The organism is Micromonospora sp. WMMA1363 (assembly GCF_030345795.1).
GTDB lineage: Bacteria > Actinomycetota > Actinomycetes > Mycobacteriales > Micromonosporaceae > Micromonospora.
In genome coordinates this window covers 114516-172186 of record NZ_JAUALB010000015.1, presented here as the reverse complement: position 1 = coordinate 172186, position 57671 = coordinate 114516, and the positions used below count along the sequence as shown (strand labels likewise).

47 protein-coding genes and 8 pseudogenes are annotated in these 57671 nt (G+C 65.5%); 30 read left to right on the top strand and 25 right to left on the bottom strand.

Annotated elements, in window-relative coordinates:
- Window positions 1-2740: 2740 nt before the first annotated feature.
- Window positions 2741-3076 (top strand): annotated as a pseudogene (locus QTQ03_RS29855) (transposase family protein); the annotation flags it as partial.
- 141 nt (window positions 3077-3217) lie between these two features.
- Here the strand turns inward: QTQ03_RS29855 and QTQ03_RS29850 are convergent.
- The 6 genes and pseudogenes from QTQ03_RS29850 to tnpC form a co-directional block, all read right to left on the bottom strand.
- On the bottom strand, window positions 3218-3448 hold the full coding sequence (locus QTQ03_RS29850; protein WP_289281169.1) for a hypothetical protein: 231 nt from the start codon (window positions 3446-3448) through the stop codon (window positions 3218-3220).
- Between the two features lie 673 nt (window positions 3449-4121).
- Window positions 4122-5005, bottom strand: a pseudogene (locus QTQ03_RS29845) (reverse transcriptase domain-containing protein).
- Between the two features lie 590 nt (window positions 5006-5595).
- Window positions 5596-6882: an ISAs1 family transposase gene (locus tag QTQ03_RS29840; RefSeq protein ID WP_289276634.1), complete on the bottom strand. Its 1287-nt coding sequence runs from the start codon at window positions 6880-6882 to the stop codon at window positions 5596-5598.
- 388 nt (window positions 6883-7270) lie between these two features.
- A pseudogene (locus QTQ03_RS30810) lies at window positions 7271-8222 on the bottom strand (IS1634 family transposase); the annotation flags it as partial.
- A 35-nt stretch (window positions 8223-8257) separates the two neighbouring features.
- Window positions 8258-9463: an IS256 family transposase gene (locus QTQ03_RS29825; RefSeq protein ID WP_289280776.1), complete on the bottom strand. Its 1206-nt coding sequence runs from the start codon at window positions 9461-9463 to the stop codon at window positions 8258-8260.
- A 108-nt stretch (window positions 9464-9571) separates the two neighbouring features.
- Window positions 9572-10621, bottom strand: a complete 1050-nt coding sequence (gene tnpC, locus QTQ03_RS29820; protein WP_502889897.1) for an IS66 family transposase — start codon at window positions 10619-10621, stop codon at window positions 9572-9574.
- 238 nt (window positions 10622-10859) lie between these two features.
- Between tnpC and QTQ03_RS29815 the strand changes: the two genes are divergently transcribed.
- Complete coding sequence (locus QTQ03_RS29815; protein WP_289280660.1) at window positions 10860-12293, top strand: ISKra4 family transposase; 1434 nt, start codon at window positions 10860-10862, stop codon at window positions 12291-12293.
- A gap of 92 nt (window positions 12294-12385) precedes the next feature.
- On the top strand, window positions 12386-12529 hold the full coding sequence (locus tag QTQ03_RS29810) for a hypothetical protein (protein ID WP_289281270.1): 144 nt from the start codon (window positions 12386-12388) through the stop codon (window positions 12527-12529).
- A 502-nt stretch (window positions 12530-13031) separates the two neighbouring features.
- On the opposite strand, the pseudogene QTQ03_RS29805 reads toward QTQ03_RS29810, so the two are convergent.
- Window positions 13032-13133: pseudogene (locus QTQ03_RS29805) on the bottom strand (IS5/IS1182 family transposase); the annotation flags it as partial.
- A gap of 382 nt (window positions 13134-13515) precedes the next feature.
- Here QTQ03_RS29805 and QTQ03_RS29800 point away from each other — a divergent pair.
- Window positions 13516-14064, top strand: coding sequence for a transposase family protein (locus QTQ03_RS29800; RefSeq protein WP_289281269.1), 549 nt, complete (start codon window positions 13516-13518; stop codon window positions 14062-14064).
- A gap of 254 nt (window positions 14065-14318) precedes the next feature.
- Here the strand turns inward: QTQ03_RS29800 and QTQ03_RS29795 are convergent, their stop codons facing one another.
- Entirely contained in the window at window positions 14319-15614 is a 1296-nt protein-coding gene (locus QTQ03_RS29795; protein WP_289281268.1) for a transposase, read from the bottom strand.
- An 81-nt stretch (window positions 15615-15695) separates the two neighbouring features.
- Between QTQ03_RS29795 and QTQ03_RS29790 the strand changes: the two genes are divergently transcribed.
- The 3 genes and pseudogenes from QTQ03_RS29790 to QTQ03_RS29780 all read left to right on the top strand — a co-directional run.
- The gene (locus QTQ03_RS29790; RefSeq protein ID WP_289281267.1) at window positions 15696-16451 is read left to right on the top strand and encodes an ISAs1 family transposase; all 756 of its coding nucleotides are present in this window, start codon (window positions 15696-15698) and stop codon (window positions 16449-16451) included.
- A gap of 13 nt (window positions 16452-16464) precedes the next feature.
- Window positions 16465-16860: pseudogene (locus QTQ03_RS29785) on the top strand (IS1380 family transposase); the annotation flags it as partial.
- Window positions 16861-17366: 506 nt separating this feature from the next.
- Window positions 17367-17630 (top strand): annotated as a pseudogene (locus QTQ03_RS29780) (transposase); the annotation flags it as partial.
- 138 nt (window positions 17631-17768) lie between these two features.
- Here QTQ03_RS29780 and QTQ03_RS29775 read toward each other — a convergent pair.
- The 7 genes from QTQ03_RS29775 to QTQ03_RS29745 form a co-directional block, all read right to left on the bottom strand.
- On the bottom strand, window positions 17769-18653 hold the full coding sequence (locus QTQ03_RS29775) for a transposase (RefSeq protein WP_289281266.1): 885 nt from the start codon (window positions 18651-18653) through the stop codon (window positions 17769-17771).
- Complete coding sequence (locus tag QTQ03_RS29770) at window positions 18623-19183, bottom strand: hypothetical protein (RefSeq protein ID WP_289281265.1); 561 nt, start codon at window positions 19181-19183, stop codon at window positions 18623-18625. Before QTQ03_RS29770 ends, QTQ03_RS29775 begins: the two co-directional genes overlap by 31 nt.
- A gap of 79 nt (window positions 19184-19262) precedes the next feature.
- Complete coding sequence (locus tag QTQ03_RS29765; RefSeq protein ID WP_289281264.1) at window positions 19263-19622, bottom strand: hypothetical protein; 360 nt, start codon at window positions 19620-19622, stop codon at window positions 19263-19265.
- Between the two features lie 180 nt (window positions 19623-19802).
- Entirely contained in the window at window positions 19803-21542 is a 1740-nt protein-coding gene (locus tag QTQ03_RS29760) for a glycoside hydrolase family 15 protein (protein WP_353890666.1), read from the bottom strand.
- 337 nt (window positions 21543-21879) lie between these two features.
- Window positions 21880-22662, bottom strand: coding sequence for a transposase family protein (locus QTQ03_RS29755; RefSeq protein ID WP_289277203.1), 783 nt, complete (start codon window positions 22660-22662; stop codon window positions 21880-21882).
- Window positions 22663-22994: 332 nt separating this feature from the next.
- Window positions 22995-24296, bottom strand: coding sequence for an IS4 family transposase (locus QTQ03_RS29750; protein ID WP_502889899.1), 1302 nt, complete (start codon window positions 24294-24296; stop codon window positions 22995-22997).
- Between the two features lie 275 nt (window positions 24297-24571).
- The gene (locus QTQ03_RS29745) at window positions 24572-26428 is read right to left on the bottom strand and encodes a potassium transporter Kup (RefSeq protein WP_289281261.1); all 1857 of its coding nucleotides are present in this window, start codon (window positions 26426-26428) and stop codon (window positions 24572-24574) included.
- Between the two features lie 608 nt (window positions 26429-27036).
- Between QTQ03_RS29745 and QTQ03_RS29740 the strand changes: the two genes are divergently transcribed.
- Window positions 27037-27321 (top strand): transposase family protein, encoded by a 285-nt coding sequence (locus tag QTQ03_RS29740; protein ID WP_289281260.1) that lies wholly within the window; start codon window positions 27037-27039, stop codon window positions 27319-27321.
- 18 nt (window positions 27322-27339) lie between these two features.
- Here the strand turns inward: QTQ03_RS29740 and QTQ03_RS29735 are convergent, their stop codons facing one another.
- Both QTQ03_RS29735 and QTQ03_RS29730 read right to left on the bottom strand, forming a co-directional pair.
- The gene (locus tag QTQ03_RS29735) at window positions 27340-28545 is read right to left on the bottom strand and encodes an IS256 family transposase (RefSeq protein ID WP_289280776.1); all 1206 of its coding nucleotides are present in this window, start codon (window positions 28543-28545) and stop codon (window positions 27340-27342) included.
- A 123-nt stretch (window positions 28546-28668) separates the two neighbouring features.
- Window positions 28669-28893, bottom strand: a pseudogene (locus QTQ03_RS29730) (transposase); the annotation flags it as partial.
- A gap of 553 nt (window positions 28894-29446) precedes the next feature.
- Between QTQ03_RS29730 and QTQ03_RS29720 the strand changes: the two are divergent.
- The 5 genes from QTQ03_RS29720 to QTQ03_RS30515 all read left to right on the top strand — a co-directional run bounded on the left by QTQ03_RS29720 (window position 29447) and on the right by QTQ03_RS30515 (window position 33960).
- Window positions 29447-30028, top strand: a complete 582-nt coding sequence (locus QTQ03_RS29720; RefSeq protein ID WP_289281259.1) for an ISAs1 family transposase — start codon at window positions 29447-29449, stop codon at window positions 30026-30028.
- A gap of 133 nt (window positions 30029-30161) precedes the next feature.
- Window positions 30162-31004, top strand: coding sequence for a transposase family protein (locus QTQ03_RS29715; RefSeq protein WP_289276277.1), 843 nt, complete (start codon window positions 30162-30164; stop codon window positions 31002-31004).
- A 28-nt stretch (window positions 31005-31032) separates the two neighbouring features.
- On the top strand, window positions 31033-31686 hold the full coding sequence (locus tag QTQ03_RS29710) for an ISAs1 family transposase (RefSeq protein WP_289281258.1): 654 nt from the start codon (window positions 31033-31035) through the stop codon (window positions 31684-31686).
- A gap of 1493 nt (window positions 31687-33179) precedes the next feature.
- A complete protein-coding gene (locus QTQ03_RS29705) occupies window positions 33180-33587 on the top strand; it encodes a hypothetical protein (protein ID WP_289281257.1) in 408 nt (135 codons plus the stop codon).
- A 43-nt stretch (window positions 33588-33630) separates the two neighbouring features.
- Window positions 33631-33960, top strand: coding sequence for a transposase (locus QTQ03_RS30515; RefSeq protein ID WP_353890665.1), 330 nt, complete (start codon window positions 33631-33633; stop codon window positions 33958-33960).
- Window positions 33961-34276: 316 nt separating this feature from the next.
- Here the strand turns inward: QTQ03_RS30515 and QTQ03_RS29700 are convergent, their stop codons facing one another.
- Window positions 34277-34576 carry a hypothetical protein gene (locus tag QTQ03_RS29700; RefSeq protein ID WP_289281256.1) on the bottom strand — a complete coding sequence of 100 codons (300 nt, stop codon included), beginning with the start codon at window positions 34574-34576 and terminating at the stop codon, window positions 34277-34279.
- A 70-nt stretch (window positions 34577-34646) separates the two neighbouring features.
- Here QTQ03_RS29700 and QTQ03_RS29695 point away from each other — a divergent pair, with 70 nt between their 5' ends.
- Both QTQ03_RS29695 and QTQ03_RS29690 read left to right on the top strand, forming a co-directional pair.
- The gene (locus tag QTQ03_RS29695; protein WP_289281281.1) at window positions 34647-36431 is read left to right on the top strand and encodes an IS1182 family transposase; all 1785 of its coding nucleotides are present in this window, start codon (window positions 34647-34649) and stop codon (window positions 36429-36431) included.
- A gap of 9 nt (window positions 36432-36440) precedes the next feature.
- A complete protein-coding gene (locus tag QTQ03_RS29690; protein ID WP_289281255.1) occupies window positions 36441-37946 on the top strand; it encodes an IS1634 family transposase in 1506 nt (501 codons plus the stop codon).
- On the opposite strand, the gene QTQ03_RS29685 is transcribed toward QTQ03_RS29690, so the two are convergent.
- Complete coding sequence (locus QTQ03_RS29685) at window positions 37845-38885, bottom strand: ISAs1 family transposase (protein ID WP_502889900.1); 1041 nt, start codon at window positions 38883-38885, stop codon at window positions 37845-37847. The genes QTQ03_RS29690 and QTQ03_RS29685 overlap by 102 nt on opposite strands.
- Window positions 38886-39018: 133 nt before the next feature.
- Between QTQ03_RS29685 and QTQ03_RS29680 the strand changes: the two genes are divergently transcribed.
- The 3 genes from QTQ03_RS29680 to QTQ03_RS29670 all read left to right on the top strand — a co-directional run bounded on the left by QTQ03_RS29680 (window position 39019) and on the right by QTQ03_RS29670 (window position 42409).
- Window positions 39019-39801 carry a transposase family protein gene (locus QTQ03_RS29680; protein WP_289281254.1) on the top strand — a complete coding sequence of 261 codons (783 nt, stop codon included), beginning with the start codon at window positions 39019-39021 and terminating at the stop codon, window positions 39799-39801.
- A gap of 456 nt (window positions 39802-40257) precedes the next feature.
- On the top strand, window positions 40258-41691 hold the full coding sequence (locus QTQ03_RS29675; protein ID WP_289280660.1) for an ISKra4 family transposase: 1434 nt from the start codon (window positions 40258-40260) through the stop codon (window positions 41689-41691).
- A gap of 124 nt (window positions 41692-41815) precedes the next feature.
- Window positions 41816-42409: a transposase gene (locus tag QTQ03_RS29670; RefSeq protein ID WP_289281253.1), complete on the top strand. Its 594-nt coding sequence runs from the start codon at window positions 41816-41818 to the stop codon at window positions 42407-42409.
- Window positions 42410-42436: 27 nt separating this feature from the next.
- On the opposite strand, the gene QTQ03_RS29665 is transcribed toward QTQ03_RS29670, so the two are convergent.
- Window positions 42437-43363 carry an IS3 family transposase gene (locus QTQ03_RS29665; RefSeq protein ID WP_289277269.1) on the bottom strand — a complete coding sequence of 309 codons (927 nt, stop codon included), beginning with the start codon at window positions 43361-43363 and terminating at the stop codon, window positions 42437-42439.
- A complete protein-coding gene (locus tag QTQ03_RS29660) occupies window positions 43360-43719 on the bottom strand; it encodes a transposase (protein WP_289277270.1) in 360 nt (119 codons plus the stop codon). The genes QTQ03_RS29665 and QTQ03_RS29660 overlap by 4 nt, the downstream gene beginning before the upstream one ends.
- On the opposite strand from QTQ03_RS29660, the gene QTQ03_RS29655 reads away from it, so the two are divergent.
- The 3 genes from QTQ03_RS29655 (at window position 43702) to QTQ03_RS29645 (ending at window position 45234) form a co-directional block, all read left to right on the top strand.
- Window positions 43702-44856, top strand: a complete 1155-nt coding sequence (locus QTQ03_RS29655) for an IS701 family transposase (RefSeq protein WP_289281252.1) — start codon at window positions 43702-43704, stop codon at window positions 44854-44856. The two genes, QTQ03_RS29660 and QTQ03_RS29655, sit on opposite strands and share 18 nt — an antisense overlap.
- 5 nt (window positions 44857-44861) lie before the next feature.
- Window positions 44862-45014: a hypothetical protein gene (locus QTQ03_RS29650; protein WP_289281251.1), complete on the top strand. Its 153-nt coding sequence runs from the start codon at window positions 44862-44864 to the stop codon at window positions 45012-45014.
- A gap of 94 nt (window positions 45015-45108) precedes the next feature.
- Window positions 45109-45234, top strand: a complete 126-nt coding sequence (locus QTQ03_RS29645; RefSeq protein ID WP_289281250.1) for a hypothetical protein — start codon at window positions 45109-45111, stop codon at window positions 45232-45234.
- 18 nt (window positions 45235-45252) lie between these two features.
- On the opposite strand, the gene QTQ03_RS29640 is transcribed toward QTQ03_RS29645, so the two are convergent.
- Window positions 45253-46458: an IS256 family transposase gene (locus QTQ03_RS29640; protein ID WP_289280611.1), complete on the bottom strand. Its 1206-nt coding sequence runs from the start codon at window positions 46456-46458 to the stop codon at window positions 45253-45255.
- A gap of 355 nt (window positions 46459-46813) precedes the next feature.
- The gene (locus QTQ03_RS29635; RefSeq protein WP_289281249.1) at window positions 46814-47194 is read right to left on the bottom strand and encodes a hypothetical protein; all 381 of its coding nucleotides are present in this window, start codon (window positions 47192-47194) and stop codon (window positions 46814-46816) included.
- 124 nt (window positions 47195-47318) lie between these two features.
- On the opposite strand from QTQ03_RS29635, the gene QTQ03_RS29630 reads away from it, so the two are divergent.
- Window positions 47319-50360, top strand: coding sequence for a Tn3 family transposase (locus QTQ03_RS29630; RefSeq protein ID WP_289281248.1), 3042 nt, complete (start codon window positions 47319-47321; stop codon window positions 50358-50360).
- Window positions 50361-50542: 182 nt separating this feature from the next.
- Here QTQ03_RS29630 and QTQ03_RS29625 read toward each other — a convergent pair whose 3' ends face one another.
- The gene (locus tag QTQ03_RS29625; RefSeq protein ID WP_289281247.1) at window positions 50543-50683 is read right to left on the bottom strand and encodes a hypothetical protein; all 141 of its coding nucleotides are present in this window, start codon (window positions 50681-50683) and stop codon (window positions 50543-50545) included.
- 171 nt (window positions 50684-50854) lie between these two features.
- Here QTQ03_RS29625 and QTQ03_RS29620 point away from each other — a divergent pair, with 171 nt between their 5' ends.
- From QTQ03_RS29620 to QTQ03_RS29600, 5 genes and pseudogenes are all read left to right on the top strand, one after another.
- Complete coding sequence (locus tag QTQ03_RS29620; protein ID WP_289281246.1) at window positions 50855-51430, top strand: recombinase family protein; 576 nt, start codon at window positions 50855-50857, stop codon at window positions 51428-51430.
- Window positions 51427-51696 (top strand): hypothetical protein, encoded by a 270-nt coding sequence (locus QTQ03_RS29615; protein WP_289281245.1) that lies wholly within the window; start codon window positions 51427-51429, stop codon window positions 51694-51696. The genes QTQ03_RS29620 and QTQ03_RS29615 overlap by 4 nt, the downstream gene beginning before the upstream one ends.
- A 223-nt stretch (window positions 51697-51919) precedes the next feature.
- The gene (locus tag QTQ03_RS29610) at window positions 51920-52129 is read left to right on the top strand and encodes a hypothetical protein (protein ID WP_289281244.1); all 210 of its coding nucleotides are present in this window, start codon (window positions 51920-51922) and stop codon (window positions 52127-52129) included.
- A 277-nt stretch (window positions 52130-52406) separates the two neighbouring features.
- On the top strand, window positions 52407-52631 hold the full coding sequence (locus QTQ03_RS29605; protein WP_289281243.1) for a hypothetical protein: 225 nt from the start codon (window positions 52407-52409) through the stop codon (window positions 52629-52631).
- A 158-nt stretch (window positions 52632-52789) separates the two neighbouring features.
- Window positions 52790-53326 (top strand): annotated as a pseudogene (locus tag QTQ03_RS29600) (transposase family protein); the annotation flags it as partial.
- Window positions 53327-53434: 108 nt separating this feature from the next.
- Here the strand turns inward: QTQ03_RS29600 and QTQ03_RS29595 are convergent.
- Window positions 53435-54010, bottom strand: coding sequence for an IS3 family transposase (locus QTQ03_RS29595; protein WP_289281242.1), 576 nt, complete (start codon window positions 54008-54010; stop codon window positions 53435-53437).
- Window positions 54011-54283: 273 nt separating this feature from the next.
- Between QTQ03_RS29595 and QTQ03_RS29590 the strand changes: the two genes are divergently transcribed.
- From QTQ03_RS29590 to QTQ03_RS29580, 3 genes are read left to right on the top strand one after another with little or no spacing between them, the layout of a single operon-like run.
- Window positions 54284-55717, top strand: coding sequence for an ISKra4 family transposase (locus tag QTQ03_RS29590; RefSeq protein ID WP_289281279.1), 1434 nt, complete (start codon window positions 54284-54286; stop codon window positions 55715-55717).
- Between the two features lie 55 nt (window positions 55718-55772).
- The gene (locus tag QTQ03_RS29585) at window positions 55773-57308 is read left to right on the top strand and encodes an ISL3 family transposase (protein ID WP_502889670.1); all 1536 of its coding nucleotides are present in this window, start codon (window positions 55773-55775) and stop codon (window positions 57306-57308) included.
- Between the two features lie 42 nt (window positions 57309-57350).
- Window positions 57351-57569, top strand: coding sequence for a hypothetical protein (locus QTQ03_RS29580; RefSeq protein ID WP_289281241.1), 219 nt, complete (start codon window positions 57351-57353; stop codon window positions 57567-57569).
- Window positions 57570-57671 lie beyond the last annotated feature (102 nt).

Sequence of the window (57671 nt, the reverse complement as noted above, 5' to 3'; positions counted from 1 at the left end):
GAAGCTTACCGATCTCATTTCGGGTTGCAACCCAGGCCAAGGTTGCCAAAGTGGGCGCGGAGCACCTCTGGAAGGCAAGTGAAGAGAGCAATGCCCGCAATTCGCCGATCTCGGTCAGTCCCAAAGTTGTGAATCAGAGGCTCGTAGGTCCCGAGGAACCTGCGCGACGCGCAATCCTCACAGATCACACTGGCGGCCCACCTGCAGGCTCGATCGAGTAGCAATATGGATGGAAAGCTGGCCGAGGAGCGTATCCAGACGGAATCCAGGTAATCTTGGGGCACTAGAGGGAATATTATGGCATACGATCCGGAACCGGAGAGGCCTCTTGCCTCCCGATATGAGTCGGACAGGGAGAATCCGCCGAGGTACGAGTCGGACAGGGAGAATCCGCCGAGGTACGAAGCAGACAGAGCCTATCCCTCGAGGTACGAAGCAGACAGAACCTGCCCCTCGAGGTGCAGACTAGAGTCCAATTGGTATCGATGGCCCAGACTTGGCGCTATCCAGATACTGGCATTGGTGATACTGACCGTAGTTATTATTGCGTGTTTGGGATATGTGGGTTTTTTACATGTGCGCGTTTGGCAGCTGTAGGATGGAATTGAAAGCCATGCGCCTCGCCGCTAATTGCACAATGGGCTAGAGTAGAGAGAGGAAAGAGATATGGTTAGCTCCGCGTCTCAGGAGCAGCATCTCCGTAGGGAACCCGCACCAAGCGACCGAACGGATTACACCTACGGTACCGGACCATCCGCCCCCACCCCTGATCAGCAGCATCTCCGTAGGGAACCCGCACCAAGCGACCGAACCGATTACACCTACGGTACCGGACCATCCGCCCCCACCCCTGATCAGGAGCATCTCCGTAGGGAACCCGCACCAAGCGACCGAACCGATTACACCTACGGTACCGGACCATCCGCCCCCACCCCTGATCAGAGCATCTCCGTAGGGAACCCGCCCAAGCGACCGAACCGATTACACCTACGGTACCGGACCATCCGCCCCCACCCCTGATCACCATCCGCCCCCACCCCTGATCAGAGCATCTCCGTAGGAACCCGCACCAAGCGACCGAACCGATTACACCTACGGTACCGGACCATCCGCCCCCACCCCTGATCAGGAGCATCTCCGTAGGGAACCCGCACCAAGCGACCGAACCGATTACACCTACGGTACCGGACCATCCGCCCCCACCCCTGATCAGGAGCATCTCCGTAGGGAACCCGCACCAGCACAAACATATCCACTGCGTGAAGGTCCTGAGCAAGCCTATCGATCCGAACACCTCCGTCGGAATTTGGAGCGATCTCATTTCCTGGCTCATCTCATAAGAGAGGAGCTAGAGCGTTCCTATGCGGCTCTGATGGCGTCCGGCGGCGTGGCGACTGGCTGGCGGGATCGGAACTCCGACCGAGCAGCTCATCGGCAGAGCGGCCCCACGAAGATCCCGCGAACCCGTCTCCACGTGACCCCACGGGACCCCTACCGGGAGTGATCCCACCGCATCTCTAAGTTTTCTGGTTGGCCCTCGTGTGAGTGAGTTGGGAGCACGGACTAGACAAAGGATAGTTAGTCTACAGGGGCAAGTCTCATCCGGTTTAGCTTCTCCACAAAACAGCGGAGTTACTATGCCTTATGCAACCCAGACTCAGCTCTCGTCGCCAAAGGCGATGGGGCGGGATGCGCTGGGTGCGACTTAGGCCCAGGCCTCTAACTACCGACGGTTGCCAGCCCGGAAGGTCGCACAGGTCTCCAGAAACAATCCTTCAGGGCCATCACGTCACGACGCGAAACTCCCCTAGAGTTTCGTTGCCCTGATTCTGATCGCTGGCTTTCCGTTACCTCCCGACCACGAATCGCCTTACGATGCGATGATGCGACCTAGGGCTGCCTGTCAGCCACTCACTCAACTTCACCGAGATTCTGAGTTTCTTGCGTCTGCTCGGGCATCTGCGCTACACGCAACCGATAGGGTTGGCCCGCCGCCCAGTACCTTCTCTCCGCTTGGGCGGCGGAACAGCCCTGGAACTCTCCCGTGCGGGACCGACGTCGGTCACCAGCAGCGTGCCGAACTAGAGTAATTAGGCTGGTGATTTTCGACGTAGGATGCTAATGGAACGGTGGCGGGCCGCTGCGGCTTTAAAGCAAGTAGAAGGGTATATCCCTCGGGTATGTGCGGCTTAGCGCCCGAGCTCGTATGCAAGGGATCAAGGCGGATCGTCTGTTTGAAAGCAGATCTATCGCTGATTCCTTGATATTGGATCGGCGCCCGAAACATGTGCGGAAGCATCGCGGACTCATGGCGGAGTTCCAGAAACTCATGCAGGTTGCGGCTTTGATAAAAGGTCGCGCTCAATACCTCATGGAGATCGGGGGGTCCTGGCTGGTGCCACGTGAGCGGTAGCAGGAGACGATGCCCTGTCCAGTAAGCTGCTGGTGGCATAGAGCGTAGTTACAGTCGTTGGTCGGCGTAGAGCTGAAAGGCAGATTATGCCCATGGTCCCAATGGCGGCATCACCGGCATCACCGGAAGCGTCGGATAGACCCTTGATGCCGCCACGTCGGCGGTCACAACCTCGGGTGCAGCAGCACCCGTTCCGGAAAGCCTCATCGACAGGGTGCGGGCCTTTGTACAGCAAAACGAGACATCGGTTCAGGCCGTCACGGAGCTGGCCCTGGACGAGTTCCTGCGTCACCGTAGCGCGTGATGCTTACTCAGAAAGGGTCACACGGCGTCACCACCGCCTGGCGGTACGTCCGCGAAGCTGTCGACCTCCTCGCCGCAGCCGCCGATGATGTGGCTACTGCGATGGACCGTATCCGCAAGCTGGCATACGCGACCCTCGACGGCACGCTGATCCCGGTCAACCGGGTCGCCGACCAGCGGCCCTACTACTCCGGCGCAAGCACAAGCGCCACCGCGTCAACGTGCAGGTCATCGCCGACGCCGCGGGCGGCTGGCCTGGCATCGGCTGCGCTGCCCGGCACCACTCATGACCTGAACGCCGCCTGCGTTCACGGCATCAGCGACGCGCTGAACAGCGCCGACGTGATGACGTTCGCGGACTAGACAGCCGATGCGCCTAACTGTCAAGCAGCGAGCCACTGTCATCGGTTAACTGTCCACCGGCGGTGCGGATCTGTCCCACCACATGGCATGTTTTGGGCCTTCCGGTCATCGTCCTGGCTACGCTCGTTGCTCGATCGCTCACGGCGAGCATTCAGGTCGCTGCACTGAAAACAACGGTAGCTGGCCGTTGGTGGACATCTTCTTCTCGACCAAAAGATCCTCCTGTTTCTGCGTGTCTCCGTTCTGACATACGAACGGCAGAAGCTGTATGGCACGCAACGCTTCAGCACGAGAGATCATCTGATCGTCTTCAACCCGAGAAGCCAAGGCTGCTTCGATGGCTTGGCGGATCCAGGCGGTCTTGGTCATACGGACTTCTTTGGCCGCCAAGGCCGTAGCATCGTCAACTATAACGGGTATCCGCAGGGACCGAACAACCATTGCATCCGAATGCGGCGAATGGTTCGCCACTCCCGATTCGGACAAGATTGGCAGATGGTTTCACCGGTAGAATCAACCGCATTATATTGCATTTCAAGTGTACCCCTGTCGTTCACTGATGGAGCGATTAGCCTGAGCCGGGATAGACCCGTCCGTGCGTGAACCTGGCTGGGTACTGCTCGGTAGCTCCGTATCAGTACCCAGCCAAGGTCTTACCCCATCCGATACCTGTTTATCCGTAAGCGCCGCGCTCGACGCAGACCTACTGAAAACATACCACATATAGCTTGATCACCTCGGCAATCCCCGCCTAGAGCGTCGGAGTTGACTTAGCATCCATCCGCTACTCTGGTGAAGCTTTAAATTTCGCCCGAGTTGCAGCGGAGAACGCTTATTCCGCCTGCCGATAAGACAAGCGTGCCCACTCTGTTGATGGACATAAGTCTCGGGGTAAAGTTCCCCCTGGCCTTGCGCGTTGTCAGGAACAACGGCCTGCGGCGTCGTTCCAAAATGAGATGGGGTAAGAGTCTTGACACCATCATCCCAGTAGATCAATGTACCGTCAAATAGTGGACCTGCTCGATAAGCCGGACGCAGATCATCAACGTTGCGTCGGAGGATATCTTCGGCCCTGACCCTTGCATCGTTGCTCATCCTCAGTAATTCCCTTTCGCGGATAGGCACCACCCCTAAATGCTATGAAGGCGCGAGCTAATGGCTTGCAAGCGGCTTGGACCTGTTTCCGGTTCTTGTCGAACGCCATCCGGGGACGGAACGCATATCCGCAGAACGTGAACGTCACCTGCTCGAACTCCAAGCGGCGTCGGCTGTCCTTGCAGTACACGATCTTCGTCTTGTCGGGATGGAGCACCAGCCCGATCTCGGCGAACCGACCTTCGATCGCCGCCCGCACCTGACGGGCTTGCCGTTCGGTCGCACAATGGACCACCGCATCGTCTGCGAACCGCTCGAAGGAGACGGTCGGGAACTCCCGGGCCATCCACGTATCGAAGCCGTAGTGCAGAAACAGGTTGGCGAGCAATGGGGATACGGGACCGCCTTGCGGCGTTCCCTTCGTCCGGGGTTGAGGGTGCCATCGGGCATCAGCATCGGCGCTTTGAGCCAGCGTTCCACATAGAGCATGACCCATTTCGAGTCCGTGTGCCGCTCGACCGCTTTCAGCATGAGATCCCATGGCACGGAGTCGAAGAAGGCTTTGACGTCCAAGTCGACGACCCAGTCCTTCTTGAAACACCGCTGTCGGCACACCTTGACCGCGTCCAGCGGCGACCGCCCGGGGCGGTAGCCGTAGGAGTCATCGTGAAAGACCTTCTCCACGCCCGCTCCAAAGCCATGACCGCCGCCGTCTGCGCCACCCTGTCGATCACGTTCGGGATGCCGAGGACCCTCGTCCCGCCTTTCTTGGGTATCTCCACCGCTCGGACCGGACCGGGAAAGTAGCTGCCCGAGGACATGCGATTCCATAGTTTGTAAAGGTTGCCTTTTAGGTTTTCCTCGAACTGGGCAATCGTCACACCATCGACCCCGGCCGCTCCTCCATTCTCTTTCACTTTCAGCCACGCATCCCATACCAGACGCTTCGGTATGTCGTGCGACTTGACCTGAGACTTTGGCTCACTCATGCGATTCCTCCCTTCTGGTTGATCACATTCGCTCACCAGGACGACCCCGCCCCTTGGCTCCACCTCCACTGCGATACGCAGAGGCTTCACAGCTACTACGGGCGAGTCCGCCAGCGCGCCTCGCATCGGTACTCTGCTCCTCGCGGATTAGCCGCTTGGAGTTCTCCCTCTCGCCGCCTATTCGGCGACAGTGTCGGAACGCGCCTTCACACGTTCCATGCGAGAGCCTTGTCCGGGCTCATGCTGCCTATATGCCGGAGACCACCTGGGCAGTAAACGGGTATCCCCCAGACTCATCCCGGAATAGTCTTGCGACCCCGGTTTCGATCTCGTCTGACTTCATTTCGACACGTCAACGGCAGAGGGCCTGCGCCCATCGCTCATCTTCCCGGACCCCACCCACGGGCACGGCAAAGTCGGCGGGTGGGGTGTTTAGGCTGGTAGAAGGTCCAGGAGTTTGAGGATCCGGCGGTTCGTGCGGGCGTTGTATCGCAGCGCGGCGGCGATGTTGGTGGTGTCGTGGATTCTGAGCAGGCTGACCACTACGTTTCGTAGGGTTGCCATGACGCGTGGCGTGTTACCGGTCCGGACCCGGGAGGCGTCCTCGCCGAGGGTCACATCCCTCACCCAGTGCAGAACCTCGATTCCCCAGTGTTGGCGCACGTACGCGAGCAGGTCAGCGGGGTCGGCCTGCTCGGCGGTGAGGCTGGTGACATACAGCATCGCCTGGTAGCTGGTCTTGCCTTTGACGGTGACGGTCCGTTCGATCAGGAACACCTGCGCGACGTGCGGGAAGTTCACCTCGGGCGGAGCGGGTATGACCTGGATGGTGCGTCGCTCGTGCCGGCCCCGGTCGTCGTCCACGCTCCACGCGGTGACCGGCACCCCGGCCCAGTCCAGAGCGTCGAGCCGGTCGAACAGGGTGGGCTGGTTGTCCAGCACCGGGAAGATGAAGTGCGCGTCCTTGACCTGGCGCAGCCATCGGGCATGCTTACGCTGCGTCTGCATCGCGTCGGCCGTCACCACCTGGCCGGCCAGCTCGAGGGGCGTCAACAGCGGTACGAACGCGGTGATCTCATTGCTTTTGCCGTCGACCTGGCGCTGGGCGAGTACCACCCCCACGCATGACAACGCGGCGAGCAGGTGCGGCGCCGGGTTGCCGGCGCTCTTCGCACCGCGGCTGGTCTTGCCGTCCACCGCGACCTGGATCAGCCGCGGCCGGTGCCGACCGCGTGTACTGGCCCGCCAGCGGCGCTGGCCAGCGGCCTTGGCCCGGCGACGGGCCTTACGACCTCGCGGGGGCCGTACCCCGGTCCGCGCCTTCGCCCGCTGCGCCGCCAGGGCACGCCGCTGCAGCCACCGACCCATCACCGCGTCCAGCACGTCACCGTCGAGCCGGGCGCACAACCCGCGCACCGTCTTCTCATCCGGACCGACATACCGGCCGGTCGCCGGAGCCACCCGGGCGCCGAACACCTTCAGGGTCTTCTGTGAACACCCGGCGATCCACTGCCCGATCGCGTACACCGACGTATTGCCGGCCAGCACCGCCGCCAGGGCCAACCCGACCACCGTCGGCAACCGATGCCGGATCCCTCGCGCGTCCCGCGGATCAGAAACCTCCGACAGCGCCGCGACCAGGCTTTCCTGCCTGTTACGGCCCAACAGGACCGGTCGTGTCTGCTCGTCCGGCTGGTCTTGGACAGCGTTGATCAGCAATGATGCAGGCGCGGGCACGGTACTCCACAGGGTGATCCGAAGGCGTAGACAACCTCAAGATCACCGGAGCCGTGCCCGCCCCGTCAAATCCACTCTGGACCACAACACAAAGTCCTCACACGAGCACTCTCCGACTTTGCCGTGCCCGTGCGGACCCCACCTGACGCGATCAGGCCGCGCCTTTTCCCGCGACGTTCACCACAACGGTCTTTAGCCAATGCAGCTCGGGGTGGTTTAAAGCCTCTCCCCGCAGAGCGACTCTCCCGGCTTCGACGGTTGGCGGGCATGCGGCGGTGGCGGATCTGCGGGTTGACCTGGGGCGATGGGCGTGGGGAGGCTTCGGGGCCGTTTGCCCACGGCTCCGGATCCTGTTTTCCCAGCTCAGCGGCTATTCGGCGGTCTTGAGGCTGCTCATCTTTGGCGGGAGCGGGACACCGCAGTCGGTGAAGAGTTTGGTCTGGGTGTCGGTGAGCCGGGTGGTCTGCTGGAGGCTGCCGGCCGGGCCGGAGAGGGTGACCTGGTGGATCCGGCCGAGTTCGGCGGCGATCTTGGGCCAGGACTGCTGGGTGCGGCGCTCAGCGACGCGGATCAGTAGCAAGGCGAGCCAGCACAGCAGCACGTGAGCACGTATCCGCTCGTCGAGGCGGTGGTAGACCGGCCGCAGGTCGAGGGTGGATTTCAGGTGCGGAAGGCGCGTTCGGCTTCGAGGAGGTTCTTGTAGCCGAGCGCGATGTCCTCGGCGGACAGGTCGGGGTCGCTGGTGGCGAGGAGGTACTTGCCGTCCAGGCGGGCCTCGGCGGCGACCTTGGCGGTGTCGATGGACAGCCGTCCGGTGGTGGGGTGCTGCTTGAGCCAGCGGCCGAGGGCAGGGTGGTCGCGCAGCGCGCACTCGGCCTTGCGGTGCGGGGCGTCCGAGGGGGCCGTGGGGCGCTTGCCGGTCTTGGCGGCCTTGGCCTTCGCCTTGGTCGCGTCGGCTTCCCGGGCGGTCTTGATGCGCGTCAACTCCTCGCGGATCGCGGTGAGTTGGTCTTCGCGTCGGGCGGCATCGCGTTCGGCCTCGGTGGGGTTGTGGCAGATGATGAAGCGTCTGCCCTCGTCGCCGTCGAGGCGGACCTCTTTGACGCGCAGGTTGTCGCGTACTTCCTGGTAGCGGCCCTGGCGGGCCAGGGCCTGGTCGGCGCGGTGGGAGCCTTCGCGCATCTTGATGCCGGTGATGTAGTGGCCGCCGGCCCGGCGCAGGTAGGACTGGTTGGCCTCGGAGGAGAATCCGGTGTCGCAGACGGTGACCACCCGCCGAGCCGCCAGTCGCGCAGGCCGTCCTTGACCTCGGTGATGGGAGTGTCAAGTTAACGGCTGATCTTGGTTGTTGAGGTGGTCAGTTGTTGGCCGGGGTGAGCCGGCCTTCGAAGGCGATCTGGAAGGCGTTCAGTGGTGCTTTCCAGCGTATGGTCCAGCGTCGGCGGCCGGCTCCGGTCGGGTCGAGGCTCATCAAGGCCATGTAGACGCACTTGAGTGCGGCCTGCTCGTTCGGGAAGTGGCCACGAGCTCGCACGGCCCTGCGGATACGGGCGTTGACGGACTCGATCGCGTTCGTGGAGCAGATGACCTTGCGGATCTCCACGTCGAAGGCGAGGAACGGCACGAACTCCGCCCACGCGTTCTCCCACAGCTTCACGATCGCCGGATACTTACGGCCCCACGCCTCGGCGAACTCGAGGAACCGCTCGGTGGCGGCGTCCTCGGTCGCCGCGGTGTAGACCGGCCGCAGCGCTTTGGCGATCTTGTCCCAGTCCTGCCGGGCGGCGTAGCGGAACGAGTTGCGCAGCAGGTGCACCACACACGTCTGCACGATCGTGCGCGGCCACACCGTCTCCACCGTCTCCGGCAGTCCCTTGAGCCCGTCACAGACCAGCATCAGCACGTCGGCCACGCCGCGGTTCTTCAACTCGGTGAGCACGTGCAGCCAGTACTTGGCGCCCTCGCCGCCGTCACCGGCCCAGATACCGAGGATGTCGCGGTGGCCGTCGACGGTGACCGCCATCGCGAGGTAGATCGGCCGGTTCGCGACCTGACCGTCCCTGATCTTGACGTTGATGGCGTCGATGAACACGACCGGGTAGACCCGGTCCAGGGGCCGGTTCTGCCACTCGGCCATGCCGTCCATGACCTTGTCGGTGATCGTGGAGATGGTCTGCTTCGACACCTCAGCGCCGTAGACCTCAGCCAGGTGCGCGGCGATCTCGCCGTGGGTCAGGCCCTTGGCCGACAGCGACAGGACCATGTCGTCGACGCCGGTCAGACGCCGCTGCCGCTTACGCACGATCTGCGGCTCGAACGTCCCGGCGGCGTCGCGTGGGACCCGCACCTCGACCGGCCCGACGTCGGTGAGCACCGTCTTGGTCCGGCTGCCGTTACGGGTGTTCCCGCTACCCCGACCCGCCGGGTCGTGCTTGTCGTAGCCGACGTGGTCGGTGATCTCCCCATCCAACGCCGACTCGAGGACCCGCTTCGTCAGCTGCTGCAGCAGCCCACCCTCGCCGGTCAGCTTCAACCCGTCACCACGAGCCCGATCGACCAGCATCGCGATCAACTGCTCATCCGTGACCGCACCCACCGGCTCCACGGCCGGCTGTCCCACGGTGGTCTCGGTCGTCATCTGGCGTCTCTCCCTTGATCGGTCGATCAGCCGTTATTTGTACAGTCCCCCGTGTCCGGCTGGGCTGGGATTGGCCGCCCTGCCAGCGGCGATGATGGTGTCGTAGCGGCGTCGGTAGGCACCCAGTAGCCGGTCGTCGATGGCGTGGGCGCCGTCGGTGCGGGCATGCCGGGTGATGTCGTTGATCTCGCACAACAACCGGATCATCTGCTCGGCCCACACCTGACCCGGGTCGGTATCGCAGATCCCGGCGAGTTCGCGCAGGTGGTGGGCGTTGCACAACTGGTGAGCGAGGCCGTAGCGGCGGTAGGGGGTGTAGCCGTCGTGCACGGCGATGCCGGTGAAGACGGGCAGCACCCCGGCAGCGGTGATCGCCTCACGTCCCCGCGATGGGTGCACGACGAACAGTGACAGGGTGTCGGTGGAAGCCGAGTGCACCCACGCGTTCGTGCTGGCCACCCGCAGCGACGTCTCGTCGAAGTGGGCCACCGGCGCGGCGCAGATCTGGTCGCGTACCACGTCCAGAAACGGGCCGAGTGCGCTGCTGGTGCGCGCCACCACGCTGACCAGGGCCCCGACCGACATGCCCACACCGAGCAGATCGGCCAGGGTCTCGCAGGCCCGCTCGTACGGCAGATGCTGGTAGCCCACCAGATACGCGCCGACCGCCCGCACCCGCGGCCCGTACTGGGTCGGGGCGCCCACCCCATCCGGGACCGGCGCCATCGGCACCGTGCCGCACCGGCAACGGCGATGCCGCAACCGATGCTCCACCACGTGCAGCCGCACGTCGGGCAGGTCGAACACCTGCCGTGTCTCCACCGACGTCACCGGCGCCCGCCGCAACGACCGGCCACAACACCGGCACCCAGTCGGGCGATGCGCCACCACCTCGTCCGGCGTCTCGACCTGCCGCAACGTGAAACCCGCATCCCCCGGCTGCTTGCCCGGCGGCCGATCCGACGGCAGGCGCCGCGACCGTGGCGGCGGCTTGACCGGCCCATCCGACGACGGCGGCTTCGACGACGTCCGCGAATCCCGGCGCAGCCGCGCTTCCAACTCCGCGACCCGCCGCGTCAACACCTCAATCCGCGCGTCCCGCTCAGCCAGCGCCTACTCCAACGGGTGCGGCTCTGGTGAGGTGCGGCGACACGCTGTGTGGCCTGGGGATGTGTTACTGGTTGTGATGGTGAAAGGGATCCTCCCGCTATGTTCGTCGGTTGCGAGACACGAACATCAGCAAAGAGGGAGCCCGGTGCAAGAGTACGCATCCGAGACGGCGGACGATGCTTTCGCCGGCTCATCCGTGCGGTTCGGCGCGATGGTGGACTTCCTGTCCGGTGAGCATGCGGCGGGGATGACTCACGCCGAACTGGAGGAGCGGCTGCATACCGATGGCATGCGGTTGCTGTGTCAGTTGTTGCAGGACAGTCTGGATCTTCGTGCCAGTCGGGAGGAACGGCTCGACGAGGTGACCGACGCCGATAGCCATCTGCGGGGGTGGGCCGAGCGGGGGCGGCAGCGGACGCTGGCCACCCGGTTCGGTGAGGTGGTGGTGACGCGTATCGCCTACCGGGCGCGGGCGCGGGCCGATCTGAACCCGGCGGACGCGGTGTTGAACCTGCCCGTGGAGAAGCACTCGCATGGACTGCGCCGGTTGGCCGCGGCCGAGGCGGCCCGCGGCTCGTTCACCGACGCGGCGGCCGCGATTGAGCGGGCCACCACGGTGCGTATCGGGAAACGGCAGGTCGAGGCGTTGGCCGCCGCAGCGGCGATAGATGTGGATGCCTTCTACACCGCCCACGCCCCGGACTGGTCGGCCGATGATGATGTGCTGGCGTTGTCCTTCGACGCCAAAGGGGTGGTGATGCGCCCCGACGGGCTCCGCGCGGGCACCGCCAAGGCCGCGGTCAGCCAGAAACTGGCCGGCCGCCGGTCCAAGGGCGAGAAACGCAACCGCAAGCGGATGTGCGAGGTCGCCGCGGTCTTCGACGTGACCGGCAAGCCGCGCACCATCGCCGACATCCTGCCCGAGGACCCCGAAGCGGCCCAAACTGCTACCCCGGCGCCGGTCACCTCCGGCAAGTGGCTGCACGCCAGCGTGACCGACGACGCCGCGGCGGTGATCGCCGCCGGGTTCGCCGAGGCCGACCGCCGCGACCCCGACCACGCTCGGACCTGGATCGCCCTGGTCGACGGCAACACCCACCAGATCGACCGGATCCACGCCGAGGCCAAAACCCGCAAGATCACCTTGCCGGTTGTTGTGGACTTCATCCACGTCATCGAGTACCTCTGGAAGGCCACCTGGTGTTTCCACCCGGAGGGCGACCCGAACGCCGAACGGTGGGTCCGCGCCCAGGCCCGGCAGGTGTTGGCCGGACGGGCCGGCATAGTCGCCGCAGCCATCCGACGCAAGGCCACCTACCACGGCCTGGACCCCGGCAAACGCAAACCCGCCGATGTCGCCGCCGCCTACCTGCTGGCCAAAAAACCGTACCTGGACTACCCGACCGCGCTGGCCAACGGGTGGCCGATCGCCACCGGGGTGATCGAAGGCGCCTGCCGCCACCTGGTCAAAGATCGTATGGACGTCACCGGCGCTCGCTGGGGCCTCGACGGCGCCGAAGCAATCCTCAAACTCCGCACCCTGATCAGCAACGGCGACTTCGACCAGTACTGGACCTGGCACCTGGCCCAGGAACAACAACGCATCCACAACAGCCGCTACCTCGGCGGTGCCATCCCACAATAGACGATCACCTCAGAGGAGCCGCACCCTACTCCAACCGGGCAAGCCGCTCCACCAGCTCCACAACCGGCGGCGAGTCGGACACGACGGTCAGGATGACTCAAACCACCAACAAGATCAAGCCGGACGATGAAGAACCTGCTGAACAGTTACGCCGCCGGCACTCCATCTGCGACTGGCGATCCCCCGCCGACTACGAACGATCAACGGCCGGCGCCGTGGAGGCCCAGGCCGCATAACGGAGCCCTCCACGATTTCAGGGGATTGACAGCCACGGCGGGAAGTCGACCGGCAGTTGCCGCCACGAGCAGCCGGGTCCAGACCTGACTCCCGATCCCCAGGGCTCCGCAGTGCGCAAGCGCTCAAGGAATCAACGGTCAAGCAATCATGATTTACAGCATCAACATGTTCTATATACAGAACCTATCCCTGGTGGGGGAAAGTAAACTGGCTGCGGCTCCATCCTCTTGCGAGCGACAATAGAGCCGACGCATGTCGTACTTGACCAGAAAAGGGAGTCTTGTTATTCCGCTCAAGAAGAAGGATAGCACCAACGACGAGACTCAAGAACTCGTTGAGTGGATCAAAAGCTTATCGAAGCTCCCAACCAGCCTGAACGGACGCCGGAAGACGACCGGCGGGAAAGGCTGGAAACAATCCTGAATTTGAGTAGAGTTAGCCACTTGATCGCAGGCCAACGAATCATTATTACATCCATTGGGGTGACGCTATCAGCCATTTTCATCCTGCGTAGCGGTCGGCTTCGACGTGGTGCAGAACGAGGATGGCCTGCACGATCGTGGTCGCTCGCCGTGGGCAGCAGCGCAGCTTGAACAGGATCTTCCGCACCACCGGCGCGACGAACATCGCCCGAGCCACCCGCCAAGCCAACCGCCGATCACACGACCTGATCAACGCCGTGACCAGCAGCTACCCGACAACGCAATAGCCCTGGTCAGGGAGGATAGGGCTTGTCGAGAGTCCTGGTCATCCCGTCGCAGAAGGCCACTTGCTGAGTGAAGGCTACCGCAACACGTCCGAAGATCCTGGTGACCGGCGGCGGGCGAGGGGTCAGGGCTGTTGCGTAGTCGATCAAAGGGCGGTTGAACTGGGGTTTCGCAGGGGGTTCGGCGAGGTCCGGGGTCCATGTGGGACGGGTACGGCCCGTTGGTGATCATGGTGTTTGCGAAGACAACCGTGATCGAGAACAGGACCGTACCCGCTGATGTCATCATCACTGACCGAGATCGTGCTGCCGCACCGACCCCCCAGCCTGCCGTCACCGGTTGTGGTCACCGGTAGCGACCGTGACAGTGACCGCCGCAGCTTGTTCGTGGCGTTGGCGGTCATCAACGACCCGCGCGATCCGCGGGGCCGGCGGTATCCGCTGGTCAGTGTCCTGGCGGCGGCGGTGTGCGCGGTACTCGCCGGGGCGTGCACGTTCGCCGCGGTCGCGGACTGGATGCGCTTCCAGGACGAGTCGGTGTGGACCCGGCTCGGGTTCGACGGCCGGGTACCGGCCGCGACGACGGTGTGGCGGCTGCTGATCCGGCTCGACGCCGAGGTGTTGTCGCAGGTCCTCGCGTGTTGGTTGCGGGAGCGGGCCGGGCCGGTCGTGATCGGCGGGCGCCGGGGGCGACTCGTCATCGCCATCGACGGGAAGGTCGCCCGGGGTGCCCGCCTCGCCGACGGGCGGCAGGTGCATCTGCTCTCGGCCTACGACACCAGCACCGGGATCGTGCTCGCCCAGGTTCAGACCCGGATCCACGGATAGCGGAGGCGTGATCGCTACGCATCGGTGATAGGCGATGGGTGGTGTGGTGTTTCGGTGGGTGGGCATGCCGGTTTCCCGGGTGGCGCCGGGTTCGCTGGTCTCCGTGGGCTGGGACATGGCCGATGGGCCGAGTGGTCAGGTCCAGATGGGTAGCCGGCGGAGCCGGGCCAGGACCTGAGCCAGTAACTGTTGCCTCGGGGGTAGCCGTAGGGTGACCTGCCGGGCGTGGCGGACCAGCCGGGCGGGCACGGTGATCAGCCGGTGGCGCAGGGTGCCGAGGTGGTTGCGGCCTCGTCCGTCGCCGTCGTCGAGGCCGGCCAGTTCCTGCAGCCAGGCGGACAGGTTGACGGCCAGCAGCGCCCCCACATCCACACCGTGTTGGCCGCCCGGCTGCCGGAGGGCAGGTGCCGCAGCGCGGCGCCGTGCTTGGCATCCCGGATGCGATCTTCGATGTCGGTGCGCATCCGGTGCCAGGCCTCCACCGCGACCGTCTTCGCCGGGGTGGACACATCCAGGTTGGTGGCGATGAACGAGTACGCGTACACGTGCCCGACCAGGCCGTCCAGGGCGAGCGTGAGTTGAGCTTTGGGGATGGTGCGCCGGCGGCGGGCGCGTGGGTCGGCCGAGATATCGGTAGCGTGGACCTTGACCCGCCGCACCACGGTCATGGTGGCGGGTGGCCAGCCGGCCGGTGCGTAGTCGCACACGGCGACCTGGGCGCCTTTCATCCGTTCGGCTTTGCGCCATGCATCGTCGGGGATCGCGGCCGCGGCTCGCCAGACCGCGGGGTTGCGGGTCACTCCGAGGGAAAAGTCGCAGCCGGCCTCCACCGCGGCCTGCGCGATGTCCTTGGCGAAGTAGCCCACATCGCCGCGGACCTTCGGCCGGGCGGTGACCCCGGCCGCGTTGAGGGTGGCCACGCTGCGTTCGATCAGCGAGCCCGCTCCCGGGCGGGGGTCTTCATCACCGGCGAGGAGGTCCGCGGCGGTCACCACCCCGGCCTCCGCCCACGTGGCCACGTGCGGGCGCCCGGCCCGGGCGCCCTTGTAGCTGTAGGCGATCCCTTCCTTCTTGGCCCCGTACACCTCGACGTCGGTGCCGTCCAGGTCGATGGTGGCCCCACCGGTGCGCAGCACCGCCCGCCGGGCGGCCGGCAGCAAACCGACAACCCGGCAGGCGATCTCCCCGATGCCTTCCTCGATACCAGCCACCTGCGCCGGACCGAACCGAGACGCCAACTCCACCGCGGTGCTCGCCGCCGGCGTGGGCACCGCGGACAACGCCTCACCCGCCGTATCGGCGCGGCGGCGATCCAGACCCACCCAAAACTGCGCGCCGCACATCTGCGCCTGCGCCACCGCGACCAGGAACTCTCCGCCGGACAATCCTCGATCCCGCTGCTTGATTCGGCCCACGGCGTCGTCCAGCGCGGCGGTCACGCCCAGCCGGCCGACCAACTCGGCCACCGCCACCACACCCGAGACCGGCGTCAGCGACGCGTCCGGTGCGCCAACACGGACACGACCTGCCAAACCAGGTATCTTCTTCACCGAACGGGTGTCCTTCCCACAGCGGCGGATTGGTGTCTCGACAACCCCAATCGTCCCTGCTGGCAAGGCATCCGTTCATCTATGCCACGCGGTGGCATATCCCTATCCGCGGATCCGGGTCAGATCACGGCGAAGTCGAACGAAATCCCGGCGTTCACCCCACTACTACGCCTGGTTGCGGCCGTGCTGGGATCCCTGAAGGACGTCCTGGTCGTCGCCGACGCGCTGCACGCCCAGACCGGGCACGCCGATCTGCTCGCCTCCGCCGACGCTCATCTGATGGTCCCGATCAAGGCCAACCAACCCAAGCTGTTCGCCCAGCTCAAGGCCCTGCCCTGGGCGCAGGTCCCGGTCGGGGCACAGACCCGCGAGACCGGTCACGGCCGCAAAGAGACCCGCACCGTCAAGGCACTCACCGTCAAGACCCCCGGCGGGCTGGGCTTTCCCAACGCCGAACAGGCCGTCCGGATCACCCGGACCCGCACGATCAAGGGCAAGACCACTCGCGAAACGGAGTACCTGACTATCTCGCTGCCCGCCGACCAGGCCCAACCCGCCGACCTCGGCACCTGGGCGCGCTCTGAATGGCATATCGAGAACCGCCTACATCACGTCCGAGACGTCACGCTACGTGAAGACGCCCACCAGGCCAGGACCCACAACGGTCCTGCCGTGTTCGCCACCCTCCGTAACACCGCAATCGGATACCACCACACCGACGGCGCCACCAACATCGCCGAAGCAACTCGCCGGGCCAGTCACCGCCCACACGAGCTCATCGACGCCGTGACTACCGGAAAACCGACCGTGACCAGCAGCAACACGACAATGCAATAGCCCTGGGCGAGGGGTGGTCGGGCACGCTGGTGCGCGGCTGCTCGTCGATTTGGCCGACGTGACCGGGTTGACCAGTGCATTCAGTCAGGCCCTCACCGGTCTGCGGCAACGGCAGGGCGGCCACGACCCGGGCCGGATCGCCGTTGATCTGGCGGTGACGCTGGCCGGCGGCGGCGAAGCGATCGCTGACCTCGCGGTGCTGTGGGATCAGGCCGGCCTGTTCGGGCCAGTCGCCTCCGATCCGACGGCGTGGCGGCTGGTGTCGCACCTGGACGGGACCCTGCTGGCCCGGTTGCGGGCGGCATGGGCTCAGGCCCGCGAGGTGGCCTGGGCCCAGCACGCCGAGGTACGCAGCGCGGCCTTCCCGCAGGTCAGCGTGGCCGGCCAGCAGGTGGCGGACCTGGTCCTGGCAGCTACCCGGACCGGACTCCCACCGGCAAGCGACGACGAGCTTACGAACGAAGAATCTACCACCTACATGGTCAACCTCCACTCTTCTGGGCGCACGAAAATGGCTCAGTAATACAGTCATATTATTTAATCAAATTGCTTGCACGTCTGGCGTGCTGCAGTTTGACTAACTAGACTAGACCTAGTCCCACCGGCCCGGACAGAACAGTCGGCACTGCTAATCGTGTCGGTGGAGTCTGGTTAAGAGGGTTCGCAGGGCCGGTCTCGTCGACCCCGGCTGGCCCTAACCCATCACAGCCCCGACAGACGGTTATCCTGCGCGGGTAGGGGGTCTCTCGCAGGCGGTCGTCTGTCGGGGCCTGTGATGGTCTAGCCTGGGTGATTCACGGTGATCATCAGCTGGTGGGTCTGACCGGCGGGTAAATAGAGGAAAGTGCCTCTCTGGCAGGGGGAATTTGTGATTGCGACATCTACAAGGATCTATGCCAAGGAAGCACTTCCGGCGTGCAGTCTACGCCGTGGTCAAAGGATCTGCGGGTCACCACGGACGGAACACAGGTGGTGTCGCACGTCGGCACTGCGTTGCTGCGGATGCTCGCGGATCAGGCCGGGCTGACCGGCGCACTGTCCGCCGCGCTCGCGCGGACCGGCGCCTTCCCGGTCCATGATCGGGGCCGGGTCCTGGTCGACCTGGCCGTGTTGATCGCCGACGGCGGCGAGGCGATCTGCGACATCGACGTGCTGCGGCATCAGACCCGGATCCACGGATAGCGGAGGCGTGATCGCTACGCATCGGTGATAGGCGATGGGTGGTGTGGTGTTTCGGTGGGTGGGCATGCCGGTTTCCCGGGTGGCGCCGGGTTCGCTGGTCTCCGTGGGCTGGGACATGGCCGATGGGCCGAGTGGTCAGGTCCAGATGGGTAGCCGGCGGAGCCGGGCCAGGACCTGAGCCAGTAACTGTTGCCTCGGGGGTAGCCGTAGGGTGACCTGCCGGGCGTGGCGGACCAGCCGGGCGGGCACGGTGATCAGCCGGTGGCGCAGGGTGCCGAGGTGGTTGCGGCCTCGTCCGTCGCCGTCGTCGAGGCCGGCCAGTTCCTGCAGCCAGGCGGACAGGTTGACGGCCAGCAGCGCCCCCCACATCCACACCGTGTTGGCCGCCCGGCTGCCGGAGGGCAGGTGCCGCAGCGCGGCGCCGTGCTTGGCATCCCGGATGCGATCTTCGATGTCGGTGCGCATCCGGTGCCAGGCCTCCACCGCGACCGTCTTCGCCGGGGTGGACACATCCAGGTTGGTGGCGATGAACGAGTACGCGTACACGTGCCCGACCAGGCCGTCCAGGGCGAGCGTGAGTTGAGCTTTGGGGATGGTGCGCCGGCGGCGGGCGCGTGGGTCGGCCGAGATATCGGTAGCGTGGACCTTGACCCGCCGCACCACGGTCATGGTGGCGGGTGGCCAGCCGGCCGGTGCGTAGTCGCACACGGCGACCTGGGCGCCTTTCATCCGTTCGGCTTTGCGCCATGCATCGTCGGGGATCGCGGCCGCGGCTCGCCAGACCGCGGGGTTGCGGGTCACTCCGAGGGAAAAGTCGCAGCCGGCCTCCACCGCGGCCTGCGCGATGTCCTTGGCGAAGTAGCCCACATCGCCGCGGACCTTCGGCCGGGCGGTGACCCCGGCCGCGTTGAGGGTGGCCACGCTGCGTTCGATCAGCGAGCCCGCTCCCGGGCGGGGGTCTTCATCACCGGCGAGGAGGTCCGCGGCGGTCACCACCCCGGCCTCCGCCCACGTGGCCACGTGCGGGCGCCCGCCCGGGCGCCCTTGTAGCTGTAGGCGATCCCTTCCTTCTTGGCCCCGTACACCTCGACGTCGGTGCCGTCCAGGTCGATGGTGGCCCCACCGGTGCGCAGCACCGCCCGCCGGGCGGCCGGCAGCAAACCGACAACCCGGCAGGCGATCTCCCCGATGCCTTCCTCGATACCAGCCACCTGCGCCGGACCGAACCGAGACGCCAACTCCACCGCGGTGCTCGCCGCCGGCGTGGGCACCGCGGACAACGCCTCACCCGCCGTATCGGCGCGGCGGCGATCCAGACCCACCCAAAACTGCGCGCCGCACATCTGCGCCTGCGCCACCGCGACCAGGAACTCTCCGCCGGACAATCCTCGATCCCGCTGCTTGATTCGGCCCACGGCGTCGTCCAGCGCGGCGGTCACGCCCAGCCGGCCGACCAACTCGGCCACCGCCACCACACCCGAGACCGGCGTCAGCGACGCGTCCGGTGCGCCAACACGGACACGACCTGCCAAACCAGGTATCTTCTTCACCGAACGGGTGTCCTTCCCACAGCGGCGGATTGGTGTCTCGACAACCCCAATCGTCCCTGCTGGCAAGGCATCCGTTCATCTATGCCACGCGGTGGCATATCCCTATCCGCGGATCCGGGTCTGACGCGCTCTTGCGGGCGCGGTTGGCCCGTTTGAGGGTCGTCCGCCACAACTTCTCCTGTGCGGCGGCGTTCGGTGCCCGGCAGCCGTTGGATGCATCAGCTAAGGCGTTTCGCAACTCGTCTATCGTCCATCCACTTGCGAGCAGCGCGGCGATCTGATGAGCAAGAGCGGACGCGCGGCCTCGGGCCCGCTTGTGCTGTGCCTCGGTGTGGCCGAGCTTCCACGGCAGCGCGTCTACGATCTGATCGGCACCGTCGAGGTAGGCCTTCAGGTCTGGCGGGCCACTGGCGTTGATGGTCGTCGAACTCCTTGTCAACGGGCACCGCCTTGTAGCATCATCGGACACGGGCTAGCTCGTACAGGTCGCGCGCTCGGAGCGTTCGGTGGATCCCCGGGCGGGGGTGGCACCTGCGGCATCTCCACCAGACGCAGAGAACGGTCCGCGGGCACTCGACGCGCCAAGCGTCTAAGGATACCGCCGGAAAAGCCTGATTAGTCACTCGCATACAGTTATCTGCCCTAGGGTTGCCGCGGCCTCTAACATCAGGGCATGCACGAACGCTTGCGGCAGGTTGCCGCGTAGCCGCCGTTGCCGTACGTCGTACTCCTCGCTGTAGAGGCCGGGTGATCCATAAGTACTCCGATTACGCTCAAAAATTCTTTTAGCATCTGCCATTCGGCCGGACTTACAGCATGCTAGCGCGGCGGCAAAGCCACAAAGTAGGAAGGCGTTCTCGGTGTCGCCGAGGGGGCGTCGGTTGGATCGGAAGCGGTATACGTATCCTTCCGATCCAAGCTCATCCAGCACGGCCTTGAGGGTTTTTGTAGTACGCGGGTCACCGGCGGGCAGTGCGCCACGGACGCCTGCCATGAGCAAAGCGGCATCAACCCGTTCATCGTCATATGCCTGCTTCCAGTATCCCCGTGGGTGCAGTCCGTGAGTCGCAGCATCGGCTAAAATGACATCCGCCAGCGCCGACCACCGGCCCGCCTGGTCGCCAGAAGCAACGCGGGCAACCGATTTTAGTCCGGCGACGCAGATCAGTCGGGGGTAAGTCCAATGGCGCGTTGACAGTTCCCAGATGCCGCTGTCCGGCTCGCGCCAACGCCTTTCGATACTGTCGGCCGCCTGTTCTGCGGCTCGCCACGCCATCTTGTCGATCCGGTCCAGCCGCGCTGCGGCTGCAAGGACCAGCAGAGCCTCACCGAACACGTCCAACTGGAACTGGCTCCGTACCCAGTTGCCTGTCTGCGGCTGTGCGCCGGGGTACCCGGATAGGAAGTCCAGTCGCGTCTCTGGTGGTACGGGTTTTCCACTGGCGGTATAGGCTGGAGCCAGCCGATCGCCGTCGGCGAGGATCCGGGTAGTGATGAAGCTGACCGCGTCGTCCAACAGATCATGGGCACCCACAAGGGCTGCCGCTTGACCGGCCATCGACTGGTCGCGGATCCAAGCATACCGGTAATCGTAGTTGCGCCCGGCTAGGGCTTGTTCGGGTAGTGAGGTGGTCGCCGCCGCGACCATTCCCCCGCCTGGCCGGGTCATCCCGCGCAGTATCGCATAGGACAAAGTCGCATCCTGCTGAGCCGGACCAGCGAACCTGGGTGCCACACGATGCCAGTACTCTTCGGTGGCACGCCATAATTCGCCTGGTTGACACGGCGGATCAGTAAACGGACGCGGGGACACCTCCAGCACCAGGTCGTGCCAGCTTCTTGCCGATAGTTTTAACTCGCCCTCAAGTAGCCCGTCACGGTCGGGACGTAGCTGTTCTGCGCCAGTGACTCGTAGATGTAGTGCGCCGGTCCGAGCAAGCCACAACGCGCCGTCGCGAGTCACATCCTCCACCGATTCGCGCCCAAAGTCGGCGCGTGGGCTGAGAATCACCCTGAACTTAGCCGGTCGATCCAGAGTGCGGATCTGCCGAAGCAGCACCACACGATCTTCATCTCCGGGGGCTGCCAGCGCGTCCCGCGACTCGATAATCGCGTTCTCAACCTCCCATCTGTTGATCCAGATCAGTGAGCCATCGTTGTAATACCCTCCATGAACGTGACGAGTCTCCGGGAAAAGCAGGAAATGCCCTAGACCAGGTCCGAGGATATCTCCGAAAAGCGGGGGGTCAGACCATCCAGGCGCACATAGCCAGCCAATATCGCCATACGGTCCAACCAATGCCCCTCGGTACCCATCAGCGATCAGGGCGTACGCGCCCAACAGATGCGGCGACGTGATGTTGAATCTGTTTAGGCGATTACGAAAACCCGCGTCGGTGTTCTCGCTTTGCTGTAGCGAATTCGAGGATGGCGACTTGGTTTCCACTTGGCAAACCTCTTTGTTTCCGTTGGACCTACCGCAGGTTCTACCCCTAGACTATAGGACCTCAACCGCAACATAGAGGGAAGAATCATTTAGCTACTAAAGTAGTACAATCCGGCTCTCAGGGTCGGGTGGTCGCAGGGAGTCTCACCCTCCGGCTCCCACAGAACCGTGCGGTCCGTGGCGCAGCCTCGCCCAGGTCGAACTGGCCACTTCCGAATGGGTCGACTGGTACAACAACCAGGAGGGTCATTCAAAACCCGGGTGCGGCGGTTCTGAAGATCTCCAGGGCGGTGGCGGTGCGTAACACGTCGGGGAAGTCGGTCATGATCCGGTGGTAGCCGGTCTTGAGGATCTTCCAGTTCTTCAGATGACTGATGGCGCGTTCGACGGCGGCGCGGAGCCGGTTGACGCTGTAGTTGTACGCCTTTTGCTGGGCGGTCAGTTCCCCACCGGGTGGTTTCTTGTGCGGGGTGATCGGGCCGGTGCCCTGGTAGCCGCCGTCGCCGATCATGCCTGGTCCGTCGGTGAGGTGGCTGGCCCAGCGTTCGGCGATGCCGGAGATGAAGAACGCCGCCGCGTCGTGGCGGGCGCCGTTGACGGGTTCGCCGACGTCGGCGACGCGGCCATCGAGGTTGGCGATGACCTGCACGTTCTGCCCTGACAGGTGTTTCTTGCCGGAGAACAGTCCGTGGTAGGACTCGCGTTCGCCGACCGGGGCGACGAACCCGTCAACCAGCACACCGTCACGGCGGGTCTGCTCCAGGCGCTGGTCGACCTCAGGACGGGTGACCCAGCGCAGGATCGGCTGCAGGATCTGGTGATAGCGGGTGATCGTGGCCTGCGAACAGCCGAACACCTCGCCGAGGACCTCGTCGGGCATGTTGTGCCGGAGTCCGAACAGCACCGCGATCACCGCCGTGGCCAGCGGCAACACGTGCGGACGCCCGACCGGCGGCTTCTCCCACTCATCGCCCACGATCTCGCGAACCCGGCCGATCAGGTCAGCGAGCCGGTCCGTCGGGAGTCCTGTCATACTTTCACAGCGCAGCGGCTGACCCTCGATCAACTTCCACACAAAGCTGATCTATCGGATCCCAGCCGCTGCGTCTACTCCGGACAGTCAACCCGGGTCACGGGCACCCTCGAACCCAATGCCACGTAGCCTAGTTTGATCATGCTGCGTGGGGTTGAAGTCGGTAGATGTGGACGGTGGCTGAGCCCTGGTGGCGGATGCTGGCTGGCTCGTCGCGTTTCTTGACGCGGTAGCTGTTGTGGCGGGCGCGTTTGACGGCGCGGGGGCAGGTGCGTTCGCGTCGGGTGGGGATCAGGAGAGCGGCGATCTGGGCAAGGTGGGTCGGTAGTCGGTCAGTCCAGTCCTGAGGGGGGAATGTCCGCCGTCCCGGTGGCGGTGCGGCGGATCAGGCGCAGGGCCTTGGTGAAGGAGATCCGATCTGGATCGAGGTCAGCGGCGGCGGACGCTTTCGCGGTCAGTGCGCTGATCGCGTGGTGGACGATCAGGTAGGCCCAGATCTCCTGATGGGCCAGGTCCGGCAGGCGGGACCGCAGCACCCGTCCGGGACCACGGAGGTGGGTTTTGAGCTGGTCGTTGGCGGTTTCTTCCTCCCAGCGTTCGTGGTACGCGGCGGCCAGTTCGTCGGCGCGGGCGTCGGCGGGGTCGATGATTGTGGTGATCAGGGCGATCAGTTCGCCGGTGCCGTTACCGACGCGGTCGGGTACGTCGTACTCGACCACTCTGGCGAGGTGGACGACCGGCAGGCCCTGGTCGTCGAACGCGTCGGGAACAGTGTTGATGTCGGTCAGATCAGCCTCGCCGCGGGCGGCTGCGAGGAGCCGTTCCCGTCGACCGCCATGGACAGTCGGCTTGATCAGGACGGTGAGATAGGTGCCGTCGGACAGGACCTTGACCACGGGCAGGTCGAGCTGGTTCGGGGTCCGCCACAGCAACGCCGCGCCGGTGGCCTGGGCGGCATCCCACGCCTGCCAGGAGTAGAACCCCCGGTCAGCGGTGAGCAGTTCGTCGGACCGCAGCCGCGGGTACAGGCGCTGCGCGAGGGTCTTCTCTCCCACGGCGTAGCCGCCGATCTCGGCGGCGACGAAGGCGTGGGTGCCGCACTCTGCGAGGGCCACTACCCGGGCCTTCGGGAACGCCGAACGGTTTTCCCCCGACCCGGCGTACCCCAACTCGGCCGCGTTCTCGTCGCTGTCGGGCAGGTCGACCTCGAACCCGTCGATCGCCAGCAGCCGCCACCGGCGCAGGAAAGACCCCCGCGCGGTGCCCAGCGCGGCCACCTGCACGTGCGGGCCCGCCTCACCCGCGACCGGCCCGCACGTGCGCTCGAACACCTCGGCGAACACCTGGCGACCCAACCGTTTCCGCGCCTGAGTGATGGCGCTGGACGTCGGCACGCTCCACCCCGCACTCCAGCACCCGAACCGGTCCAACGACCCGGTGACCTTGCTCGCGACCTCGGTGTAGTCATCGTCGGGGAACAACGCCAGCCCCAACGTCAGATACGCGGTCACATGCGCCGGCAGTTTCCCGTCCGACCGCTTCTCCCGCACCCCGCACACCTCAACCGCCGCGTCGACCTCCTCCCGCGACACCTGCGAGATCAACACCCCGAGCGTGACCTGATCCGACCGCACCGCCGGACGATCCACCACATCCACCGACATGACCCGAGATCAAAACAGCCCGCCGAACCACGGCCACCCCGCCACGCCGCACCACCCGCGAGTCCACACAAAACCGCAGGCCACACCCAAGATCAACCTAGCCTACGTGGCATTGCCCTCGAACCTCACTCAACGTGACATCCATGGGTGTCGACCGAGTTTTGAATGGCCCTCCAGGTCGGAAGCTGGGAGTATTATGGAAGATGACAGACAGTGCCTCACACGCAAGCACGCCGTGTGAAGACTCAAACACCGACCTCGGTGCTGAGGACGATTGTCTGCTCTGCGGGAAGGCGTAGCCGTTCCGCTTGGGAGGCACTGTTGTTGTTGAGACGTATAAATAGTATTTTGCGCCAACCAGCCATCCCGGCACGGCTGGTTTTGATTAGCCTAATCTGTGAGATAAAATAGGTGACCCGATTGAGAGTCATTCCTCGGCCTTTAGGGTGATTAGCGGCATGGCGCAGAATCTCGGGGTACTCGATATTATCTCGAAAGCCGAAAGTGGCAGAGATGTGCGTGATTCCGTCACCCGGATCCCCGAGAGTGTCGATGGCTAGACGTCGATCCAAAGGAATGTGTGGGACATCTTCTATGCGTTCCGAAACTATCACTATATTTTCGTGTCGTACGCGGTTATGCGCAACGTTTGCGCGTAGCGCCAATGGGACAGTTTCCTTATTCGGGTGCGGAAAGACGGCAGTGCCCTGAACCCGTTGAAGGTCCGGGTCCCGCAATATGCCAAGAAAGTCCGATAGCTTACCTTCCCGTTCACTCCGTTTTCTAGTGACCATTCTGGACCCACGTTGCCAGGTCGCCATGACGGCGTACAATATTATCGCAATAAGCAGCGGCACCCAGGCACCGTTAACAAATTTAGGAAGGGTTGAAAGGGAGAAAATGATTTCGATTCCAACAAAAACAACCCCGAATAGTACTAACCATCGGGTGGCCCAGCTCCACAAGACCCGGGCGACGACCAGAAACAGAATCGTCGTGATCAAGAGTGTGACGGTGACCGCTGCACCGTACGCACCGGCTAGTTTCGTCGACGACTCGAACCCTAGCGTCACTATCAAAACCGCAGCGAAAAGAAACCAGTTCACCGCAGGAATATAGATCTGGCCGTACCTGCGGCGGGAGGTATGGCGGATCTTCAGCCGCGGGAAAAAACCCAACTCCATGGACTGGCGCGCCATCGTATAGGAGCCGGAGATCACGGCCTGGGACGCGATTATCGTGGCCATGGTTGCCAGGATAACCATCGGCAACCGCGCCCAGTTAGGTACCAGCATGAAGAACGGATTACTCTCGCTATCTGGCATCTTTAAAATCAACGCGCCTTGGCCAAGATAGTTTAGCGTTAACGCAGGGAATACGAATATGAACCAGGTTCGGCGAATCGGTACTAGACCGAAGTTGCTTAGGTCGGCGTAGAGTGCTGCGATGCCGGTGATTGTCAGTACTACGGAGCCCATCGCGATGAACGCGGCGACTGGATGTTCCACTATTAGCAAAGCTGCGTATGTCGGCGATAGCCCGGCTATGATTCCCGGGTTACGGAACACCTCAGCAGCGCCGGTCACGCCTAGGCAGATAACCCAGAGGAACATTACCGGTCCAAATATGGATCCCACACGCCCTGTTCCCCATGGTTGCAGTATGAACAGTGATATGATGACCGCTACCGACAATGGAAGCACGGCAACCGACCATCCCGGAGAGACAACTTCGAGTCCCTCCATCGCCGACAGCACTGAGATTGCCGGCGTGATCACACTATCGCCGAAATATAATGCGCTGCCGATTGCCCCAAGCGCCATAGCTGCAGCTACGTGTCTGGTATCGGCGCGACGCAATGCCCGTCTGGCCAGAGCCGTTAGCGCCATGATCCCGCCCTCCCCGTCGTTGTCGGCCCGTAGCATAAAAAACATGTAGTTGACCGATACCGTCAGGGTAATAGTCCAAAAGATTAGCGAGATAACACCGAATACATCGGAGGCGCTCGACGACAAACTATGGTCTGCGGCAAAGAGTATCTTCAGCGAATATATTGGGTTGGTGGCAATGTCGCCGTATACGACACCTAGTGCACCCAGCATAAGCGTGAGCCTTGCTGACCCCTCTGCCGTCCGGTGACTCGGAGATGCGGATGCCTGCGAACTCGTCGCCCCACCGCCCGTAGTCACGCCTTCATCACCCCCCTACAGGCTGCGGTTGCCGCCTTAGTCTTGATGCGTCATATCGTTTTCGGGAAGCCCTGATTGCTCCCCGAACGAATGAAGTGAACGCCAAAGGCCTGCAACGCATCGCCATAGATGGTTGCACCTTGCCTGCTATGAACTCTAGCTCACCTAAACTACTTTTTCGTCGAAACATGAATATGCAAGAACTCGGGATTTGTATTACATTTGTACTTATATTACGAATGCAGTAAGATCGTTTCTTGGGCAATGAGCCCTTTTCGTCGTGACCAGCCGGCCTGGGAGTGGCTGGAGGCCGTGCCACTGCCCCGGGTGGCGGCCACTCTCGGGGCGCGGCTGGGTCCGGACCAGGGCGGTTGCAAGTTCCGGGGTTGTGTGGCTGGTCGGGTTGGGACCGGTTGGGGTGGATAGCAGGGCAGGCACGGGTTTCGTGATCATTGTGGTGTCGAAGCCAGATGATCACGAGGTGGCCCGTGCCTGCTGTTGCATCTTCTCCTATCCCTGCCGTGCTGGTGAAGCTGGGGCCGCTGGACACCGGCCGGATCGCCGACCTGCGGCCTTACCTCGATTCGGTGCCCGACCCGCGTTCCCGGCGGGGCCGGTGGTACTCGCTGACCGCGATCCTGCTGGTGTGCGCCTGCGGGGTCGTCTCGGGCGCGAAGAGCATTGACGAGCTCGCCGAGTGGGGTCAGCGGGCCTCGACCGCGCTGCTGACAGTCATCGGGATCCGCGTTCATCTGTTCAGACCCGGATCCGCGGATAGGGATAGGGAGTGTCAAGTTAACGGCTGATCTTGGTTGTTGAGGTGGTCAGTTGTTGGCCGGGGTGAGCCGGCCTTCGAAGGCGATCTGGAAGGCGTTCAGTGGTGCTTTCCAGCGTATGGTCCAGCGTCGGCGGCCGGCTCCGGTCGGGTCGAGGCTCATCAAGGCCATGTAGACGCACTTGAGTGCGGCCTGCTCGTTCGGGAAGTGGCCACGAGCTCGCACGGCCCTGCGGATACGGGCGTTGACGGACTCGATCGCGTTCGTGGAGCAGATGACCTTGCGGATCTCCACGTCGAAGGCGAGGAACGGCACGAACTCCGCCCACGCGTTCTCCCACAGCTTCACGATCGCCGGATACTTACGGCCCCACGCCTCGGCGAACTCGAGGAACCGCTCGGTGGCGGCGTCCTCGGTCGCCGCGGTGTAGACCGGCCGCAGCGCTTTGGCGATCTTGTCCCAGTCCTGCCGGGCGGCGTAGCGGAACGAGTTGCGCAGCAGGTGCACCACACACGTCTGCACGATCGTGCGCGGCCACACCGTCTCCACCGTCTCCGGCAGTCCCTTGAGCCCGTCACAGACCAGCATCAGCACGTCGGCCACGCCGCGGTTCTTCAACTCGGTGAGCACGTGCAGCCAGTACTTGGCGCCCTCGCCGCCGTCACCGGCCCAGATACCGAGGATGTCGCGGTGGCCGTCGACGGTGACCGCCATCGCGAGGTAGATCGGCCGGTTCGCGACCTGACCGTCCCTGATCTTGACGTTGATGGCGTCGATGAACACGACCGGGTAGACCCGGTCCAGGGGCCGGTTCTGCCACTCGGCCATGCCGTCCATGACCTTGTCGGTGATCGTGGAGATGGTCTGCTTCGACACCTCAGCGCCGTAGACCTCAGCCAGGTGCGCGGCGATCTCGCCGTGGGTCAGGCCCTTGGCCGACAGCGACAGGACCATGTCGTCGACGCCGGTCAGACGCCGCTGCCGCTTACGCACGATCTGCGGCTCGAACGTCCCGGCGGCGTCGCGTGGGACCCGCACCTCGACCGGCCCGACGTCGGTGAGCACCGTCTTGGTCCGGCTGCCGTTACGGGTGTTCCCGCTACCCCGACCCGCCGGGTCGTGCTTGTCGTAGCCGACGTGGTCGGTGATCTCCCCATCCAACGCCGACTCGAGGACCCGCTTCGTCAGCTGCTGCAGCAGCCCACCCTCGCCGGTCAGCTTCAACCCGTCACCACGAGCCCGATCGACCAGCATCGCGATCAACTGCTCATCCGTGACCGCACCCACCGGCTCCACGGCCGGCTGTCCCACGGTGGTCTCGGTCGTCATCTGGCGTCTCTCCCTTGATCGGTCGATCAGCCGTTATTTGTACAGTCCCCCGAGATGCGCTGCGACGTAGTCACGCAGGTCGTCGCGGACCGCGTCGGCGTCCCACGCCGTCCTGTTGAGCAGCCGTTGCATGCCGTCAGGTGTGTTCTCCCCGGCCGCCTCGGCCAGGGTCCAGCCATTCTTGCCGGCCAGCGGCGACAGCAGGCCCAGCACGTATGCCCGGGCCCGCCGACGTGGCCCCACCCGCCGGAACCGGCCAGCGATCCGCGCCATCAGGTCATCCAGGCCCGCCGCCCACCCCGAAAGATCATCTACCGCCACGAGTGCAGAAGTCTGCGATGGACGATCATCTACTCTGACGTCTGATCCGCATCTGCGGTCCTATTTAGCTGCGCAAACGCCGCCAACGGAAGTGCGGCTGGAGTACTAACCACCCCCACCCCGCCAGCTTCTTTTTCGAGTCAGATCAGATCCTGGTCAAGCTGCACTGCCGCCCACGGCGCGCCGCCCCGATTGTGCAGGCCATCCTCGTTCGGCACCATGTCGAGAACCCATGCGATGCCTCGGCGAACGCGGCTTCGCGATCCTCACCGGGCCGCTGGCAGGCCTTGCGTCACACACCTCACCGTCAGCCACGACAGTCGGCGATATCCGTCCGCGCAGCACTCCCACCCAGGGCTGTTGCGTAGTCGATCAAAGGGCGGTTGAACTGGGGTTTCGCAGGGGGTTCGGCGAGGTCCGGGGTCCATGTGGGACGGGTACGGCCCGTTGGTGATCATGGTGTTTGCGAAGACAACCGTGATCGAGAACAGGACCGTACCCGCTGATGTCATCATCACTGACCGAGATCGTGCTGCCGCACCGACCCCCCAGCCTGCCGTCACCGGTTGTGGTCACCGGTAGCGACCGTGACAGTGACCGCCGCAGCTTGTTCGTGGCGTTGGCGGTCATCAACGACCCGCGCGATCCGCGGGGCCGGCGGTATCCGCTGGTCAGTGTCCTGGCGGCGGCGGTGTGCGCGGTACTCGCCGGGGCGTGCACGTTCGCCGCGGTCGCGGACTGGATGCGCTTCCAGGACGAGTCGGTGTGGACCCGGCTCGGGTTCGACGGCCGGGTACCGGCCGCGACGACGGTGTGGCGGCTGCTGATCCGGCTCGACGCCGAGGTGTTGTCGCAGGTCCTCGCGTGTTGGTTGCGGGAGCGGGCCGGGCCGGTCGTGATCGGCGGGCGCCGGGGGCGACTCGTCATCGCCATCGACGGGAAGGTCGCCCGGGGTGCCCGCCTCGCCGACGGGCGGCAGGTGCATCTGCTCTCGGCCTACGACACCAGCACCGGGATCGTGCTCGCCCAGGTTCAGATCACGGCGAAGTCGAACGAAATCCCGGCGTTCACCCCGCTACTGAGCTGATCTCAGCGACGCGAATGTGTTGATTGGTACGACACGGGCGAACCGGGTCACGCCGGACGGTGCTGGAAGTGGGCGTGGAGCCATCGATAGACAGGTCTTTGCGACAAGATCCACGTCTTCGAGAGGGCTCCACGTGATTGCCTATCGTGCCATGGTCGACGTCCCCAGGGAACTCGTGCAGTACCTCGGCCGGCTGCTTGCCGCGCAACGCCGAGCCAAGGGGACACGGCGCGACACCCGCGCGTTGACCTGCTTCTACCAGGCACTCCTGGTGCTCGTCTGGTTCCGCAAAGGCGAGGACGCGACCCTGCTGGGCGCCGGGTTCGGCATCTCCCGGGCCACTGCGTACCGGTATATGGCCGAGGGTGTCGCAGTGTTGGCCGCGCAGGCCCAGGATCTACACACAGCCCTGCGCCGGGTCGCCGACGACGGCTGGTCGTACGTGATCCTGGACGGAAAGCTGTTCGACTGCGACCGGGTGGCCGAGACCACCCTCAGCGTCAAGGGCGACACGATCGACGCCTGGTATTCCGGCAAGCATCGTGACTTCGGCGGAAACGTTCAAGCGGTCATGCGCCCGGACGGCCTGCCGGTGTGGACCTCCGCGGCGATGCCGGGGCATCTGCACGATCTGACCTGCGCCCAACAGCAGGGCATCACGGCTGCCCTGAACTGGGCCGCCTCCGAACTCGACCTGCCTACCCTGGCCGACTCCGGTTACGAAGGCGCAGGTCAAGGCGTCAAAGTCCCGGTCAAGCAGCCCACCGACGGGCAGCGGCTCGCTCCCGACAACCGCGCCTACAACCGGCTGCTACGCGGACTGCGCTGGCAGGGCGAACGCGGCTTCGCGATCCTGGTCGGACGCTGGAAAACCCTCCGGCATACCACCGCCAGCCCACACCGGATCAGCGACATCCTCGCCGCCGCACTCCACCTGACCCATTTCGAGTACAAGTACCTACCGCAAAGTCGCTGAGATTACTTCACTACGCCTGGTTGCGGCCGTGCTGGGATCCCTGAAGGACGTCCTGGTCGTCGCCGACGCGCTGCACGCCCAGACCGGGCACGCCGATCTGCTCGCCTCCGCCGACGCTCATCTGATGGTCCCGATCAAGGCCAACCAACCCAAGCTGTTCGCCCAGCTCAAGGCCCTGCCCTGGGCGCAGGTCCCGGTCGGGGCACAGACCCGCGAGACCGGTCACGGCCGCAAAGAGACCCGCACCGTCAAGGCACTCACCGTCAAGACCCCCGGCGGGCTGGGCTTTCCCAACGCCGAACAGGCCGTCCGGATCACCCGGACCCGCACGATCAAGGGCAAGACCACTCGCGAAACGGAGTACCTGACTATCTCGCTGCCCGCCGACCAGGCCCAACCCGCCGACCTCGGCACCTGGGCGCGCTCTGAATGGCATATCGAGAACCGCCTACATCACGTCCGAGACGTCACGCTACGTGAAGACGCCCACCAGGCCAGGACCCACAACGGTCCTGCCGTGTTCGCCACCCTCCGTAACACCGCAATCGGATACCACCACACCGACGGCGCCACCAACATCGCCGAAGCAACTCGCCGGGCCAGTCACCGCCCACACGAGCTCATCGACGCCGTGACTACCGGAAAACCGACCGTGACCAGCAGCAACACGACAATGCAATAGCCCTGCCTGCACTCCCACCTCACGGATTTCGAATACTGGCACCTACCAGATTTTTGTTGGGATCACATCAGAGCAGGACATGAGTCCTACTTCGGCATTACTAGCGTTTACTGCGATGAATCGGGACATGCCGTCTTGAACTAGCCACTCCTATGTCGCTGAGTTAGCTTGTCCGGCAGCGCATGAACCGAGTTTGCCACCTGGGTTGGGGAGGCGGGCCCACCCCGTGGCAAGAGCTGATGGATCAAAGACTGCCCACAGAAGGGGATTGCAGCATCTAGCCAAGTCATACAGGTCGCTTTTCATATCCCCGCAAATCTGTAGGGATACGGATCTACAACGCGCTAATCAGCAGTTTAGCCGACATATCCTCCCTTATCGTACCCGAGCGGATCATGCACAAGCTAAGCATTGTTCTGGGACTACTAGATTGATGTTGTCAGGGGTAGTGCACATGCATTCGTCCGACATGACCGTCCATGGCTATTCATTGGCGCCGTCGACGTATAAATCTGCGGTTCACCGTTTCCTTGAAAACTCTTGCATCACTAGGGCATCGGCTCGTGTCTACCGGATATCACTGTTTACGTGGGCATGGATTCTAGGCGGTAGGCCCGCGCCCGCCGGCTCGGCCCGCCGCACCGCAAAACCCCCATCTTTGATGCTGTCAGCCTTGGACAACCCGTTCCTACCGCCGCTCTTGGTGGAGTTGGTAGAAGCTCGGGCAGGCGAGGTAGACGCACATACCATCAACCGAGAGATTCGAGTTGTTCGCCAAGCATCCCAATGGTGGCTTAAGCAGGGATGGATTTCATGCGACCCGACAGATTGCATCGACCTGCGACCAATCTCGTCGACCGGACTCAAGCCCCTTACCAACGAGCAGGTCGGCTCCCTGTGGCGCTTGAGGATGCCGACCCGCGAGAAAGTCCTCTGGAGAATGATCTACGGTACGAACGCCAAAGTCGAAGACATCCTTCGACTTGACGTTGATGACCTCCGTCCAGCTTATCGCGCGGGTCGAGTCGGTGACGGTACATGGATTTACTGGGATCAGGGCGTTGCCCGACTCCTTCCCTACCTTATTTTAGAACGACGCCGCGGTCCACTGTTCTTGACGACTCGCAAGGCTCCGAGAGGAACGTTACCCCAAGATCTTTGCCCATCCACGGAACGGGCGCGTTTGTCTTACCGGCGCGCAGAAGAAATCTTCTCGGCTACCACTCGTCTGATCTCGAAGGATCCTATACGAGATAGAGGGTGGACGTTAAGCCAACTTCAACGGGCTAAACGCTGACCATCGATGTACTAGTCGTCTACGTGACCCAACTGGAGCCTTTCGGCCCTGTAGCCAATCCATTCCTAAGGTAAGGCCTCTGGTGGATGCGCACCTTTAGCTGATTACGGGCACGCGAGCAACTAACTGGAGCATCGAACGGCCAAGCAATATTTAACCCAATCCACACTTACTAATCCCACCCCACGGGAGTGTAATGACTGACGAGAAAGGTGCGCTACACATGCAGCACAGCATGACAGATCTTACGGGTAAGCTCATCTGCGAATCTCCTCCGAATCAGGTAGTAGTGGGCCATCTACCACAGCCGGAGGCAATGGTTGTTCGGTCCATGCGGATACCCTTTACCCTCGACGAGGATACTGCCTTGGCTGCCAAGGAACTCCGTATGTCCAAGACCGCCTGGATCCGCCAAGCCATCGAGGCTGCCCTGGTTGCCCGGGCTGAAAACGATCAACTGATCTCTCGCGCTGAGGCATTGCATGCCCTGCGCCTTGTACGTTCTGTCTGCCCTGACAGAGATTTGCAGAAACAAGAGAAAGCTTTAATCCGGGAGAAGACACCCGACGACGACCAGCATGCCGTCATCGAGCAGCGGGAGTAGTTGCTCGGCATCCGCGTTTTCGCTGACGTCAACGGGGTAACCGATTACCGCCACACCAACGTGGCCTCACCCGTTTCTTACGTCTCCACAAAGGCCGACCACGCTTCGAAATCCCTGGTCAACGACCCGGCACCAAACTACGCAATGGCCCCTGACGAGCGGCCCACGTGGCTGGGGAAGATCAAGCAAGCGTCCCCGTACATACCCGTCGGACACCTCCGACGTCGAGTGGCGGATCCTCGCGTCGCTGGTGCCGGTCGGCGGCACCCGGCGCAGTCGCGGTGGTCGGCCGGTGACCTACCCACGCCGTGACGTGGTGGATACCATCCGGTACGTGACCCGTACAGGCTGCCAGTGGTTAACCTCCCGCTAGCGCTTGTATGAAAATGGCTCAGCTGCATAATACAGGCGTATTGTTTGACCGAATCTCCTTTATGCTTGGTTCGCTTGGGCTGGGATGTCTAGAATTGAGCTAGGCCCCACCTTCCTACGGCAGCCGGGCACTCTGGTGCTTAGGAGTCGGTGGAGTCTGATGTAAGGTGCGCCGGGCTCGGTTCCCCGCTTTGCCCTGCACATCTCGTCACATCACAGCCCCCTTAGCAGATGGTGTTCGGCGTGGGCAGGGGTGTCCCACACGTGACAACCATCCGCAAGGGGGCTGTGATGGCATCAGGGCCCCGGCAAAGTCGTCAGGTGATGTTGAGCAGTGCCAGCGGGCGGGTGCTGTCGCGGGCGTGATGCCGGTTGGCGGCGGCGATGTTGGTAGCCCCGCTCAGGCGCAGGGCGCTGATCGCGGCGTTGCGTAAAGCGGCCATGACTTCGGGTCCGGTGCCGGTGCGGATTTGGCTGCGGTCCTCGTCGTACCTGAGTTGTAGCGTTCTGGCGATCTTGTGATCGCGGGTGCCGCTGACCTCGGCGTTTGCCGGCGGATTGGACTCTGCTGCCGAATTCGTGACACGCCGTCGGGATCGTTCGTACTGGCCGGTCACGGGGTCATGATCCCTGTTCGCGGTCGTGTTCCTTCCGTCGGTGGCTGCGGGATGGGGTGTACGGGTGTCGATGCGGCCGCGGTCGCGGGTCCAGATTCCTGATCAGACGGTGCTGGTGGCCCGCGCGGCGTTCCCGAACGGCAGCGTGGCGATATCAGCGCGTGACCACCTGGGTGAGGTGTTCACCGACGAACAGTTCGCTGCCGCGTTCGGTGTCCGGGGCGCTCCGGCCGAATCGCCGGGCGCCTTAGCGCTGGTGACCGCGTTGCAGTTCGCGGAGAACCTGACCGATCGGCAGGCCGCGCGGATGGTCGCCCGGGCGATCGACTGGAAGTACGCGCTCGGCCTGGAGCTGACCGATCCCGGCTTCGACGCCAGCGTGCTGTCCAAGTTCCGTACCCGGCTGGTCGAGCACGGCCTGGAAGAACAGGTCTTCACCGCGATGCTGACCGTGTCGACCGGCAAGGGCCTGATCGCGGCTGGTGGTAAGCAGCGCACCGATTCCACTCACGTGATCAGCGCGGTGCGAGACCTCAACCGTCTGGAGGTGGCCGGCGAGTCGGTACGGGCCTGCCTGGAAACGTTGTCGGTGGCCGCACCGGACTGGCTGGCCACCGCTATCGACGTCGGCGAGTGGGCGCACCGGTACGGGCCACGCATCGATTCCTGGCGGCTACCCGCCTCGCAGGCCAAGCGGGACCGCCTCGCCCAGGTCTACGGCACCGACGCCGTCGCCCTGCTGCGCGCGGTGTTCGCCCCTGCCGCCCCGGTCTGGCTGGCCGAACTGCCCGCGGTGCGGACGCTGCGCACCGTGCTGGTGCAGAACTATCTGATCACCACCGACAGCAGGGGGCGGGAGGTGATCCGGCGGCGGGAGGCGGACACGGACGGTCTCCCGCCCGCCAGATCCCGGATCACCTCCCCGTACGACACCGACACCCGGTGGGCCGCAAAAGGCGACGACCTGTTCTGGAACGGCTACAAGGTCCACCTGACCGAGACCTGCGACCCCGACACCGAGCACGGCACCACCAGCGACCACGACGGCCAGACCGGTCCCCGGCCGACACCGAACCTGATCGTCAACGTGGCCACCACGGCGGCCACCGTCCCCGACGTGAAAGCCACCACCGGCATCCACCAGCACCTGCACGACCGCCGGCTGCTGCCCGCCGAGCACTACCTCGACTCCGGCTACCCCTCAGCCGACACCATCGCCACCGCGCAGACTTTCGGCGTCACCATGGTCACCCCGGCCCTGCTCGACCAGTCCGCCCAGGCCCGTGCCCGCACCGGCTACGACAAGACCTGCTTCACCATCGACTTCGACACCCGGCAGGTCACCTGCCCCCAAGGACACACCAACACCTCCTGGAGCCCCACGGTCCAACGCGGCACCGAGGTCATCGTGGTCAAGTTCCCCACCACCACCTGCGGCCCGTGCCCCGCCCGCGCCCAGTGCACCACCGCGAAACGCGGCGGCCGGCAACTCACCTTCTACCCCCGCGACCTCCACCACGCCCTCACCGCTGCCCGCACCCGACAGACCAGCGACAGCTGGCACGACAAGTACAAGCTGCGCGCCGGCGTCGAAGGCACCATCAACCAGGCCCTCGACATCACCGGCATCCGCCACACCCGCTACCGCGGCCTCGCGAAAACCCGCCTCCAACACGTGTTCTCCGCGATCGCCCTCAACCTCGTCCGACTCCACACCTGGTGGACCGACCACCCCCTACCAACAGCCCGGACCAGCAACCTCCAACGCCTCGATCACGCCCTCGCCGCTGACCTCGGCGTTTGCCGGCGGATTGGCGCCGATGTGGTCACTAACGCGGCTTGGCGGCGTGGGTAGTCTCGCGGGGTGGGCGCTTTCGTGCGGCGGGTGAAGACCGCCTCCGGAGCGACCGCGGTCCAGATCGTGCACAAACGAGGCCGGCGGGTGCTGAGCATCGAGCACATCGGCTCGGCCCATACCGACGACGAGTTGGCGCTGCTGCTGCAGGTCGCTGAGGAACGCCTGCATGGTGGGCAGTTGGCCCTGGACCTGGACGGCGTCGGCACCGGTGCGGGCGGGGCGTCGGCGGTGGTCGAGGGCACGTCCTCGCTGATCTTGTGGGATGTCCTGAACAGCCTCTACGACGACCTCGGCCTGGATCGCCTCGGCGACGAGGCGTTTCGGGCGTTGGTTCTGGGCCGGGTGATCGAGCCGACCAGCAAGGCCGACACCGTGCGTGTGTTGACCGAGATCGGGATCGCCTCGCCGCATCGGGTGACGTTCATGCGCTGCCTCAAGCGGGTGGTCGAGCGGGACTACCGGGCCGTGATCGCGCAGGCCTGTCACCGGCACGCCACCCGCGGCGGCGGGCTGGCGGTCGTGCTCTACGACGTAACCACCCTGCACTTCGAGGTCGAACGCGAAGACCAGCTGCGCAAGGTCGGGATGAGCAAGGAACGCCGCGTCCACCCGCAGGTCACCGTCGGGCTGCTCACCACCGCCGACGGGTTCCCGCTGGAGATAGACCCCTTCGCCGGCAACAAAGCCGAGACCAAAACCCTGATCCCGGTGCTGACCCGATTCCGCGACCGCCACCAGGCCGACGACCTGGTCGTGGTGGCCGACGCCGGGATGCTGTCCGCGGCCAACCTGCTGGCCTTGGAAGACAACGGATTCCGGTTCATCGTCGGCTCCAAGACCAGCAAAATCCCCTACGAACTTGAGGCCCACGTCGAGCGGCACGGCAACCACCTGCCCGACGGCGCGACGATCGAGACCACCCGGCGCATGGGCACCGGGACCAAGGCCCGCGACCGGCGGGTGGTCTACCAGTACACGTTCACACGAGCCCAGCACGACAACCGCGCGATCAACGCCATGGTCGAACGCGCCGAAAAGGTCGCCGCCGGCGAACGACCGCTGAAGAAGGACCGCTTCGTCACCTTCACCGACAGCACCACCAGCGTGAACTGGGACCTCGTCGAACGCGCCCGATCCCTGATCGGGATCAAGGGCTACGTCACCAACATCGACCCCACCGTGATGGACGGCGCGGCCGTCGTGGCCGCCTACCACGACCTCTACCAGGTCGAACGTTCCTTCCGGATGACCAAGTCCGACCTGGCCGCACGACCGGTCTTCCACCGCCTCGAAGACAGCATCCAGGCCCACCTGACCGTCGTGTTCGCCGCCCCGGCCATCTCCCGCGAAGCCCAAGCACGCTCCGGGCTGAGCATCAACAAGATCCTCAAGACCCTGCGGCCCCTCCGCTCAGCCACCGTCACCATCAGCACCCAGCAAGTGACCGCCCAGCCACGCATCACCGCCGAGACCCGAACCCTCCTGACCACCCTCGGCTGGAGTGGTCACTAAATCGCTACAACTCAGGTCGTAGGTGACGTCGCGGACCCAGTGGACCTTGTTCTCGATCGACCAGTGTTCGCGGGTCCACGCTGCCAGTTGTGCCGGTTTCGCCTGATGAACGCGGAGATCGGTGATGGCGTAGACGGTCTCGGTGGTGAAGCGTTTCGGCTGGTCCAGGCGGCGTCTGCGGCGGCGGATCTGGATGACTTGGGCGGCGTGTGGGAAGTCGATACCGGTGGAGATCGTCAGGATCTTGCAGCTGTGGATCTCGCGGCGACCGTGTCCGCGGTCGGTATCGCGGGTGGCGTCCGGGACTGCCCGCCAGGGCAGTGCGGTGAGCTGCGCGTGCAAGTGGGGTTGGTTGCCTTTGACGGTCAGGATCCAGTGCGCGCCGCGTTCGGCGAGGTAGGTGACGTGCTCGCGTTGGCAGTGCAGGGCGTCGGCGGTGATCACCGTGCCGCGTAGGTCGCCAATCTGGTCGAGCAGCGGTGCGAACCGGGTGATCTCGTTGGTTTTGCCGTCGACGTCGATGCTGGCCAGGACCACACCGGTGGCCTGGTCGCAGGCGGTCATCACGTGCCGGGCAGGGGTGTCGGTGGTGCGGGAGCCGCGCAGGGTCTTACCGTCGACGGCGATCGCCCGACCGGCCATTGAGGTGGAGGCGGTGGCCCGGCCGGCGAGCCAGACACTGATCGCCGCGGTCAGCAGTTGCGGGTCCATGGCCTGCAACAGCCGACGAATCATCGCCTCCGATGGGCGCCGATCCGGGATCATGCCCAAAGCGAGAGCCGTTGCCGCCGGCACGTCGGCGACCCATTCGGCGATCGCGGCGTACGAGCGGTAGCCGGCGACCACGGCACACACGGCTGCGGTGACCACGACTGTCAACCGGTGCCGGACACCTCGCCGAGCTCGTGGATCCGGCAGACCGGCGAGCGCTTCGGGCAGCCCACCAGTGAGCCATTTTCATCGTGACGGTGCAGGTCATGGGCGGTGCGGGGAGGCCGGTGTCCATGTAGGACGAGGCTCCCGGTAAGACAGCAATCGACCAAGATCAGATGCCCCAACCGGGAGCCTCGCTGTGCTGTCTTACCCTGCCGCGATTCCGTTGTCCACCCGCAGCCTGAACCACCTCGCCGCCCTCATCCGGACCCGCCGCCAGCAGCGACGGTCCCGGTGGCGACGCCTCGACCCCGGCCGGCAAGCCCTGCTCGCCCTGGCCCACCTGCGCAACGGCGACACCCTGACCCGCCTGGCCGCCGGATTCGAGATCGGCGTCACGACGGCCTGGCGTTATGTCCGCGAGGCCATCGACCTGCTCGCCGCGACCGCCGACGACCTGGCCACGGCCATGACCAGGATCCGGCTGCTCGCCTACGCAATCCTCGACGGCACCCTGATCCCGATCGACCGGGTCGCCAACCAGAAGCCGTACTACTCCGGGAAGCACAAGCGTCACGGAGTGAACGTGCAGGTCATCGCCGACGCGGCCGGGCGTCTCGTGTGGGCCTCGGGCGCGCTGCCCGGCTCGACGCACGACCTGACCGCCGCCCGCGGCCACGGCATCATCGACGCCCTGACCAGCGCCGACGTGATGACCTTCGCCGACAAGGGCTATCAAGGCGCCCACGGCAGCGTGCGCACCCCGTTCAAGCGGCGCCGCTTCCGGCCGAAGCTGTCACGCCGGCAGAAGGCCGTCAACCGGGCCCACGCGAAGATCCGCGCCCGCGGCGAACGAGCCATCGCCACCCTCAAAACCTGGAAGATCCTGACCAAGCTGCGCTGCTGCCCACGCCGAGCGACCGCGATCGTGCAGGCCATCCTCGTCCTGCACCACGTCGAAGCCGACCGCTACGCAGGATGAAAATGGCTCAGTGGTTTCGGCAACGGTCAACGCCGGTGCGCAGGCCAGGGACGAGATCAGCAATGATGGCAGTGCGGGCATGACTCACTTCGGGCGATCAGCATGGCGTAGAGAACCTTGATGATCTTCTGAGCCGGTCATGCCCGTCTTGCTGCCACCACCACCGGCGCTTCTACTCCAAGCCTCGCAAATCAGACACCGTCACGACTTTGCCGGGGCCCTGGTGATGGCCTCGTCCGTTCAGAGCGGATTTGATTCGGGTGCGGCTCTGGTGAGGTGCGGCGACACGCTGTGTGGCCTGGGGATGTGTTACTGGTTGTGATGGTGAAAGGGATCCTCCCGCTATGTTCGTCGGTTGCGAGACACGAACATCAGCAAAGAGGGAGCCCGGTGCAAGAGTACGCATCCGAGACGGCGGACGATGCTTTCGCCGGCTCATCCGTGCGGTTCGGCGCGATGGTGGACTTCCTGTCCGGTGAGCATGCGGCGGGGATGACTCACGCCGAACTGGAGGAGCGGCTGCATACCGATGGCATGCGGTTGCTGTGTCAGTTGTTGCAGGACAGTCTGGATCTTCGTGCCAGTCGGGAGGAACGGCTCGACGAGGTGACCGACGCCGATAGCCATCTGCGGGGGTGGGCCGAGCGGGGGCGGCAGCGGACGCTGGCCACCCGGTTCGGTGAGGTGGTGGTGACGCGTATCGCCTACCGGGCGCGGGCGCGGGCCGATCTGAACCCGGCGGACGCGGTGTTGAACCTGCCCGTGGAGAAGCACTCGCATGGACTGCGCCGGTTGGCCGCGGCCGAGGCGGCCCGCGGCTCGTTCACCGACGCGGCGGCCGCGATTGAGCGGGCCACCACGGTGCGTATCGGGAAACGGCAGGTCGAGGCGTTGGCCGCCGCAGCGGCGATAGATGTGGATGCCTTCTACACCGCCCACGCCCCGGACTGGTCGGCCGATGATGATGTGCTGGCGTTGTCCTTCGACGCCAAAGGGGTGGTGATGCGCCCCGACGGGCTCCGCGCGGGCACCGCCAAGGCCGCGGTCAGCCAGAAACTGGCCGGCCGCCGGTCCAAGGGCGAGAAACGCAACCGCAAGCGGATGTGCGAGGTCGCCGCGGTCTTCGACGTGACCGGCAAGCCGCGCACCATCGCCGACATCCTGCCCGAGGACCCCGAAGCGGCCCAAACTGCTACCCCGGCGCCGGTCACCTCCGGCAAGTGGCTGCACGCCAGCGTGACCGACGACGCCGCGGCGGTGATCGCCGCCGGGTTCGCCGAGGCCGACCGCCGCGACCCCGACCACGCTCGGACCTGGATCGCCCTGGTCGACGGCAACACCCACCAGATCGACCGGATCCACGCCGAGGCCAAAACCCGCAAGATCACCTTGCCGGTTGTTGTGGACTTCATCCACGTCATCGAGTACCTCTGGAAGGCCACCTGGTGTTTCCACCCGGAGGGCGACCCGAACGCCGAACGGTGGGTCCGCGCCCAGGCCCGGCAGGTGTTGGCCGGACGGGCCGGCATAGTCGCCGCAGCCATCCGACGCAAGGCCACCTACCACGGCCTGGACCCCGGCAAACGCAAACCCGCCGATGTCGCCGCCGCCTACCTGCTGGCCAAAAAACCGTACCTGGACTACCCGACCGCGCTGGCCAACGGGTGGCCGATCGCCACCGGGGTGATCGAAGGCGCCTGCCGCCACCTGGTCAAAGATCGTATGGACGTCACCGGCGCTCGCTGGGGCCTCGACGGCGCCGAAGCAATCCTCAAACTCCGCACCCTGATCAGCAACGGCGACTTCGACCAGTACTGGACCTGGCACCTGGCCCAGGAACAACAACGCATCCACAACAGCCGCTACCTCGGCGGTGCCATCCCACAATAGACGATCACCTCAGAGGAGCCGCACCCATTTGATTCATCGAGGGTCATGAAGGAAAGGTGCGCCTGGCCTGCAAGGATGTGAGTGTCTACGTCATGTCCACAGCAGAGTCGGGTGCACCTTTCTGGTGAGTAAGAGTAGCGGGTGGGATCAGCGGCTGCAGGTCGCGGCGGGTGGGAAGGGTTTGGTCGGGCATGCCGGCGCGGTTTTGCTGCGGCGGTGCGCGGACCGGACCGGGCTGGCCTGGGCGTTGAACGCGGTGCTGCCTCGCGGTGCGGGGCCGGGGTGGTGGGACCGGGGCACGGTCTTGATCTGCCTGGCGACCGCGATCGTGCTCGGCGCGACCAGCATGTCCGACATCGGGCTGCTCGCCCATCAGGCGCTGGTGTTCGCCGAGCCACCGTCGGAAGCGACCGTGCGCCGTGCTCTGGCCGGCCTCGACGAGACCGCCCTGCGCCGGATCGCCAAGGCGCGGGCGAAGGCCCGCGCCCGGGTCTGGGAGCTTCTCGAGCGCCGGCCGCAGGGGTTTCCGTGGCTGCTGGTGGCGGGCAAGCTGCTGACCGGGTGGGTGGTCATCGATCTGGACGCCACCCTGATCACCGCTCACTCCGACAAGCAGGGCGCGGCGGCCACGTTCAAGAAAGGCTTCGGGTTCCACCCCCTCGGGGCGTGGTGCGCGAACACCAGTGAGAGCCTGGCCATGCTGCTGCGGCCGGGCTGAGCTTCCCCCGCTTTGCTGGAGCGGTGGTTACCTGCTGCCGGCTGGCGCAGGGGTGGCGATAGGTGGTTCGGCTGGTTGCCTCTGGTGGGTGTGCCAGGCGGTCTCGTACTCGTTCGGGCTGAGGTAGCCCAGTTCCTTCTGGATGCGGCGGGTGTTGTACCAGCCGTCGATGTAGGCGAAGATCGCGTTCTCGGCCTCGTCGCGGGTCCGCCAGCTCGTGCGGTAGACGAGTTCGATCTTCAGCGTCGACCAGAAATTCTCCATCAGGGCGTTGTCGTAGCTGTCGCCGACGGAGCCCATCGAGGGCAGGATCCCGTTGTCCTGTAAGCGTTCCGCGAACCGGAACGATGTGTAGTTCGACCCGCGATCTGAGTGGTGGATCAACTGGCCGTCGCGGACGTCGCGCGACCAGATGCCGTATTCGAGGGCGGCGAGGATCAGGTCGGTGTCGCAGCGGTTGGAGGTCTTCCAGCCGACGATTCGGCGGGAGAAGACGTCGCGGACCGCGGCGAGCCAGAACACGCCTTCGCCGCAGGGGATGCGGGTGGCGTCGGCGACCCAGAGCCGGTTCGGCCCGGTGGCGGTGAACTGCCGCCCGACAAGGTCCGGCGCCGGTGTGTGCCGTGGGTCCTGCCGCGTGGAGCCGCCGCGCCAGCCGCGGCGCAGGAACGCGCCCTGCCAGCCCTGCTGCGTCATCAGCCGCTCGACGCGTTTGCGACCCACGTAGATGCCGTCGCGGCGTAGCTGGCGGTGGACCCGGTCCGCGCCGTAGGTGCGCCCGGAGGTCTCCCAGATCTCGTGAATGTTGGAGATCAGGCCCAGGTCGACCACGTCGCGGTCGCAGGGCGCCTCGGCCTGCTTGACCCACGCGTAGTAGGTCGAAGCGCCGATGTTCAGGACCCGTAGCAGGAGCGCGACCGCGAACTGGTCACGGTGTTCATCAATGAACGTCATGACCGTCGCCGGGTCGGGTCGAGCTCCGCCGCGAAATACGCGCTCGCCGCTTTCAGGATCTCGTTGGCCCGCCGCAGCTCGGTGACCTCCCTGCGCAGCCGGCGGTTCTCCTCGACCATCTCGCTGGTCGGCCGGTCGTGACGCTCACCCGTGTCAGCCTCGGCCTGACGGATCCAGTTCCTGAGCGCCTCGTGATGCACGCCGAGCTGCTCGGCCAAGCGCCGGATCACCGGCTTCGGGTCCGATTCGCGGTACAAGCGCACAGCGCGCTGACGGAGCTCATCGGGGTACTTCTTCGGTGCTGCCACGGATACTTCCTCCCCCACGGCCATCAGACCATGGTCAAGAAACTCCATGAAAGCGGGGGTGGCTCAGATGTGGGGTTGGAGGAGTTGTTCTTCCGGTTCGCGCATCGGTTCGGGCGGGTGGAGCCGCGGCGGCGGGCGTGGGCGTATGTGCGGGGGTTGCTGGCGCCGTTGGAGCGGCGTAATGGCTGGACGCTCGCGGAGCAGGCGGGGCATGTCTCGCCGGACGGGTTGCAGGGCGTGTTGTGCAGCCCGGCGTGGGACCGGGACGCGGTCCGTGATGACGTGCGCGGCTACGTGGTGGAGGCGATCGGTGATCCGGCCGGGGTGCTTGTCGCCGGCGAGACCGGGTTCGTCAAGAAGGGCCGTGCCTCGGCGGGAGTCCAACGCCAGTATTCGGGTACGGCGGGCAAGACCGAGAACTGTCAGATCGGCACGTTCCTGTGTTACGCCACGGCCAAGGGTCGGGCGTTGATCGATCGGGAGTTGTACCTGCCGACGTCGTGGACCGGTGATCGGGACCGGTGCCGGCGCGCGGCGGTTCCGGATGATGTCGAGTTCGCGACCAAGCCGCAGCAGGCGCAGGCCATGCTGCAGCGGGCGATCGAGGCGGGGGTGCCGTTCGCGTGGTTCACCGCCGACGAGGTGTATGGGCAGAATCCTGGTCTGCGGGGCTGGTTGGAGGATCAGGACGTCGCGTACGTGATGGCCACCCGATGTGACAACGCGGTGCCCTCCGGGCTGCACACCACCAGCCGGGTGAATGAGCTGGTCGCGAGGGTGCGTGCGGGTGCGTGGCAGCGGCTCTCGTGTGGTGACGGCGCGCACGGGCCACGCCGTTACGACTGGGCCCGGTTGCCGATCCGTCGTACCTTCGCTCACGGCCGGCGGGGCTGGGTCCTGGCCCGACGCTCGATCAGCGACCCGAGCGACATCGCCTACTACGTGTGCTTCGGCCCCCGCGGCACCCGACTACGCGACCTGGTGCGGGTCGCCGGTAGCCGTTGGTCGGTGGAGGAGTCGTTCCAGACCGCGAAGAACGAGGTCGGCCTGGACCAGTACCAGGTCCGCCGTTACGACGCCTGGTACGGCCACATCACCCTGGCCATGGCCGCTGCCGCGTTCCTCGTCGTCACCCGCGCCGCCGAAGCCGCAAAGGGGGCACCGCCGGGAGCGAGGGCAGCCTGATCCCGTTGAGCAGCAACGAAATCCGCCGCCTGTTCGCCCGCCTGGTCCTGACCACCCGCCACCGAGCCGACCACATCCTGCACTGGTCCCGCTTCCGCCGCCGACGCCAGGAACAAGCCCGAGCCACCCACTACCGCAAACGACTCGAACCACCATAAGCCACGACCCGCCGTTGCAGTACTAACCGACCTGGAGAAACGTACCGGCTGGCGGTACGCGATCGTCGCCACCAACATCCGCCGCATCCACGGCGTGGCCGGCTCTCACCAGCCGCAATGGCTCGACGTGCTGCACCGTTCGCACGCCGGAGTGGAAGATCAGGTGCGCACGAACAAGGCCATGGGCCTGCGAAACCGGGAGTGTCAAGTTAACGGCTGATCTTGGTTGTTGAGGTGGTCAGTTGTTGGCCGGGGTGAGCCGGCCTTCGAAGGCGATCTGGAAGGCGTTCAGTGGTGCTTTCCAGCGCATGGTCCAGCGTCGGCGGCCGGCTCCGGTCGGGTCGAGGCTCATCAAGGCCATGTAGACGCACTTGAGTGCGGCCTGCTCGTTCGGGAAGTGGCCACGAGCTCGCACGGCCCTGCGGATACGGGCGTTGACGGACTCGATCGCGTTCGTGGAGCAGATGACCTTGCGGATCTCCACGTCGAAGGCGAGGAACGGCACGAACTCCGCCCACGCGTTCTCCCACAGCTTCACGATCGCCGGATACTTACGGCCCCACGCCTCGGCGAACTCGAGGAACCGCTCGGTGGCGGCGTCCTCGGTCGCCGCGGTGTAGACCGGCCGCAGCGCTTTGGCGATCTTGTCCCAGTCCTGCCGGGCGGCGTAGCGGAACGAGTTGCGCAGCAGGTGCACCACACACGTCTGCACGATCGTGCGCGGCCACACCGTCTCCACCGTCTCCGGCAGTCCCTTGAGCCCGTCACAGACCAGCATCAGCACGTCGGCCACGCCGCGGTTCTTCAACTCGGTGAGCACGTGCAGCCAGTACTTGGCGCCCTCGCCGCCGTCACCGGCCCAGATACCGAGGATGTCGCGGTGGCCGTCGACGGTGACCGCCATCGCGAGGTAGATCGGCCGGTTCGCGACCTGACCGTCCCTGATCTTGACGTTGATGGCGTCGATGAACACGACCGGGTAGACCCGGTCCAGGGGCCGGTTCTGCCACTCGGCCATGCCGTCCATGACCTTGTCGGTGATCGTGGAGATGGTCTGCTTCGACACCTCAGCGCCGTAGACCTCAGCCAGGTGCGCGGCGATCTCGCCGTGGGTCAGGCCCTTGGCCGACAGCGACAGGACCATGTCGTCGACGCCGGTCAGACGCCGCTGCCGCTTACGCACGATCTGCGGCTCGAACGTCCCGGCGGCGTCGCGTGGGACCCGCACCTCGACCGGCCCGACGTCGGTGAGCACCGTCTTGGTCCGGCTGCCGTTACGGGTGTTCCCGCTACCCCGACCCGCCGGGTCGTGCTTGTCGTAGCCGACGTGGTCGGTGATCTCCCCATCCAACGCCGACTCGAGGACCCGCTTCGTCAGCTGCTGCAGCAGCCCACCCTCGCCGGTCAGCTTCAACCCGTCACCACGAGCCCGATCGACCAGCATCGCGATCAACTGCTCATCCGTGACCGCACCCACCGGCTCCACGGCCGGCTGTCCCACGGTGGTCTCGGTCGTCATCTGGCGTCTCTCCCTTGATCGGTCGATCAGCCGTTATTTGTACAGTCCCGCGAAACCTGCCCTCGAAGGCCTGGACCGTCAACCGCGGCTGGGTCCTAGCCGCGAACATCGCCGCCGATCTGGCCGCCTGGACCCGACTGCTCGGCCTGCACGGCCCCGCGCTTGGGTAGTCGTCACCAGCCCCAAAGTTACTGGCGGGTAGGTTTTGGGTGTGCCTTCGCGGCGCCCGGCCTGGGGCAGGGGCTTCGGGTATGGGGTTACGACGGTTGAGGGCTGGGTGTCAGCCTTGCCTGTCCGGGGCGCTGTCGTCGTCGAGTGGTTCGAGGTCGTCGGCAGTGTCGTCGTCTTCCTCGGTGTCGCCTTCGTCGTACAGCCAGGGGTCGTCGAGGGCGTCGGGGCCTTCTTCCCAGGCGTCGCGGGCGGGCCAGGCGCTGCGGTCGTTGGCCAGGGACAGGGCGGTGCGGGCCGCGGGGTCGTCGTAGTCGACGCGGTTGGCATCGGCGTCGTAGATGAGGTAGTTGCCGTCGGCGTCGCGGGCGAGGGTGATGGCCTCGTGCTCGACACCGAGCACGACGGTGGTCACCTGTTCGTGTTCGATTTGGTCGTCGATGTCGACGCACACCATGACCGGTAGTTCGAAGCGGACCCAGCGACGCGTCACGGTGTTCCTCCTGTTCATCAGCCCGATGGCCCCGACCGCCGACGGTGGGCGGGCCTGCCGAGGCCCCCCTGCGGCGTTCGATGGACTCTATGCCTGCCCGGTGGGTGTCTGGCAGCCTGGCGCGGTGCGTCGTGAGTGGAGTCTGGAAGATCTGATCGATGCGTGGACGCTGGTCGACGCGGACCGGGAACTGATCGCGAACAAGTACGGGCCGACGAAGCTCGGCTTCGCGGTGATCCTGAAGTTTTTCGAGATCGAGGGCCGGTTCCCCCGCCGCGCCGGGGAGGTGCCGGCCGCCGCGGTCGAGTTCGTCGCCCGGCAGGTGAAGGTTGACCCGGCGACGTTCGGCACATATTTGTTCACGGGCAGCACGATCGAGTACCACCGGGCGCAGATCCGGCGGGCGTTGCGGTTCCGGGAGTGCACGGTCGCCGATGCCAAGGCGTTGACCGGCTGGCTGGCCGAGCAGGTCTGCCCGTCGGAGCTGAGCCCGGACCGGCAGCGTCAGGCCCTGCTGCTGCGCTGCCGGTCGCAGCGCATCGAGCCGCCGGCTGCGGGCCGTATCGACCGGATCATTGCGAGCGCGGCCGACACCGCGGACGGCCGGTTCTGCGCCACGATCGTGGCCCGGTTGTCCGCCGCCGGCGCGGTGGACCGCTTGGAGGCGCTGGTCGCCCCGGCCGGGGACGAGGACACCGACGGTGACGAGGGCGCCGACGACGAGGCGCCGGCCGAGGGCGCGGCGGGGCTGTTGGCCGAGATCAAGGCCGATCCGGGGCGGCCGGGGCTGGAGACGTTCCTGGACGAGGTCGCGAAGCTGCGTCGGGTCCGTAGTCTCGGGTTGCCGGCGGACCTGTTCGCCGACGTGGCCGAGCGGCGGGTGACGTTGTGGCGCAACCGGGCGGCCATCGCGGCGCCGTCGGCGATGCGCCGTGACAACGCCGACCAGGTGCGCCAGACCCTGTTGGCGGCGTTGTGCTGGCGGCGGCAGACCGAGCTGACCGACTCGCTGGTGGACCTGTTCATCACCCTGGTGCGGACGATCAACACCCGGGCGGTGAACAAGGTCAACAAGACGGTGGAGGCGGAGATCCGCCGTGTTCTGGGCAAGGAGGGCATCCTGTTCAAGGTCGCCGAGGCCGCTGTGGAGCATCCCGACGCGACCGTGCGGGAGGCGGTCTATCCGGCGGTGGACGGCGGGGAGCAGACGTTGCGGGCGCTGGTCGCCGAGGCGAAGGCGAACAAGAACGCGATGAAGGCGAAGGTCCGTACCGTGTTGGAGTCGTCGTACTCCAACTACTACCGGCGGATGCTGCCGCAGGTGCTGTCCAGCATGGAGTTCCGGTGCAACAACACCGCGTACCGGCCGGTGATGGACGCCCTGGACCTGCTGCGCCGCTACGCCGACCGGCCGAAGGTGCCCTACGACGCGGCCGAGGTCATCCCGATCGACGGGGTGGTGCCCGCCGACTGGCGGGAGGCGATCTACAACAAGTCCGGCAAGATCATCCGCACCTCGTACGAGTTGTGCGTGCTCAGCGCCCTGTCGGCGGCGATCCGCCGCCGGGAGATCTGGATCGTCGGCGCGGCGAAGTGGCGCAATCCGGAGGCGGACCTGCCGCACGACTTCGACGTGGCCCGTGACATGCACTACGCCGAGATCGCCCAGCCCACCGACCCGACGGTGTTCACCGCCACCGTCAAGGCGCGCCTGGACGCGGCGCTGACCGGTCTGGCGACCGGCTTGCGTGACGGCACCACCGGCGGGGCCCGGGTCACCACCCGCCGCAACCAGGTGTGGATCTCGGTGCCGCGGCTGGCCGCGCTGCCCGAACCACCGACCCTGGTGGAGTTGAAGGCCGAACTGGTGCGCCGGTGGGGTGTGGTCGACCTGCTCGACATCGTCAAGGAGACGTTCTGGCTGACCGGCTGCGACGCCGAGTTCACGTCTCTGGCGTCGCGGGAGCATCTCAGCCGTGACGAGCTTCGGGTCAGGTTGTTGCTGGTCGTCTTCGGGCTAGGGACCAACGTCGGGGTGAAACGGATCGCCGCGGCCGGCGACCACGGGCTGAGCGAGGCGCAGCTGCGCCGGATCCGCAAGCTGTACGTCAACCGCGACGGCCTGCGCCGGGCGGTCGCTTCGGTGGTCAACGACACCTTCGCCACCCGGGATCCGAACTGGTGGGGCAGCGGGACGGCCTGCGCGAGCGATTCGAAGAAGTTCGGCTCGTGGGACGCGAACCTCAACACCGAATGGCACGCCCGCTACGGCGGGCCCGGCGTCATGATCTACTGGCACGTCGAGCGTAAGAGTGTCTGCGTGTATTCGCAGGTCAAGACGTGTTCGTCGTCGGAGGTCGCGGCGATGATGGAGGGCCTGATCCGGCACTCGGCCGACATCGACTCGGCGATCGAGGCGAACTACACCGACACGCACGGCGCCAGCATCGTCGGGTTCGCGTTCTGCCATTTGCTGGGCTACCGGCTGCTGCCCCGGCTGAAGAACATCGGCTCGGCCCGGCTGTACCGGCCCGGCGACGGCGCCACCTACGCCGGGTTGGAGACGGTGCTGTCCCGGCCGATCAAGTGGGACCTGATCAACCAGCAGTACGACCAGATGATCAAGTATGCGCGGGCGTTGCAGCTCGGTACCGCCGAGGCCGAGCAGGTGCTGCGCCGGTTCACCCGCAACGGCCCGAAGCACCCCACCTATGCGGCGATCGAGGAACTCGGCCGGGCCATCCGCACCATCTTCATCTGCGAGTACCTGTCGTCCGAGGCGCTACGCCGGGAGATCCACGGCGGGTTGCAGGTCGTCGAGCAGTGGAACAGCGGCAACACCGCCATCTTCTACGGCAAGGACGCCGAACTGACCGGCCCGGACCGCGAGCACCAGGAGATCTCCATGCTCGCCCTGCACCTGCTGCAATCCTCCCTCGTTTTGATCAACACCCGGCTCATCGACCACGTGCTGTCCGAACCCGAGTGGGCCGCGCGGATGACCGACGAGGACCGGCGCGGACTGACCCCGCTGTTCTGGTCGCACGTGGCGCTTTACGGGCGGTGGATATTGAAGATGAACGAACGACTCGACTACACCCGCGGCCCGACACCCGAACCCGCCTTGCACGGCGCCGCCGTGCAGCCGGCCACCGCGACCCCCTGAACTCCGCCCACGGAGAGGACGACAGTGATCCCCGCAGACGGTCCGACGCCCCATCCCGCCGTGGCCGCCGCCGCGAACGCTTTCGCCGCCTGGGTCGACGCAGTCCACAGCACCCGTGACGAGATCCGCGCCGAGATCACCGCCGAAGGCGGCGACCCCGACGGCCCGACGTCGACGCCCGGCTACGGCAGGTCCTCGCCGCCGCACGCGACGAACTCGACGAACCCGGCCGGGCAGCCTTCGACTGGGTCATCACCGGGATGCGCAATCACCTCGACGCCACCGAGCCGCAGCCGTGACACCCTGCCGGGCGTCTCTGGCACGCCCGCGATGATTCCCGCCGCCGCCGCGATGTCGTTCTGGGGTAGACCCCAACACCACACCCGGCACCGCCCGCAAAGACGTCAGAATAGAATCCGGTGCGGAGTTTCTTGACGATCGTCCGCCAGACTCATAGAGTCCAGCCTGACGTTTCGCAAGGAAGGGGCGCCCGAGTGCGAGTTGGCTACCGCAGAGTCAGCACGATCGAGCAGAACACCGTGCGCCAACTCGACGGCGTCACCGTCGACCGGGTCTTCACCGACACCGCGTCGGGCAAGGACACCGCCCGGCCGAAACTCGACGAGATGATCGCGTTCGTCCGCGACGGCGACACCGTCCTCGTGCACTCCATGGACCGGCTCGCCCGCAACCTCGACGACCTGCGCCGCCTGGTCCGCACCCTGACCGGCAAGGGCGTCCGCGTGGAGTTCGTCAAGGAGAGCCTGACCTTCACCGGCGAGGACTCCCCGATGGCCACCCTGCTCCTGAGCGTCATGGGTGCCTTCGCCGAGTTCGAACGGGCGCTGATCCTCGAACGCCAGCGCGAAGGCATCGCCGCGGCCAAACAGCGCGGCGCCTACACCGGCCGCAAACCGGCCCTGACCGGCGAACAGGCCGACCAGTTACGCGCACGCGCCGCCGCCGGCGAACGTAAATCGCTGCTGGCCAAGGAGTACGGCATCAGTCGCGAAACCGTGTACGCCTACCTACGACCTGCCACCACCGCGACGGGAGCCGCGACCGCATGAGCAGCCTGGAAGAGCTCGAACGGCGCATCACCGCCATCGAGGATCGCCTCGGTGTGGAGGCCGGGCTACGCGCCAGCGGCGACCGCGACCTCGGCGACATGGCCCAGACCCTGCGTGCCCAGCAGCACACCATCCAGGCCCTGGCGATCACCCAGTCGCAGCACAACGAGAAACTCGACCGCCACGAGGAATCCCTGACCGCCGCGCACGGCAAGCTCGACCGCATCATCACCATGCTGGACCGGCTTCTCGACACCGATCAGTAGCGCGGTCAAGCGAGGGCAACCAGCGAGGACGCCTCCAACATCCCCGCGTTTCCGCAGGTCAGCCAAATCCGTTGATTTTTCCGCGACTACTAAAACCGCAGGTCACAGCCCTGCAATCCGAGGGGCCGGCAGTATCTTCATCGCTCATGATGAGCCGCCGTGTGAGTGCCAGGACCGGTCGACGTAAAACCCGGAATCCTACCGGTCAGTAACTTTGGGGCTGGTGACAGCTACCCAAGCGCGGGGCCTGCACGACCAGCCCGACCTCGCCGACGCCGAACCCGGCACCCTGCGCTACCGGCTGCTGCACCTACCCGCCAAGCTGGCCAGCCACGCCCGCCGGAAGATCCTGTCCATCCCCGACACCTGGCCCTGGGCTGAGGCGTTCCAACTCTGCTGGCACCGCCTAGGCCTGATACCCCCGCCGACCTGACCCGTCCCCCCGGCCCTACCAGCAGAGAAACCACCCGGACCTGGAGAACCGGCGCCCGCGCAGCGACACGCGCCGACCCCGACCCCCAACCGCGTGGGACAAAACGGTCAAACCGAAACGGACGGCGAGGGATCAAAACCCTCTGACGAATCGAGGATGGCATGGGAAAGTGGGGTGGCTTGGCGAGCATGCACAAGCCGACTGCCGGGACGGTGGCGTCCCGGATCTGCACTTAAGCAGTTGACACTGAGCTGTCAGTTACCACCAAGGCGATCAAATGGCACACTCCTTCACAAAAAGAAGGTTTTGGGACTTCGAAGTCGAAGCGCTTGTTGCGCTTGCTAGAGAGCAAGGCTATGTACTGTATATAGATCTCATGGACGTGGTAAATCCCGAACTGAATCCTGAAAAACATAGGTGCGTCGAGGTGCTAGCTGCCGTGTTTGAGGAGATAGGATTTAGGGTGCTCGACACTCATCCGGGAATGCCGCATAGAGACTGAGCCTTTCCGGGTAAGGCTCTGATTACGGGGCGCGATGTTCGAGGTGCCCGAGATATACGGGAAACGCCTGATGGGCCGGGATGAGCCAGTGAAGGCGCGGAACGCCGGTACGAAGTGTTCCTCTCACAGACCACTCACTCCGGAGTTCCGCGCCGCCCATGAGTATCACCTATACCGCCACGTTGCCGGTACGCGACAAGACCGTGCTTTACCTCTCTGGACTGCTGCACGCCGAACGTCTCCGGCGCGGTACCCGGCAAGGGCGGCGGGCGCTGACCTGCTTCCGGCAGGCTGTGCTGGTCCTGCGCTGGCTGCTCGACGGCACCCGGATGAGCCAGCTGGCCCGCGACAACACGATCAGCCTGTCCACCGGCTACGACAACCTGCACGAGGCCATCGCGGTCCTGGCTGCCCAGGCTCCCGGCCTGCACGGCGTGCTGCTGGCCGCGAAGGCCGCCGGCTACGACTACGTCCTGCTCGACGGAACCCTGATCGAGACTGATCGGATCGCCACCCCGGGACCCACGCCGGGCGTCGACCTGTGGTGGTCGAAGAAGCACAAGAACCACGGCGGCAACATCCAGGTCCTGACCGCACCGGATGGCTGGCCGCTATGGACCTCCCCTGTACGCCCCGGCCGGGAACACGACACCAGCTGCCTGCGTGCTCACCCCGGCCTGCTGGCCACCCTCGCCGCCATTCGCGAGAATGTCCGGACTGGGGTTGACCCGGTTTGACGGACAGGGTCGGTAAGTTGATCTCACGCTACCTTGCTCGTTGGCCTGCGGGAATAGGCCGTCGCCTCATACTCGGCCGGGCTCATGTAGTCCAGGGTGGAATGGCCGGCGGCGGGTGTTGTACCACCCCTCGATCCACTCGAAGATCGCCGCACGGGCGGCGGCCCGGGTCGGCCACGCCCTCCGGTCGAGCAGTTCGGTCTTGATCGTGGCGAAGAACGACTCCGCGACGGCGTTGTCCCAGCACTGACCCCGCCCACCGACCGACAACCGCACCCCGTTGCGGTCGGCCAGCCGGGCGTACTGCGCACTCGTGTACTGGCAACCCCGGTCGCTGTGGAAGATCACCGGCCCGGTCGGGCGTCGGACGGCGATCGCGTTGGACAACGCCTGAGCGGGCAGATCGGTCCGTAGGTGGTCGGCGGTCGCCCAGCCCACAACCCGGCGTGAGGCGATGTCGATGACGGTGGCGAGGTACAGCCAGCCCTCCCACGTGTGGATGTAGGTGATGTCGCCGCACCAGCGGGTGTCGACCCGGCCGGCGGCGACGTCGAAGTCCCGGCGGATCAGGTCCGCCGACAACGCCGCCCCCGGGTCGGGCACGGTCGTGGTGCGCCACCGCTTCGGCGTGCGGCCGCACAACCCGGGCCTACCCCGTTTTGACGGACATCCGAGGGGGCCGACCGGAATACGCCGGAAGCCGGGACTGTACAAATAGGGTGCGGCTCTGGTGAGGTGCGGCGACACGCTGTGTGGCCTGGGGATGTGTTACTGGTTGTGATGGTGAAAGGGATCCTCCCGCTATGTTCGTCGGTTGCGAGACACGAACATCAGCAAAGAGGGAGCCCGGTGCAAGAGTACGCATCCGAGACGGCGGACGATGCTTTCGCCGGCTCATCCGTGCGGTTCGGCGCGATGGTGGACTTCCTGTCCGGTGAGCATGCGGCGGGGATGACTCACGCCGAACTGGAGGAGCGGCTGCATACCGATGGCATGCGGTTGCTGTGTCAGTTGTTGCAGGACAGTCTGGATCTTCGTGCCAGTCGGGAGGAACGGCTCGACGAGGTGACCGACGCCGATAGCCATCTGCGGGGGTGGGCCGAGCGGGGGCGGCAGCGGACGCTGGCCACCCGGTTCGGTGAGGTGGTGGTGACGCGTATCGCCTACCGGGCGCGGGCGCGGGCCGATCTGAACCCGGCGGACGCGGTGTTGAACCTGCCCGTGGAGAAGCACTCGCATGGACTGCGCCGGTTGGCCGCGGCCGAGGCGGCCCGCGGCTCGTTCACCGACGCGGCGGCCGCGATTGAGCGGGCCACCACGGTGCGTATCGGGAAACGGCAGGTCGAGGCGTTGGCCGCCGCAGCGGCGATAGATGTGGATGCCTTCTACACCGCCCACGCCCCGGACTGGTCGGCCGATGATGATGTGCTGGCGTTGTCCTTCGACGCCAAAGGGGTGGTGATGCGCCCCGACGGGCTCCGCGCGGGCACCGCCAAGGCCGCGGTCAGCCAGAAACTGGCCGGCCGCCGGTCCAAGGGCGAGAAACGCAACCGCAAGCGGATGTGCGAGGTCGCCGCGGTCTTCGACGTGACCGGCAAGCCGCGCACCATCGCCGACATCCTGCCCGAGGACCCCGAAGCGGCCCAAACTGCTACCCCGGCGCCGGTCACCTCCGGCAAGTGGCTGCACGCCAGCGTGACCGACGACGCCGCGGCGGTGATCGCCGCCGGGTTCGCCGAGGCCGACCGCCGCGACCCCGACCACGCTCGGACCTGGATCGCCCTGGTCGACGGCAACACCCACCAGATCGACCGGATCCACGCCGAGGCCAAAACCCGCAAGATCACCTTGCCGGTTGTTGTGGACTTCATCCACGTCATCGAGTACCTCTGGAAGGCCACCTGGTGTTTCCACCCGGAGGGCGACCCGAACGCCGAACGGTGGGTCCGCGCCCAGGCCCGGCAGGTGTTGGCCGGACGGGCCGGCATAGTCGCCGCAGCCATCCGACGCAAGGCCACCTACCACGGCCTGGACCCCGGCAAACGCAAACCCGCCGATGTCGCCGCCGCCTACCTGCTGGCCAAAAAACCGTACCTGGACTACCCGACCGCGCTGGCCAACGGGTGGCCGATCGCCACCGGGGTGATCGAAGGCGCCTGCCGCCACCTGGTCAAAGATCGTATGGACGTCACCGGCGCTCGCTGGGGCCTCGACGGCGCCGAAGCAATCCTCAAACTCCGCACCCTGATCAGCAACGGCGACTTCGACCAGTACTGGACCTGGCACCTGGCCCAGGAACAACAACGCATCCACAACAGCCGCTACCTCGGCGGGGGACTGTACAAATAGCGGCCCTGTCTCACTTTCGGTGGTGACGGAGGGTGGCGGGTGTCGTTGTTCCTATGTGGAGGATGTCAACAGACTTGTACGGACGGTGTTCTCGGGGCTGTCCCCGCTGGTCATCGAGGACGTGACCGACGAGGGTGAGCGGATCGTGGTGCGGGCCCGGACGCCGCGTGACACTGCGGTCTGCCCGAGGTGCGGGGCCTCGTCCGGACGGGTGCACGGCTATCACTGGCGGACGGTCGCCGACGTTCCGGTCGACGGGCGCCGGGTGGTGGTCCGTGTGCGGGTGCGGCGTCTGGTGTGCCCCACGCGCGGCTGCCGCCACACCTTCCGTGAACAGGTTCCCGGGGTGCTGGAGCGATACCAGCGCCGCACAGCCCGTTTGAACAGGCAGGTCAAAGCCGTCGTCAAGGAGTTAGCGGGCCGGGCAGGGTCGCGTCTGCTGGCGATACTCGCCATGGGCCTGTCCCGTCACACGGCTCTACGCGCCCTGCTGTGCATCCCGCTGCCCAATGAGCGGACGCCTCGGGTGATCGGCGTTGACGATTTCGCTCTACGCCGGCGGCACCGCTACGCCACCGTGGTGATCGACGCCGAGACCCATGAGCGGATCGACGTGCTACCCGACCGCACCGCCGACACCCTCGAAGCGTGGTTACGCGCACATCCCGGCGTCGAGGTCGTATGCCGCGACGGCTCGGCGACCTACGCCGAGGCCATTCGCCGCGCCCTGCCCGACGCGGTGCAGGTCGCAGACCGGTGGCACCTGTGGCACAACCTCTGTGAAGCCGCCCTCAGCGAGGTGAAGGCGCACAGTACCTGCTGGGCCCCCGTCCTGGACGCACCCATCTACGACGGCCCCCGCGCGCGGACGACCCAGCAACGCTGGCACCAGGTCCATGACCTGCTCGACCAAGGCGTGGGCCTGCTGGAGTGCGCCCGCCGTCTGCAGTTGGCCCTGAACACCGTCAAGCGCTACGCGCGAGCCGACCGGCCCGAGCGGATGCTCCGCGTCCCCAAATACCGTGCCAGCCTCGTCGACCCCTACCGCGAACACCTACGCAAACGTCGAGCCGAGGACCCCAGCGTCGGCGTCAAGCACCTCTTCGACGAGATCAAGACCCTCGGCTTCACCGGCTGCCTCAACCTCCTGCACAAGTACATCAACCAAGGCCGCGCGGACGCCGACCGCAGCCACATCTCCCCACGCCGCCTCGCCCGGATGATCCTCACCAGACCCGACAACCTCAAACCCGAGCGCCGAGATCTACTGGCACGGCTCACCGCAGCCTGCCCAGAGATGACCCAACTCGCCGCCGCTGTCGGACGCTTCGCCGAGCTCCTGACGCCTCAACCCGCAAACACCGACCGGCTCTCGCACTGGATCCTGCAGGTTCGCACGGTCGATCTACCTCATCTGCACGCCTTCACCCGAGGCCTGGAACGCGACCGCGACGCCGTGAACGCCGCGCTCACGCTCCCCTACAGCAACGGCCCCACCGAAGGCGTCAACACCAAGACCAAACGAATCGCACGTCAAATGCACGGACGAGCAGGCTTCACCCTGCTCCGCCACCGCATCCTCCTCGGATAACAGCACCCACCGTCACCACCGAAAGTGAGACAGGGCCGTTATTTGTACAGTCCCGCCAGCGGGCCCTACCAGCAGATCCTGCATGTCCTCGGCACCGCACCCGCCGGCATGCGCGCCAAAGGCATCTGCCTCGCACTCGGCGTCGAACCCTCACCGAAGAACGTCGAGGGCACCCGCGCGAAGCTGAAACGCATGGTCAACCGCCAGGTCCTCACCGAAGACGAACCCGGAGTATTCACCCTCACCCAGAAACGGACCTAACACTCCGAACCGCCCTCTGATATGCGGTGGTGTGGGAGTAGGCCAGAGCGGTGAGCCTGTGTCGTTCGGCGGCGGTCAAGGTGATCGGACGTGCGTGAGGGA

Excerpts from the sequence above, each read along its gene's own strand:
- QTQ03_RS29850 (WP_289281169.1), bottom strand. The coding sequence starts at position 3,448 with ATGACCAAGACCGCCTGGATCCGCCAAGCCATCGAAGCAGCCTTGGCT.
- QTQ03_RS29825 (WP_289280776.1), bottom strand. The coding sequence starts at position 9,463 with ATGCTGGTCGATCGGGCTCGTGGTGACGGGTTGAAGCTGACCGGCGAG.
- QTQ03_RS29815 (WP_289280660.1), top strand. The coding sequence starts at position 10,860 with ATGGTGGACTTCCTGTCCGGTGAGCATGCGGCGGGGATGACTCACGCC.
- QTQ03_RS29810 (WP_289281270.1), top strand. The coding sequence starts at position 12,386 with ATGACTCAAACCACCAACAAGATCAAGCCGGACGATGAAGAACCTGCT.
- QTQ03_RS29800 (WP_289281269.1), top strand. The coding sequence starts at position 13,516 with ATGTCATCATCACTGACCGAGATCGTGCTGCCGCACCGACCCCCCAGC.
- QTQ03_RS29790 (WP_289281267.1), top strand. The coding sequence starts at position 15,696 with ATGCCACGCGGTGGCATATCCCTATCCGCGGATCCGGGTCAGATCACG.
- QTQ03_RS29755 (WP_289277203.1), bottom strand. The coding sequence starts at position 22,662 with ATGACAGGACTCCCGACGGACCGGCTCGCTGACCTGATCGGCCGGGTT.
- QTQ03_RS29745 (WP_289281261.1), bottom strand. The coding sequence starts at position 26,428 with ATGCTGGGTGCACTAGGTGTCGTATACGGCGACATTGCCACCAACCCA.
- QTQ03_RS29735 (WP_289280776.1), bottom strand. The coding sequence starts at position 28,545 with ATGCTGGTCGATCGGGCTCGTGGTGACGGGTTGAAGCTGACCGGCGAG.
- QTQ03_RS29720 (WP_289281259.1), top strand. The coding sequence starts at position 29,447 with ATGTCATCATCACTGACCGAGATCGTGCTGCCGCACCGACCCCCCAGC.
- QTQ03_RS29705 (WP_289281257.1), top strand. The coding sequence starts at position 33,180 with ATGACTGACGAGAAAGGTGCGCTACACATGCAGCACAGCATGACAGAT.
- QTQ03_RS29695 (WP_289281281.1), top strand. The coding sequence starts at position 34,647 with ATGCGGCCGCGGTCGCGGGTCCAGATTCCTGATCAGACGGTGCTGGTG.
- QTQ03_RS29675 (WP_289280660.1), top strand. The coding sequence starts at position 40,258 with ATGGTGGACTTCCTGTCCGGTGAGCATGCGGCGGGGATGACTCACGCC.
- QTQ03_RS29665 (WP_289277269.1), bottom strand. The coding sequence starts at position 43,363 with ATGACGTTCATTGATGAACACCGTGACCAGTTCGCGGTCGCGCTCCTG.
- QTQ03_RS29655 (WP_289281252.1), top strand. The coding sequence starts at position 43,702 with ATGGTCAAGAAACTCCATGAAAGCGGGGGTGGCTCAGATGTGGGGTTG.
- QTQ03_RS29660 (WP_289277270.1), bottom strand. The coding sequence starts at position 43,719 with ATGGAGTTTCTTGACCATGGTCTGATGGCCGTGGGGGAGGAAGTATCC.
- QTQ03_RS29640 (WP_289280611.1), bottom strand. The coding sequence starts at position 46,458 with ATGCTGGTCGATCGGGCTCGTGGTGACGGGTTGAAGCTGACCGGCGAG.
- QTQ03_RS29615 (WP_289281245.1), top strand. The coding sequence starts at position 51,427 with ATGAGCAGCCTGGAAGAGCTCGAACGGCGCATCACCGCCATCGAGGAT.
- QTQ03_RS29605 (WP_289281243.1), top strand. The coding sequence starts at position 52,407 with ATGGCACACTCCTTCACAAAAAGAAGGTTTTGGGACTTCGAAGTCGAA.
- QTQ03_RS29590 (WP_289281279.1), top strand. The coding sequence starts at position 54,284 with ATGGTGGACTTCCTGTCCGGTGAGCATGCGGCGGGGATGACTCACGCC.